Annotated in this window: 51 protein-coding genes and 1 tRNA gene (1 of these 52 running past the window's edge); 17 read left to right on the forward strand and 35 right to left on the reverse strand. The window is 59.4% G+C overall.

What is annotated here, in order from left to right; translation table 11 throughout:
- Positions 1 to 7: 7 nt before the first annotated feature.
- Positions 8 to 526 carry a lipopolysaccharide biosynthesis protein gene (locus tag CWI75_RS18930; RefSeq protein ID WP_101522015.1) on the reverse strand — a complete coding sequence of 173 codons (519 nt, stop codon included), beginning with the start codon at positions 524 to 526 and terminating at the stop codon, positions 8 to 10.
- A gap of 601 nt (positions 527 to 1127) precedes the next feature.
- Here CWI75_RS18930 and CWI75_RS13320 point away from each other — a divergent pair.
- Complete coding sequence (locus tag CWI75_RS13320) at positions 1128 to 1382, forward strand: exodeoxyribonuclease VII small subunit (protein ID WP_101522016.1); 255 nt, start codon at positions 1128 to 1130, stop codon at positions 1380 to 1382.
- Positions 1379 to 2329, forward strand: coding sequence for a polyprenyl synthetase family protein (locus CWI75_RS13325; protein ID WP_241521221.1), 951 nt, complete (start codon positions 1379 to 1381; stop codon positions 2327 to 2329). The genes CWI75_RS13320 and CWI75_RS13325 overlap by 4 nt, the downstream gene beginning before the upstream one ends.
- A 35-nt stretch (positions 2330 to 2364) precedes the next feature.
- Here CWI75_RS13325 and ribA read toward each other — a convergent pair whose 3' ends face one another.
- The 11 genes from ribA to CWI75_RS13380 form a co-directional block, all read right to left on the reverse strand.
- Positions 2365 to 2952, reverse strand: a complete 588-nt coding sequence (ribA, locus tag CWI75_RS13330; RefSeq protein ID WP_101522018.1) for a GTP cyclohydrolase II — start codon at positions 2950 to 2952, stop codon at positions 2365 to 2367.
- A gap of 103 nt (positions 2953 to 3055) precedes the next feature.
- Complete coding sequence (locus CWI75_RS13335; protein ID WP_146003597.1) at positions 3056 to 3718, reverse strand: retropepsin-like aspartic protease family protein; 663 nt, start codon at positions 3716 to 3718, stop codon at positions 3056 to 3058.
- The gene (locus CWI75_RS13340) at positions 3700 to 4197 is read right to left on the reverse strand and encodes a phosphatidylglycerophosphatase A family protein (protein ID WP_101522020.1); all 498 of its coding nucleotides are present in this window, start codon (positions 4195 to 4197) and stop codon (positions 3700 to 3702) included. The genes CWI75_RS13335 and CWI75_RS13340 overlap by 19 nt, the downstream gene beginning before the upstream one ends.
- Before the next feature lie 333 nt (positions 4198 to 4530).
- Complete coding sequence (thiL, locus tag CWI75_RS13345; protein ID WP_101522021.1) at positions 4531 to 5451, reverse strand: thiamine-phosphate kinase; 921 nt, start codon at positions 5449 to 5451, stop codon at positions 4531 to 4533.
- Complete coding sequence (gene nusB, locus CWI75_RS13350) at positions 5451 to 5903, reverse strand: transcription antitermination factor NusB (protein ID WP_101522022.1); 453 nt, start codon at positions 5901 to 5903, stop codon at positions 5451 to 5453. The genes thiL and nusB overlap by 1 nt, the downstream gene beginning before the upstream one ends.
- Positions 5900 to 6391, reverse strand: coding sequence for a 6,7-dimethyl-8-ribityllumazine synthase (gene ribH, locus CWI75_RS13355; RefSeq protein ID WP_101522023.1), 492 nt, complete (start codon positions 6389 to 6391; stop codon positions 5900 to 5902). The genes nusB and ribH overlap by 4 nt, the downstream gene beginning before the upstream one ends.
- Positions 6392 to 6431: 40 nt before the next feature.
- The gene (gene ribB / locus CWI75_RS13360; RefSeq protein ID WP_101522024.1) at positions 6432 to 7547 is read right to left on the reverse strand and encodes a 3,4-dihydroxy-2-butanone-4-phosphate synthase; all 1116 of its coding nucleotides are present in this window, start codon (positions 7545 to 7547) and stop codon (positions 6432 to 6434) included.
- 40 nt (positions 7548 to 7587) lie between these two features.
- Positions 7588 to 8265: a riboflavin synthase gene (locus tag CWI75_RS13365; protein WP_101522025.1), complete on the reverse strand. Its 678-nt coding sequence runs from the start codon at positions 8263 to 8265 to the stop codon at positions 7588 to 7590.
- Between the two features lie 40 nt (positions 8266 to 8305).
- On the reverse strand, positions 8306 to 9436 hold the full coding sequence (gene ribD, locus CWI75_RS13370) for a bifunctional diaminohydroxyphosphoribosylaminopyrimidine deaminase/5-amino-6-(5-phosphoribosylamino)uracil reductase RibD (protein ID WP_241521222.1): 1131 nt from the start codon (positions 9434 to 9436) through the stop codon (positions 8306 to 8308).
- A gap of 13 nt (positions 9437 to 9449) precedes the next feature.
- Positions 9450 to 9929: a transcriptional regulator NrdR gene (gene nrdR / locus CWI75_RS13375; RefSeq protein ID WP_101522026.1), complete on the reverse strand. Its 480-nt coding sequence runs from the start codon at positions 9927 to 9929 to the stop codon at positions 9450 to 9452.
- 334 nt (positions 9930 to 10263) lie between these two features.
- Positions 10264 to 11148, reverse strand: coding sequence for a glycosyltransferase family 2 protein (locus CWI75_RS13380; protein WP_175580224.1), 885 nt, complete (start codon positions 11146 to 11148; stop codon positions 10264 to 10266).
- Positions 11149 to 11361: 213 nt separating this feature from the next.
- Here CWI75_RS13380 and CWI75_RS13385 point away from each other — a divergent pair, with 213 nt between their 5' ends.
- Together CWI75_RS13385 and CWI75_RS13390 are read left to right on the forward strand one after the other, a co-directional pair.
- Positions 11362 to 11886: a nuclear transport factor 2 family protein gene (locus tag CWI75_RS13385; RefSeq protein WP_101522027.1), complete on the forward strand. Its 525-nt coding sequence runs from the start codon at positions 11362 to 11364 to the stop codon at positions 11884 to 11886.
- Between the two features lie 105 nt (positions 11887 to 11991).
- Positions 11992 to 13893 (forward strand): gamma-glutamyltransferase family protein, encoded by a 1902-nt coding sequence (locus CWI75_RS13390; RefSeq protein WP_101522155.1) that lies wholly within the window; start codon positions 11992 to 11994, stop codon positions 13891 to 13893.
- Between the two features lie 60 nt (positions 13894 to 13953).
- Here CWI75_RS13390 and glyA read toward each other — a convergent pair whose 3' ends face one another.
- Positions 13954 to 15216, reverse strand: coding sequence for a serine hydroxymethyltransferase (gene glyA, locus CWI75_RS13395; protein WP_101522028.1), 1263 nt, complete (start codon positions 15214 to 15216; stop codon positions 13954 to 13956).
- Positions 15217 to 15400: 184 nt separating this feature from the next.
- Here glyA and CWI75_RS13400 point away from each other — a divergent pair, with 184 nt between their 5' ends.
- From CWI75_RS13400 to CWI75_RS13420, 5 genes are all read left to right on the forward strand, one after another.
- Positions 15401 to 16744 (forward strand): UDP-glucose dehydrogenase family protein, encoded by a 1344-nt coding sequence (locus tag CWI75_RS13400; protein ID WP_101522029.1) that lies wholly within the window; start codon positions 15401 to 15403, stop codon positions 16742 to 16744.
- Positions 16741 to 17199 carry an ATP-dependent zinc protease family protein gene (locus CWI75_RS13405; protein ID WP_101522030.1) on the forward strand — a complete coding sequence of 153 codons (459 nt, stop codon included), beginning with the start codon at positions 16741 to 16743 and terminating at the stop codon, positions 17197 to 17199. The genes CWI75_RS13400 and CWI75_RS13405 overlap by 4 nt, the downstream gene beginning before the upstream one ends.
- A 13-nt stretch (positions 17200 to 17212) precedes the next feature.
- Positions 17213 to 18268 carry a succinylglutamate desuccinylase/aspartoacylase family protein gene (locus CWI75_RS13410; protein WP_101522031.1) on the forward strand — a complete coding sequence of 352 codons (1056 nt, stop codon included), beginning with the start codon at positions 17213 to 17215 and terminating at the stop codon, positions 18266 to 18268.
- A gap of 379 nt (positions 18269 to 18647) precedes the next feature.
- Positions 18648 to 20312, forward strand: a complete 1665-nt coding sequence (gene ettA / locus CWI75_RS13415) for an energy-dependent translational throttle protein EttA (RefSeq protein WP_101522032.1) — start codon at positions 18648 to 18650, stop codon at positions 20310 to 20312.
- Positions 20313 to 20374: 62 nt separating this feature from the next.
- Positions 20375 to 20770, forward strand: a complete 396-nt coding sequence (locus CWI75_RS13420; protein ID WP_241521223.1) for a PilZ domain-containing protein — start codon at positions 20375 to 20377, stop codon at positions 20768 to 20770.
- Between the two features lie 56 nt (positions 20771 to 20826).
- Here the strand turns inward: CWI75_RS13420 and CWI75_RS13425 are convergent, their stop codons facing one another.
- The 10 genes from CWI75_RS13425 to radA all read right to left on the reverse strand — a co-directional run bounded on the left by CWI75_RS13425 (position 20827) and on the right by radA (position 38393).
- Positions 20827 to 21813, reverse strand: coding sequence for an FHA domain-containing protein (locus CWI75_RS13425; RefSeq protein WP_101522034.1), 987 nt, complete (start codon positions 21811 to 21813; stop codon positions 20827 to 20829).
- Between the two features lie 30 nt (positions 21814 to 21843).
- Positions 21844 to 22875: a protein phosphatase 2C domain-containing protein gene (locus tag CWI75_RS13430; protein WP_101522035.1), complete on the reverse strand. Its 1032-nt coding sequence runs from the start codon at positions 22873 to 22875 to the stop codon at positions 21844 to 21846.
- Positions 22872 to 24164: a multiheme c-type cytochrome gene (locus CWI75_RS13435; protein WP_101522036.1), complete on the reverse strand. Its 1293-nt coding sequence runs from the start codon at positions 24162 to 24164 to the stop codon at positions 22872 to 22874. The genes CWI75_RS13430 and CWI75_RS13435 overlap by 4 nt, the downstream gene beginning before the upstream one ends.
- The gene (locus CWI75_RS13440; RefSeq protein WP_101522156.1) at positions 24146 to 27886 is read right to left on the reverse strand and encodes an LVIVD repeat-containing protein; all 3741 of its coding nucleotides are present in this window, start codon (positions 27884 to 27886) and stop codon (positions 24146 to 24148) included. Before CWI75_RS13440 ends, CWI75_RS13435 begins: the two co-directional genes overlap by 19 nt.
- Positions 27887 to 27895: 9 nt before the next feature.
- Positions 27896 to 29785 (reverse strand): hypothetical protein, encoded by a 1890-nt coding sequence (locus CWI75_RS13445; RefSeq protein WP_206604733.1) that lies wholly within the window; start codon positions 29783 to 29785, stop codon positions 27896 to 27898.
- Between the two features lie 5 nt (positions 29786 to 29790).
- Complete coding sequence (locus CWI75_RS13450; protein WP_101522037.1) at positions 29791 to 31770, reverse strand: heme-binding protein; 1980 nt, start codon at positions 31768 to 31770, stop codon at positions 29791 to 29793.
- Positions 31767 to 33479 (reverse strand): cytochrome c3 family protein, encoded by a 1713-nt coding sequence (locus tag CWI75_RS13455; RefSeq protein ID WP_101522038.1) that lies wholly within the window; start codon positions 33477 to 33479, stop codon positions 31767 to 31769. Before CWI75_RS13455 ends, CWI75_RS13450 begins: the two co-directional genes overlap by 4 nt.
- Positions 33480 to 33483: 4 nt before the next feature.
- A complete protein-coding gene (locus tag CWI75_RS13460) occupies positions 33484 to 34377 on the reverse strand; it encodes a hypothetical protein (protein ID WP_101522039.1) in 894 nt (297 codons plus the stop codon).
- Between the two features lies 1 nt (position 34378).
- A complete protein-coding gene (locus CWI75_RS13465; RefSeq protein WP_101522040.1) occupies positions 34379 to 36877 on the reverse strand; it encodes a cyclic nucleotide-binding domain-containing protein in 2499 nt (832 codons plus the stop codon).
- 133 nt (positions 36878 to 37010) lie between these two features.
- A complete protein-coding gene (gene radA, locus CWI75_RS13470; RefSeq protein WP_101522041.1) occupies positions 37011 to 38393 on the reverse strand; it encodes a DNA repair protein RadA in 1383 nt (460 codons plus the stop codon).
- A 116-nt stretch (positions 38394 to 38509) separates the two neighbouring features.
- On the opposite strand from radA, the gene CWI75_RS13475 reads away from it, so the two are divergent.
- The gene (locus tag CWI75_RS13475; protein WP_101522042.1) at positions 38510 to 39637 is read left to right on the forward strand and encodes a DnaT-like ssDNA-binding domain-containing protein; all 1128 of its coding nucleotides are present in this window, start codon (positions 38510 to 38512) and stop codon (positions 39635 to 39637) included.
- Complete coding sequence (locus CWI75_RS18440; RefSeq protein ID WP_162300085.1) at positions 39570 to 40307, forward strand: replication protein P; 738 nt, start codon at positions 39570 to 39572, stop codon at positions 40305 to 40307. The genes CWI75_RS13475 and CWI75_RS18440 overlap by 68 nt, the downstream gene beginning before the upstream one ends.
- Here CWI75_RS18440 and dnaB read toward each other — a convergent pair.
- From dnaB to rnr, 7 genes are all read right to left on the reverse strand, one after another.
- On the reverse strand, positions 40264 to 41697 hold the full coding sequence (gene dnaB / locus CWI75_RS13485) for a replicative DNA helicase (RefSeq protein WP_101522043.1): 1434 nt from the start codon (positions 41695 to 41697) through the stop codon (positions 40264 to 40266). The genes CWI75_RS18440 and dnaB overlap by 44 nt on opposite strands.
- 175 nt (positions 41698 to 41872) lie before the next feature.
- The gene (gene rplI / locus CWI75_RS13490) at positions 41873 to 42322 is read right to left on the reverse strand and encodes a 50S ribosomal protein L9 (RefSeq protein ID WP_101522044.1); all 450 of its coding nucleotides are present in this window, start codon (positions 42320 to 42322) and stop codon (positions 41873 to 41875) included.
- A 46-nt stretch (positions 42323 to 42368) separates the two neighbouring features.
- Positions 42369 to 43271 (reverse strand): hypothetical protein, encoded by a 903-nt coding sequence (locus CWI75_RS13495; RefSeq protein ID WP_101522045.1) that lies wholly within the window; start codon positions 43269 to 43271, stop codon positions 42369 to 42371.
- Positions 43272 to 43328: 57 nt separating this feature from the next.
- Positions 43329 to 43556, reverse strand: a complete 228-nt coding sequence (gene rpsR / locus CWI75_RS13500; RefSeq protein ID WP_101522046.1) for a 30S ribosomal protein S18 — start codon at positions 43554 to 43556, stop codon at positions 43329 to 43331.
- Between the two features lie 51 nt (positions 43557 to 43607).
- Positions 43608 to 44060 carry a 30S ribosomal protein S6 gene (gene rpsF / locus CWI75_RS13505; protein ID WP_101522047.1) on the reverse strand — a complete coding sequence of 151 codons (453 nt, stop codon included), beginning with the start codon at positions 44058 to 44060 and terminating at the stop codon, positions 43608 to 43610.
- Between the two features lie 138 nt (positions 44061 to 44198).
- Positions 44199 to 44969, reverse strand: coding sequence for a 23S rRNA (guanosine(2251)-2'-O)-methyltransferase RlmB (gene rlmB / locus CWI75_RS13510; RefSeq protein WP_101522048.1), 771 nt, complete (start codon positions 44967 to 44969; stop codon positions 44199 to 44201).
- Positions 44970 to 44975: 6 nt separating this feature from the next.
- A complete protein-coding gene (rnr, locus tag CWI75_RS13515; RefSeq protein WP_101522049.1) occupies positions 44976 to 47423 on the reverse strand; it encodes a ribonuclease R in 2448 nt (815 codons plus the stop codon).
- 129 nt (positions 47424 to 47552) lie between these two features.
- Here rnr and CWI75_RS13520 point away from each other — a divergent pair.
- The 4 genes from CWI75_RS13520 (at position 47553) to CWI75_RS18715 (ending at position 49278) form a co-directional block, all read left to right on the forward strand.
- Positions 47553 to 47639 (forward strand) — tRNA-Leu (locus tag CWI75_RS13520).
- A 345-nt stretch (positions 47640 to 47984) separates the two neighbouring features.
- Positions 47985 to 48314, forward strand: coding sequence for a helix-turn-helix domain-containing protein (locus tag CWI75_RS13525; RefSeq protein ID WP_101522158.1), 330 nt, complete (start codon positions 47985 to 47987; stop codon positions 48312 to 48314).
- Positions 48315 to 48368: 54 nt separating this feature from the next.
- Complete coding sequence (locus CWI75_RS18710) at positions 48369 to 48821, forward strand: hypothetical protein (protein ID WP_241521224.1); 453 nt, start codon at positions 48369 to 48371, stop codon at positions 48819 to 48821.
- Positions 48757 to 49278, forward strand: coding sequence for a type II toxin-antitoxin system HipA family toxin (locus tag CWI75_RS18715; protein ID WP_241521225.1), 522 nt, complete (start codon positions 48757 to 48759; stop codon positions 49276 to 49278). The genes CWI75_RS18710 and CWI75_RS18715 overlap by 65 nt, the downstream gene beginning before the upstream one ends.
- A gap of 94 nt (positions 49279 to 49372) precedes the next feature.
- On the opposite strand, the gene CWI75_RS13535 is transcribed toward CWI75_RS18715, so the two are convergent.
- Entirely contained in the window at positions 49373 to 50269 is an 897-nt protein-coding gene (locus tag CWI75_RS13535; RefSeq protein ID WP_101522050.1) for a LysR family transcriptional regulator, read from the reverse strand.
- A gap of 292 nt (positions 50270 to 50561) precedes the next feature.
- Between CWI75_RS13535 and CWI75_RS13545 the strand changes: the two genes are divergently transcribed.
- Positions 50562 to 51542 carry a cytochrome b gene (locus tag CWI75_RS13545; protein WP_101522051.1) on the forward strand — a complete coding sequence of 327 codons (981 nt, stop codon included), beginning with the start codon at positions 50562 to 50564 and terminating at the stop codon, positions 51540 to 51542.
- Positions 51543 to 51812: 270 nt separating this feature from the next.
- Here the strand turns inward: CWI75_RS13545 and CWI75_RS13555 are convergent, their stop codons facing one another.
- Positions 51813 to 52343 carry a carboxymuconolactone decarboxylase family protein gene (locus tag CWI75_RS13555; RefSeq protein WP_101522053.1) on the reverse strand — a complete coding sequence of 177 codons (531 nt, stop codon included), beginning with the start codon at positions 52341 to 52343 and terminating at the stop codon, positions 51813 to 51815.
- A 152-nt stretch (positions 52344 to 52495) separates the two neighbouring features.
- On the opposite strand from CWI75_RS13555, the gene CWI75_RS13560 reads away from it, so the two are divergent.
- A complete protein-coding gene (locus tag CWI75_RS13560) occupies positions 52496 to 53287 on the forward strand; it encodes an acetoacetate decarboxylase family protein (RefSeq protein ID WP_162300086.1) in 792 nt (263 codons plus the stop codon).
- Between the two features lie 299 nt (positions 53288 to 53586).
- Here CWI75_RS13560 and CWI75_RS13565 read toward each other — a convergent pair whose 3' ends face one another.
- From CWI75_RS13565 to CWI75_RS13575, 3 genes are all read right to left on the reverse strand, one after another.
- Positions 53587 to 55458: a DUF1302 family protein gene (locus CWI75_RS13565; RefSeq protein WP_101522055.1), complete on the reverse strand. Its 1872-nt coding sequence runs from the start codon at positions 55456 to 55458 to the stop codon at positions 53587 to 53589.
- A gap of 93 nt (positions 55459 to 55551) precedes the next feature.
- Entirely contained in the window at positions 55552 to 56943 is a 1392-nt protein-coding gene (locus CWI75_RS13570; protein WP_101522056.1) for a DUF1329 domain-containing protein, read from the reverse strand.
- Between the two features lie 426 nt (positions 56944 to 57369).
- Positions 57370 to 57671 carry the final stretch of a DUF1329 domain-containing protein gene (locus CWI75_RS13575; protein ID WP_101522057.1) on the reverse strand. The gene runs 1078 nt beyond the window's last position, so only the last 302 of its 1380 coding nucleotides appear in the window; its start codon lies off the right edge, out of view; it ends in the stop codon at positions 57370 to 57372.

A 57671-nucleotide genomic window follows, 5' to 3' on the forward strand; every position in this document is an offset into this window, starting at 1 on the left:
AAAGTCTCTACTCAAAACCTCGATTATTTTTTGGGGGGATTACAAATGCACCATGAAATACCTGGAAAGCTCCAAACTGGCCGGCTTTCTTGCGCACTTGCCACTGGCTCAATCGCAGCTGGATTATTATCAAGGAAATCGCAACAAATATGCCCCAAAAAAGCCACTGAACGTCCAAGCCAATCCAACGAGACAGCGATTCGTGAAAAATTAGAAGTAATGTCAATAAAACGAAGGTGCTTATTGATAAGATCTGTAAACATGCAGCGATAAACTGCCGAAGCTCCTCCAATGAGTTGTCCTTATCATAATATTTTCGTCCTGCAGCTCCGGCTACGCTTAAACCCGCAACCGCAACTAAAGCCGCTAGTAACATCTGGAACATCGCTACCTCGCCATACTCTTCGGGCCTTAGGTAGCGTGTGAGTATTGGTAACAAAGCAAATGGAATGCTAGCGCTCAAAATATTTGCAATTATGTAGACCATTGACCCTGAGACCAAACTTGATCTAAAAACATTGCGCATGGGACCAATATATTTAATTAAGCCACCTCGCCCATTTGAGCTAACATCTGTTTCTGATAGTAACGTATTTAGCCACGGTATAAGGGCAATAAAAAATACTCGAAATTATGAATAAAATAAGTTGTTCGTCATATTTCTAATGTTATTAAACTTTCTAAATTGAGCCTGACCTATAGCTTTGAGAAGAAGACACAACCACATTGGCAAATTGTACTATCAATAATAAGGTTTCATCGAAGTATCCCAGCAGGCCTCAGAAAAACCTTCTAGCCTTGCTTTCAGACGCCTAGGTCATCGACTAAGCGAAACACACGATTTTTTGTCTCATAACGTTCATGCTAATCAAGTTGGCTTTACATTAATTTCACAATACCATTTATAAATATGCTTGCAGTTTACTGTTTTTCACCTCCTAGATTTTGACAATCGGATATGATGCATGCTTTTCGCTGTCAGCCTCTAGAATATCTCCTACATCATGGACAAGGGGCTGAAATAGTCCCCAAGCTCGAGCTACCACACAAACAACACACCCCCAACCCCACAACACCCCATAACCTTGATATATTACGCACCCGCCACCCACACGCGCCGAGACCCCATGACCAAAAAAACCACACCCCCCACCTTCGCCGACACCCTCTCCCAGCTCGAGACCCTGACCGCTCGCCTGGAGGATAACGACACTTCCCTCGAGCAGTCCCTGCAGGACTTCGAGCAAGGGGTACAGCTTATCCGTCAGGCCCAGCAGGCGCTACAGGAAGCTGAACAAAAAGTGAATCTGCTGATGGCAAAGGATGGCGAACCGGTAACAGCGCCCTTTAACGAGTCAGAGGCAGGGAACGAAACGGAGTGAGCAGGTCTCTCGACGCCTTCATGGACCGGGCTCGGGCCCGCTGTGACGCGCAATTAAGCCTCCTCGGGGCACTTTCAGAAAAGCCGGGGCAGCCGGACCATTCAGAATCGGTGCTAGCGGCACTGGCGACGTTTGAGCCGGCAGTGGTCTATGCGCTGCAGGCCGGCGGCAAGCGCATCCGGCCCTGCCTGGTGTACGCTGCCGCGCGGGCGGTGGCGGGCTCCGAGGTGGACACCGAGGAGCAAACACAGGGTTCCGCGCTGGATTACACCGCCTGTGCGCTGGAGCTTATTCACACGTATTCCCTGATCCACGATGATCTCCCGGCCATGGACAACGATGACCTGCGCCGGGGCAGGCCGACGTTGCACAAGGCTTATGATGAGGCCACCGCCATTCTGGTGGGGGATGGCTTGCAGGCCCGGGCATTCGAGCTGATCACCGCGGCGCCGGCGCTGTCTGCCGAGAAAAAAGTGAGCATGATCAGTGTGTTGGCGCAGGCCTCCGGCCTGGCGGGGATGGTCGGCGGGCAGTATATTGATATCCAGGCGACCGGTAACAGGCTGTCGCTGGACGAATTGCAGGCCATGCATGCGCTCAAAACCGGCGCCCTCATCCGGGCAGCGCTGGTCCTGGGTGGCATTGCCGCGGGCGCCTCACAGGCGCAACTGGCGGCGCTGGAAGCCTATGGCACGCATACGGGCCTTGCTTTCCAGGTGGTGGATGACATTCTGGATGTTGAAAGCACTACCGAGGCGCTCGGCAAGACCAACGGCAAGGATGCCCAGGCGAACAAGGCCACCTATGTCACTCTGCTGGGGCTGGCGGGAGCGCGGGAAATTGCCGAGCATTTGCTGGATTCAGCGCTGGTCGCAGTGGAGGAACTGGACGATTCGGCCGACATGTTGCGGGAGCTGGCGCGCTTCATTGTGCATCGGCGCACCTGATATGACCTGGGCCGCCTGACCTGCGGTGCAAGTACCTATGTGAACAAGTGGCCCAGCTTGGCGCCCTTGGTCTTCAAATACTTCTCATTGTGCGGGTTGCTGTGGCTGTGCAGAGCCACCCGCTCCACCACTTCCACGCCGTTTTCTTCCATGGCCGCCACTTTGCGCGGATTGTTGGTCATCAGGCGCACGCGGCTGATTTGCAGGTGCTGCAGCATCGCGCTGAGGATACTGTAGTCGCGCATATCCGCGCCAAAACCCAGTTGCTCGTTGGCTTCCACGGTGTCCGCACCGGCATCCTGCAGTTTATAGGCCTTGATCTTGTTCAGCAGGCCGATGCCGCGACCTTCCTGGCGCAGGTAGAACAGCGCCCCGCGGCCCTCTGTGGAAATGGCCTTCAGCGCCGCCTCAAGCTGCGTGCCACAATCACAGCGCAGGCTGAACAGGGCATCGCCGGTCAGGCATTCGGAGTGGATTCGGGCCAGTAACGGCTCGCCATTATTCACGTCACCCATGGTGAGCACGATGTGCTCCTTATTGGCGTCCGGGTCTTCAAAACCATGAATATCGAACACACCCCAGGCGGTCGGGAGGCGGGAGGATTCTACGTAGCGTACTGGCACGGCATTGGGGCTCAATTTGAAAAAGGGGCGTAGTTTAGCACTTTATCAGGGTACGTGTGGCCCAAAGGGAACGGGGCAAGGTGCAAGAACGGGGTAAAAACCGTTACCAGCTTCTGGACAGCGACAATACGCCATTACTCTCGCGCAGCTCCACATGCTGCAGGTAGGTCATACCCAGCAACGGTGTGGAGGGGTAACCACCCTCGATAATGGAGGCCCGCACATTCTCTACCCGAATGCCGCCGACCTCAACCGATGCCAGGTTGACCGTCCAGGCATCTACCAGGCTACTGGCCGTCTCCAGCTTTGAGGGGCTACCGGTTTCCTTATAATTGATTCCCATAGCCGCCGCCTGGCCCGAGTTGATGGCGACAACGTTGGCCCCGGTATCCACAATGACCTGAACGCTATTGCCGTTGATCAGCGCTGTGGTGATGTACTGCATGCGCTCATTGCGGGGAATATCCAGCCGCCGCTGTTCCGGGGCCTGGTAACTGGTGGTGATATTGCGGTGCAGGCCCAGCTGCCGGCGCTCGCCGTTAATTTCCAGCAAAGCCACGGTGGCATCGGCGCTGATAAGCTTTACGCCCTCATAACTGTCACCGGCACGCAGGGTCTTACGCGTACCATTGATCTTGAGTACCACCGTATTGGGTAACAGCGCCTCTACCGTCACCGATGCAGCCTGCACGCCAACCGCCTGCGCCAGCAACATCACCGTTACCAGCAATAGAGCCCACAACGGCCTCAAACCGCGCTTAACCACAGGGCTATCTGTACCGTAATACAGGCCATAACCCCCGCCAGGATGTCATCCACCATAATGCCGAAGCCACCCTTCACATTCTTGTCCAGCACGCCGATGGGCCAGGGCTTGGCAATATCAAAAATCCGGAACACCACAAAACCGACCACAATCCACAACCAGTCCGCCGGCATTGCCCACATCGTAATCCAGTAGCCGACAAACTCATCCCAGACAATGCCCGGATGATCGTGCACATTCAGCTGCTCACTGGCGCGACCACAAATCCACACCCCCACAACCGCGGCCACCACCACGAACAGCGTATACCACAGCAACGGCCAGTCAGAGATGAGCAGAAACACGGGTACCGCCACCAGCGTACCCATCGTCCCCGGCGCCTTCGGCGACAAGCCACTGCCAAAGCCAAAAGCAAGAAACTGCACCGGACTACGAAACACAGCGGGGGCCTGAACAGGCGCGTCAGATTTGCTCACCATCAATCACTTCCCATCCCTGAAAGCCAACAGTGTACCCCCCTTCCCCTCCCACAGGAATCACAAGGCCTTCAGCTACCCCGGAGCAAGGCAGCAGCGAGTTTTCCGCCTGTGAGACCCCCACCTACCCAGGAGCAAGCCAGTGGCGGCTTTTCCGCCTGTGAAACCTCCAGCCACCCCGGAGCAAGGCAGTGGCGGCTTTTCCGGCTGTGGGACCGTCGGCGGCCAAGGACGGCCGCCGCCGAGCCTACAGGGATGTACTCGTGGCGTGTCCCACAGCCGGAAAAGCCGCCACTGCCGCCCCCGAAGCACTCAAGCCCAAAGCCCCAAAGCTAATCAAAAATGCTGATATCCACGCACCAACCCCTCAGCCCCCGCACAAACAACCCCCGCCCCCGCCAACACCGCCCCAACCCGCGTACAACCCCGCGGCACCGCACTCCCCTCAGGCAGGCAAAAACACAGCTCATAATCATCCCCAGCGGACAACGCCCAGGCCAACGCCTGCTCCCGGTCGGGGTGGGCCTGCAGCGCCGCCGACAGCGGCAGGCACTCACGGTCAATCTCGATCCGCACCCCGCTGGCCGCGGCAATATGGCCTGCATCCGCCAGCAGGCCATCGGAAATATCAATGGCGGCACTGGCGGTATCCAGCAACAACGCCCCCAGGGCCAGTGGTGGCAGGGGCCGGAAAAAACGCCGTTCCAGGTATTCCGCCGCTTCGGGTTCGGGCTGGTAGCGTCCCTCCAGAATCGCCAGGCCGCCACCGGCATCCCCCAGCGTGCCGGACACATACACCCCGTCACCCACCTGCGCACCGCTGCGCAACAGCGCCTTGCCGGCGGGCAGCGCACCGAGCACCTGCACACTGATGGTCAGCGGCCCGCGGGTCGTATCGCCACCCACAAGGGGCAACTCCAGCGCCACGGCAGCCGCGGCCACACCCTGGCTGAAACTGTGCAGCCAGAGCTCGTCCGCTTCGGGGAGGGTCAGGGCCAGGGTCATACCCAGCGGGCGCGCGCCCATACCGGCCAGGTCAGACGCAGCCGCCGCAACCGCCCGAAACCCCACATCCTCCGGCAGGCTCTCCTCCGGAAAATGCCTGCCGGCCACTACGGTGTCCACCGAAGTCGCCAGTCGCTCATGGGGAGCAAGGGCCAGGATGGCGCAGTCATCGCCCACGCCCAGCTCAACCGCGGCACCGCGGCCATAGGCCGAAAAGTAGCGGGCGATAAGCGTGAATTCGTTGGCCGGCATCAGCGGGCGGCGTCGGTTTCAGCCTTGCGCAGCTGGCGGGCAGCCTTGTCCAGTACACCGTTGATGTACTTGTGGCTGTCGGTGGCGCCAAACTTTTTCGCCAGTGACACCGACTCATTGATCACCACCTTGTAGGGCACATCAATGCGCTGCATCAACTCGAAGATGCCCATGCGCAGCAGGCTGCGTTCAATCGGGTCGAGTTCATCCAGCTTGCGGTCCAGCAGGGGCTCAAAAGCATCTTCCAGGTCGTCAACGCAGGCCGGCACGCCGTGCAACAACGCCTGGAAATACTCCAGGTCCACATGGCTGAAGTCGTAGTCGGCGCGAAACTCGGCCTCAATCTGCCCCAACGGGGCCGCGGCCATGTGCCACTGATACAGCGCCTGCAGGGCATAGTGACGGGCCTTGTGGCGCTCGGCGGCGAGGGTATTGCGGGCTTGTTTGTTCACAGTGGCTTGCTTGCGCTCCCGATCTGGCCAAACAGGCTGACCATTTCCAGTGCCGACATCGCCGCCTCCGCGCCCTTGTTGCCGGCCTTGGTACCGGAGCGCTCCACCGCCTGCTCGATGGAATCCACCGTGAGCACGCCGAAGGAGATGGGTATGCCGAACTCCAGGCTCACCTGGGCGATACCCTTGGTGCACTCGCCGGCAACATAGTCAAAGTGCGGGGTACCGCCACGGATTACCGCGCCGAGGGCGATAATGGCGTCAAAACCGCCTTTTTGCGCTACCCGCTGGCAGACCATGGGGATTTCGAAGGCCCCGGGAGCGCGCACGATGGTAAGCTGGTTCTCACTCACGCCATGACGACGCAGGGTGTCGATCGCGCCCTCCAGCAGGTGCTCCACCACAAAACTGTTCCAACGGCCCACTACCAGTGCGTACTGGCCGCTGCTGCCGGTAAAATCCCCTTCCAGTGTCTTGATCTCTTTCATACCTGTTTTCCTTACTATTACGAAGCCGCCGTGGCGGCTATCAGCTGCGGGCATCCGGCGCCAGATATTCGAGTACTTCCAGGTCAAATCCGGAAATCGCATTGTACTTGATTGGCGCGCCCATCAAATGGATTTTTCCCACCCCCAGATCCTTGAGGATCTGTGACCCCAGGCCGACGATGGTATAGGTGTCCGGCTGGGCGGCGAGGCTGGACGGCGCCTGTCCCAACGCCATGTCCACACTATCCAGCAGGCGCGCATCACTTTCGTGGCCGGCCAGCAGCACAATCACCCCGCGACCTTCCTCCGCCACCCGGGCCAGACAGGCGCCGATGTTCCACGAGGCGCGCTCGGGAATCTCGGTAGTGATCAGGTCGCGCATCGTGGCGCCCACATGCACCCGCACCAGGGTGGGTTCCCAGGCGTGGATCTCGCCCTTGGACACGGCGAGGTGCAGCCTGCCCGCCGTATCATCACGATAGACGGTAAGCTGGAAACTGCCGTAGGAGGTCTGGACCTGCCCTTCCCGCACGCGCTCAATGGTGCGCTCGTTCACCATGCGGTGATGGATGAGACTGGCGATGGTACCGATCTTCAGGCCGTGGCGGGCGGCAAATTCCACCAGCGCCGGACCGTCGGCGAGCACGCCCTCGGGGGTGAGGATGTCGGCGATCACGGCCGCCGGCAGCAGCCCCGCGAGGCCCGCATAGTCACTGGCCGCCTCGGTATGGCCGGCCCGGGTGAGCACGCCGCCGGGCATCGCGGTAAGGGGGAAAATATGCCCGGGCTGGACGATATCGCCGGGCACGGCCTGGGGTGCCACTGCCGCCAGCACCGTGCGCGCGCGGTCGGCGGCGGAAATCCCGGTGTCGATGCCAACCGAGGCCTCGATGGACAGGGTGAAGTTGGACTTTTCGCCCCGCCCTTCGGCGACCATGGGCGGCAGGTTCAGCTGTTGGCAACGCTCCTCGGTCAGCGCCAGGCAGACCAGGCCACGGGCCTGGCGGGCCATGAAGTTCACGTGCTGCGCATCCACATGCTCCGCCGCGACCATCACCACGCCTTCGTTATTGCTGTCGTCATCGTCGTCCACCAATACCACCATACGGCCCTGGCGGATATCGCTGATCAACTCGTCTACTGTGTTTACGTGCATAAAAGTACCTGCATGGAAATCGGATCCTTGTGCGGCGGCGCTATTTGCGCAGATAGCCGTTATCGGCGAGGCTCGCAAGCGAGATGCCGGCGTTGCTGTTGGCGGGGTCACCGGGCTGTGCGGCGGCGTCGCCCAGCACCAGGCGCTCAAGATAGCGGGCGATAACGTCCACCTCAAGATTGACCAGGGTGCCTGGTTGGTAAGTGGCGAAAACGGTTTCAGCCCAGGTCTGGGGAATGATGTTGAGATCGAATTCAGCGCCGTTCACCGCATTCACGGTAAGGCTGGTACCGTCCACACAGATGCTGCCTTTCTGGGAAATATATTTGGCCAGGGCATCCGGCGCACGCATGACATAACGGTAGGAGCGGCCGTCCTCGACGACGCTGACCACTTCGCCCAGGCCGTCCACATGGCCGCTGACAATATGGCCACCCAGGCGGCTGGCGGGGGTCAGGGCCTTTTCCAGGTTCACCCGGCTACCGGGCTTGAGTTTGCCCAGGGAGGTGAAGTCCAGGGTTTCCCGGGACACATCCGCCCAGAAACCGTCGCCGGGGAGTTCGGTTACCGTCAGGCAGACACCATTGGTGGCGATACTGTCGCCCAGGCCGACGTCATCCAGCGACAATTTGCCGGTATCAACCCGCAAGCGCAGGTCGCCCCCGGTGGGCTGCAGGGCCTTGATGGTGCCAACCGCCTGGATAATACCTGTGAACATGGTGCGCTTATCCTTTTAATGGGACTTTGGTAATGAGATGTCAGTAACGGGGCATGGCGGTAAAACGCCAGTCCCGGCCAACCCGGCGCACGTCCGCCAGCTCGAGATCGACCTTGTCGGCCATCTGTGACAACGGCAGGTGCAGCAACGGCTGCGCGAGATTCCCCATCAGGGTTGGTGCCATGTATACGATCAATTCGTCCAACAGGCCCACCTGTAACAGGCTGCCCGCCAAACGCGGGCCACATTCTACCAGAATTTCGTTGCAATGCCGCGCGCCCAGGGCATCCATTAACAGGGCGAGGTCCAGGCCATTGGCGCCACGGGGCAGGCCGAAGGTTTCGATGGTCGCCTGCGCGTCTGCTCCAGGGGGAAGTGGGGGCGCCGGCAGTGCCTCATCATGACACCAGAGGGTGGGGGCATCGGCATTGAGGATGCGCGCACCGAAGGGCACCTGCAGGCGCGAATCCACCACCACGCGCAAGGGCTGGCGGGCACTGGCACGGGCGGCCTCCACGGCGGGCAGGCCCAGCTCCCCGGCGCGCACAGTCAGTGCGCAGTCATCGGCTAGGACGGTGCCGCTGCCGGTCACAATGGCGCAGCTCATGGCGCGCAGGCGCTGCACATCCTGGCGCGCTGCGGGCCCGGTAATCCACTGGCTTTCACCGGATGCCATGGCGGTGCGCCCGTCCAGGGACATGGCCAGTTTCGCCCGCACCCGGCCCCGGCCCCGGCGCATGCGGGCGATAAAACCGGGAATGACCCGTTCGGCCTCCGCCTGCAATAGCCCGCACTCGGTTTCTATTCCCGCGGCGCGCAATCGCGCCAGGCCCTGCCCCGCCACCTGCGGGTTGGGATCCTCCATCGCCGCCACTACCCGGCTCACCCCCGCCACTACCAGGGCGTCGGCACAAGGGCCGGTCTTACCGTGGTGACTGCAGGGCTCGAGGGTGACATAAGCGGTAGCGCCCCGGGCGTCGCCCGCCGCTTTCAGGGCCTCTATTTCGGCATGGTTACTACCCGCGGGCTGGGTAAAGCCCTCGCCAATAACCTGGCCGTCACGCACCAAAACGCAACCCACATGGGGGTTGGGCATGGCCCAGTAACGCCCGCCGCGGGCCAGTTGCAGGGCCCGCGCCATCATGCGCGTGTCAAAAATGGAATCAGGCATGGTCAACCGGCACTCAGGGGGCGTCGTTGCGCTCCTTTTTGGGTTCCGCTTCCAGGCGTTCAATCGCATCGCGAAATTCAGCGATATCCTGGAAACTGCGATAAACCGAGGCGAAACGCACGTAAGCCACCTGGTCGAGTTGCTTGAGGTGGTCCATCACCAGCTCGCCCAATACACGGGAGCCCACCTCCCGCTCCCCGGTGGCGCGCAGGGCGTGCTTGATCTGGTTAATGGTGGCCTCTATATCTTCAACAGACACCGGGCGCTTCTCCAGCGCGCGCTGAAAACCGGCGCGCAGCTTATTTTCGTCGAAAGGTTCACGATTGCCGTTCTGCTTGATCACCCGCGGCATGACCAGCTCCGCGATTTCATAGGTGGTGAATCGCTCCCGGCAGCTCAGGCACTCGCGACGGCGGCGGATCTGGTCGCCCTCGGCAACCAGGCGCGAGTCGATCACCTTGGTATCGTCGGCGCCACAAAAGGGGCAGTGCATGGTGTTACCCTCGTTTCAAGTGGCTGAATAGTAACATATCCGCCGCGGCGAACACGCGCTGGCAGTAGTCCTTCGTACCGCGGCGAAACCGCCAGGATATACTCTCAATCCGCCTGAAATGGTAATATCGGTCTGGAATTTCCGGAGCCGGAGAGTAGCGCTTGAATGTCTCCGTCATCATGACTGCCTACAATTCGTTTGGCGATGCACGTTGAGCAGGCACGGCCGGGAACCTGCCTGTCGGCCGGGTATCACAAGCTGCCCATGTCGGTCAGCGAAGCCGTCGGCGTAACCACTACCTCAGAATCCAGGACAATGGTTATTGCGCACCTCATTAATTGTGAGACCTCAATCTCGCTCGAAAGCGCCGCAAAACCGTTCTGATTCTTGTGTTGGCTTTACTCCCGGTATAGCGTCCCTTGGCGATATGGCATATTCGATAAACGCCGGGAATTGATACCGGTTCACCCTGGCTTTGCAGCAGCCAGCGAAAGACGCGATCCTCATGGCACTTGGCGAACTGTTCGACCGGTTTTTGGTAGAAACCAATATGACGGCAGTAACCCACCGCCCGGCATACATCGCCGTGGGCAATCTGCAGCGGGCCGGTGGCACTGGACGGACGCTCGATCGTAAACAGGCTGGCTACAACATCCAGTATCCGGGGTTTGCTGGCGGCGGTGAGCATCACGTTATCTTTCGCAAGCAGATCGGTGGTTCGTTCTTCCTCGGGAAAAACCAGTGCATCCCGGCGTCCCTGTAATACATCAGCCAGAACGTCCAGGCAGCCCTCGCGAAACATCAGGTCGCAGTCCGTAAACCAGACCCAGTCGGCACTGGTTTCCAGTGCCGCCCGGTTGCGGCCAATGCTCCGGCGAAACAACTCCTGGCGTGGCAAGGGGCGCCAGTTCCAGGTAACCCCGGGAACCAGGTGAGTGGCGAAAAACTCCAGCAGGCGCTGGGTCCGACTATCCTCCGGGCAATAGAATACCGTCATGGTAACGTCCAGCCGGGTGGGTGGAAACAGGACCAGGGAACTGAGCTGGTAGGTCAGGAAGTGGCTGTATTTCCAGCAGTGACTGACCACTTCGAGTTTCAGGCGCCCGGTCCTCGCCGCGCGGGCTGCCACTGGCGGCAGATCCGACTCAAACCAGCGAGCGGGCACCCACCCCTTGGCGGCGGAATGATAAAAGGCGAGACGAAGGGCATCAAGCATCATTATGCAGGGAGCTCGGATCGCAAACCGACTGAGCTTAACGCGAGGTGTCAGTCTCTGTCTATCATGCAAAAACCTCGGCTTTGCGCCGTAAAAATGCCAGTCGTGGGCCGGATTTGCCACCAGCGCCAAATCGGGAGACAGTAGCGGGCCAGAATTGATAGAGGCCGGGCTGCGCTATGCCCACGATCCACAATAACAACCGGAGAACCCGCCATGGCAACCCTTGATGACGCCACGCTGCGCGCCGCCGCCGACAAACTCATCCGCGCCCACCAGCAGGCCTCGGTGGATAATGAATGGACTTTTTTTGTGGACGAGATCTACGCCCCCGATTGTATTTACACCTGCGAGTACGCCGGCGTGATGAAGGTGGTGGCCAACGGCATCGACGAGATCAAGTCCACTCACTACGGCCGCGACATGCAGGTGGGCTGGGAGGGCTGGACCTTCCCCTATGAGGGCGTTTACACCGGCACCGACAATCGCCTGGTGACCCACTGGGTGAACCGCGGGCCGGGCCAGCGCCCCGGGGGCGGCCACTATGAAACCCCTGGCATATCCTTCATCACCCTGGATGACGATGCCAGGATTGTTCGCCAGTTCGACCTGTTTGACCTGGCACACCAGATGCGCCTGTGTGACGAGCTGGCCGCGGCCGGGCTGCTGTCGCCGGCGCTGCTGGAAAACTGGGTAAAGCCGATGAAGGCGCGCCTGCGGGCGCAGCTTGGCGAGGACTGACCTAAGAAAGAAGCCCTGGCTGGGCCCGCGATGGCCCGGACGCCATAAGAACGGCAGCAGGGGCCGGGATTTGCTATGCTGGACGACCTCGCCAAGGAGAACACCATGCTGAGAACCACAGTACTGCGTTTTACCCGCCCCGCCGTCATCGCCGCACTGATCTGCAGCCTGGCCTTACCCACCGCCACACTGGCCCAGAAAACCGCGCGCCCCGTGCTGCTCGGCAAACATTGGGTGGCGGTGACCGGCAAGCCCCAGGGGGCTACCGCCGGTGCGATGATGTTCCAGCAGGGAGGGAACGCCATCGATGCCGCGACGGCCATGCTGGCGGTCACCTCCACCATGTGGGACGTGCTCGGCTGGGGGGGTGAAACCCAGGCCCTGATCTATAACCCGCATACCGGCGAGGTCAAGGGTATCAATGCGCTCGGGGTTGCACCCAGCGGCGCCACCCCCGAATTCTTTCGCGACCAGGGCATGCTGTATCCACCGGAATACGGCCCCCTGGCGGCGACGACCCCCGGCACACCGGGCGGGCTGATGGTAATGCTGGCGGAGTACGGGCGCCTGAGTCTTGCGCAGGTGCTGGCGCCGGCCATGGAAATGGCCCGGGGCTACCCCATCGAGGCAACCCAGGCCCGCTATATCGAGAGCCGCCGGGATATCCTCGAACAATGGCCCAGCTCGCGCCGGGTATTCCTGCCGCACTACGATGCCGACAAGCCGGAACAGCGCGCGGCACCGGCGCCCGGGGAGATCTTCCGCCAGCCCGACCTGCTCGCCACCCTGCAGAAGCTGGTGGATACCGAAGCCGAGGCGCTGGCTGCGGGCAAGGATCGCAAGGCCGCCATCCAGGCAGCCTATGACCGCTTCTACCGCGGTGACATCGCCGCCGAAATCGTCCGTGGCACCCAGGCGGAGGGCGGACTGATTACCGCCGAAGACCTGGCCAGCTGGGAGGTCATCATCGAGGAGCCGGTCAGCACCAACTACCGCGGCATCGACGTCTATAAGCTCACCACCTGGACCCAGGGCCCTGTTTTGCTGCAGACCCTGAATATCCTGGAAGGTTTTGACCTCAAGGCCATGGGCTACAACAGCACGCGCTATATCCACACGCTGTACCAGGCCATGAACCTCGCCTTTGCCGACCGCGATTTCTACTACGGCGACCCCTACGTGCCCCCGGCGGAGCCCATCCAGGGCCTGCTGTCGAAAAAATACGCCGAACAACGCCGCAAGCTGATGCCCGCGGACCACAACCTCACTGACCTGAAGCCCGGTGACCCCTACGCCTTCCAGCGCGGCAAGAATCCCTTTGAAGCCCTGCGCCAGGCCTGGGCCCCGGTTCCCCCCGCCGCCGAGGCCGAGGGCGCGGAAGGCTTTCAGCAGGCCAACACCATGACCGCCGACGAAGCTTTCCTGGCCGGCACCACGTCCATACAGGCGGCCGATGCGGAGGGCTGGGTGATTTCGGTAACCCCGTCGGGCGGCTGGATACCCGCGTTTATCCCCGGCAATACCGGGGTCGGCCTGAGCCAACGCATGCAGAGCTTTGTCCTGGACGAGGCACTTAATCCCTACAATGTGGTGCAGCCCGGGCAGCGGCCGCGGGTCACCCTCACCCCCAGCCTGGCGCTGCGCGACGGCAAGCCACTGATGGCGTTTTCCGTACAGGGTGGCGATACCCAGGACCAGAACCTGCTGCAGTTCTTCCTCAATATGGTGGAATTCGACATGAACGTGCAGCAGGCCGCCGAGGCGCACAATATCCTGAGCTACCAGATGCAGAGTTCTTTTGGCGCCCACCAGGCGGAACCGGGGCGGTTACAGGTAACGCCGCTGGTATCGCCCTTTACCCGGGCCGAACTGGGCCGGATGGGTTACCAGGTAGAAGTGGTGGAGCGCACGTACAACCCCACTACCGCCATCTGGTTTGACCGCGAACAGGGCACCATGCACGGCGGCGCCAGTGATTACGGGGACGACTACGGTATTGCGTGGTAACAAAAAAGGGGGCCGCGGCCCCCTGGTTCGTTCATTCGCCGGCAGTTTCAGCGGAAGCGTTTAACCGTAGACCGGAAACCGCTTGCAGATATCCAGCACCTTGCCCTTCACCTCGGCGATAGCCGCGGTGGCGTCACCTTGTTCCAGGGCCTCCAGCACATCGCACATCCAGCCGGCCAGCTCGATGGTTTCCGCCTCACCAAAACCGCGGGTGGTAATCGCCGGGGTGCCAACACGCAGGCCGGAGGTAATGAAGGGTGAACGGGGGTCATTGGGTACGGCGTTCTTGTTCACCGTGATGTTGGCGTTGCCCAGCGCTTCATCCGCGTCCTTGCCGGTATAGGGCTTGCCGATCAGGTCCACCAGCATCAGGTGATTGTCCGTACCACCGGAGACAATATTGATGCCCCGGTCGATAAAGGTTTTCGCCATGGCGCGGGCATTGGCGACCACCTCCTTCTGGTAGGCCACGAACTCGGGGCTCTGGGCTTCCTTGAAGCTGATCGCCTTGGCGGCGATCACGTGCATCAGCGGGCCGCCCTGGCCGCCCGGGAATACCGCGGACTGGAATTTTTTCTCCAGCGCCTCATTGGCCCGCGCCAGGATGATGCCGCCGCGGGGGCCGCGCAGGGTCTTGTGGGTGGTGGAGGTCACTACATCCGCGTGGGGTACCGGGTTGGGATACACACCCGCGGCCACCAGGCCAGCGACGTGGGCCATATCAACCAGCAAATAGGCACCCACCTTGTCGGCGATGGTGCGAAAGCGCGCCCAGTCCATGACCCGTGAATAGGCGGAAAAACCCGCAATTATCATCTTCGGTTTGTGCTCCAGCGCCAGCGCTTCCACCTGGTCGTAGTCCACTTCACCGGTGGCGTTGTCGAGCCCGTACTGTATCGCGTTGTAGGTTTTGCCCGAGAAGTTGGGCTTGGCGCCGTGGGTAAGGTGGCCACCATCGGCCAGGCTCATGCCCAGCACCGTATCGCCGGCGTTACACAGTGCCTGGTAAACCGCGGAGTTTGCCTGGGACCCGGAGTGGGGCTGCACATTGGCGTAGTCCGCGCCGAACAGGGCCTTGGCGCGATCAATAGCCAGTTGTTCAGCCTTGTCGACGTACTCGCAACCGCCATAATAACGCTTGCCCGGGTAGCCCTCGGCATATTTGTTGGTAAGCACCGTGCCCTGGGCTTCCATCACCCGCGGACTGGCGTAGTTCTCGGACGCGATCAGCTCAATGTGTTCTTCCTGGCGCCGCTCTTCTTCCGCAATAGCGTTGAAGATCTCGTCGTCGAAGCCTTCAATCGTCATGTTCTGGTCAAACATCGGTGTCCCCTGGGAGGCTGGGCTGCGAAGGCCCGTGGTTGAAGCGCCGCATTTTACCCAAAATGGCGCCCGCATATAAGTAGCGCGCAGCCGCGAATCGAATCCTGTATTATTTCTGTTACCGTTTTGGTCCATGCTAGTGGCCAAACACACATCATTGACCCCAAGGAAACAGTCACCCGATATGAACATCAGCATTTTTGGTAGTGGTTACGTAGGGCTGGTCCAGGCGGCCATGTTTGCCGACGTCGGTCATCGGGTTATCTGCATGGATATCGACAGCGCCCGGGTTGAGCGGCTCCAGAATGGCGACGTGCCCTTTTTCGAGCCCGGCCTGGCGCAGCTGATCCTCGATGGTGTCAGCAGCGGCCAGCTGACGTTTACCACTGATGCGAAAGCGGCGGTACAATCCAGCGACTACCTGTTCATTTGCGTAGGCACGCCCTCGGGTAACAACGGGGAAGCCGATTTAAGCTATGTGCTGGATGTTGCCTCGTCAATCGCCCGCTACATGACCTCGCGCAAGGTGGTGATCACCAAGTCTACCGTGCCGGTGGGCACGACCGACAAGGTGCATGCCCACATTACCGAGGCGCTGGTACAGCAGGGCCGTAATATCCCGGTGGTCACTGCTTCCAACCCCGAGTTCCTGAAGGAAGGCTCGGCCGTAGCCGATTGCCGCAGCCCGGACCGCATCATTATCGGCACCAATTCACCCCAGGTGCTGGAAGAGCTGCGCATCCTGTACCAGGCGTTTAACCGCAACCACGAAAAAATCATGCATATGGACACGCGCAGCGCGGAACTCACCAAATATGCATCCAATGCCCTGCTGGCGACCAAGATCAGTTTCATGAACGAAATGGCGACTATCGCCGAGGCGGTGGGTGCCGATATCGAATATGTGCGCCGGGGCATGGGTTCGGACCCCCGCATCGGCTACCACTTCATCTACCCGGGTTGTGGTTATGGCGGCTCCTGTTTCCCCAAGGATGTACGCGCACTCAAGCACCTGGCGGAACAACATAATCACTCGGCCAGCATCCTCACAGCGGTACACGACACCAACCAGCGCCAGAAAAACAAGCTGGCGGAGCGGGTCATGTCCTGCCTGGGCAATAACCTGACCGGCAAGACCATTGCGCTCTGGGGATTGTCATTCAAACCCAACACCGATGACATGCGCGAAGCACCCAGTCGCCACCTGATGGACGGCGTCTGGTCCTGTGGCGGCAAAGTCCGGGCATTCGACCCCCAGGCCACCGAGTCCTGCCGCGAGATTTACGGTGAGCGCGACGACCTGGTACTGTGCGCCAGCAAGGAAGAAGCCCTGAAAGGCGCGGATGTGCTGGTTATCTGCACGGAATGGAAGGCCTTCTGGTCACCCGATTTTGACCTGATCAAGCAGGAGTTGTCGGCGCCGATCGTGATTGATGGACGCAATCTCTATAACACGGCACAAATGGAGGAACTGGGCATTGCCTATTATGGCATTGGCCGCGGCCGCTCACTGGTTACCTCACCATGAGTAAATACACCACCCTGGGCTGGCGCGAGTGGCTGGCACTGCCCGACCTGGGCATTGCCCACATCAAGGCCAAGATTGATACCGGGGCCCGCAGCAGCGCCCTCCACGCTTTTTATGTGCAACCTTTCGAGCGCGATGGCGAGTCCTGGGTTCGCTTTGGTATTCACCCGCAACAGGGCAACACCGACAACGTGGTAGACTGCGAAGCGAAGGTGCTGGACCAGCGCCAGGTGACCGATTCGGGTGGCCATCGCGAAATACGCTATGTGATTGCCACCACCATCGCGCTGGGAGAGGATACCTTCCAGGCTGAGGTCACCCTTACTGACCGTGAAAACATGCGTTTTCGCATGCTGCTGGGCCGCACTGCCATGCGCGGCCGCCACCTGGTGGACCCCGGCCGCTCTTACCTGATGGGCAAGCCAAACCGCCAACAGGACAAACCAGAGATTTAACAGAGAGGTATTCATGCCGGTAACCGGCAACATACTGACCATTGGTGACCAGGATATCGCGCCCGGCACCCGCAGCGTAATCGATCTCCCGGTTGCGCCCATGTATACCCACGACAATATTTCGATCAGTGCCCAGGTGGTTCGGGGCAAGCGACCGGGACCAACCCTGTTTGTGTGCGCCGCCATCCATGGCGATGAGATCAATGGGGTGGAGATTATCCGTCGGCTGCTCAAGGACCCGCACCTCGAGCGGTTGCGCGGTACGTTGATTGCCATTCCCATTGTTAATGTCTATGGCTTCATTAACCACACCCGCTATCTGCCCGACGGCCGCGATCTCAACCGCTCGTTCCCGGGTTCCGCCAAGGGTTCGCTTACCGGGCGCATCGCCCAGACGTTCCTGCAGGAGATTGTCGCCAACTGCAGCCACGGTATCGACCTGCACACGGGGGCACGCCACCGCAGTAATTTCCCCCAGATTCGCGCCAACCTGGAAGACCCCGAGGTACTGGCGATGACCGAGGCCTTCGGCGCCCCCATTGCCCTGGACGCCAAGATCCGCGATGGCTCGCTGCGCCAGGCGGCCGGTGACATGGGGGTTCCGGTGCTGTTGTACGAGGCCGGCGAGGCACTGCGCTTTGACGAGATCTACATTCGCGCCGGCGTCAAGGGCGTGCTGAATGTGATGCGTCACCTGGGCATGCTGCGTCGCAGCCGGGCCCGCACCAGGGCCCCCATCATCAGCAGGGACAGTCACTGGATTCGGGCGCCGGAAAGCGGCGTGCTCAGGGTCTTGGTGCCGCTGGGGGCGGAGGTCCACAAGGGCCAGACGATCGGTTTTATCGCGGACCCGCTTGGCACCAGTGAGATGGATGTGATCTGTGACAGTCACGGCATTGTGGTTGGGCGGACGAATCTGCCGTTGGCTTATGAGGGGGATGCGCTGTTTCATATTGCTGAGATCAGTTCGAAGGCCAATTGGGAGGTGGATGAGTTTCATGAGACGTATGAGCCGGGAGAGGCGGAGCTTAATTCGGGGGACTTGAGTTCGGCGCCGATTGCGGACTAGCTGATTTTGGGCTGAGTGGCTAGTGGTCTGGCTTCGGTTGGAGTGCCTGGGTGGGCCGGCTTCGGTCGGTTTACCCCTTGCAGGACGCGCTCAAGCCCATCCATGGGGCGCTCGTTCCTCGACATCCTGTCTCGGACGGTCCTGCAAGGGGTAAACCGACCAAAGCCTCCTCGTGAACGGCCAGTCCCTTGGTATCTTTTCCCGACGGTCCTGCGAGGGGTAAACCGACCAAAGCCTCCTCGGTGAGCGGCCAGTCCCTCGGTATTTTTCCCGGACGGTTCTGCAGGGGATAAACGGACCGGCACCTCGTGGGGACTGAAGATCGTTGGTTTTCCTGTTAGAATGCGCGGTTCTTTTACAGCACAGGTACAACATCCAGATGGCTCAGTACGTCTACACTATGAATCGCGTCGGCAAGGTCGTGCCGCCGAAGAAGAAAATCCTCGAAGATATTTCCCTGTCCTTTTTTCCGGGCGCCAAGATTGGCGTGCTGGGCCTGAATGGGTCGGGCAAGTCCACGCTGCTGCGCATTATGGCGGGCATTGATACGGATATTCTGGGTGAGGCGCGGCCCCAGCCGGGGATCAAGATTGGTTATTTGCCCCAGGAGCCGCAGCTGAATCCGGACAAGGATGTGCGCGGCAATGTCGAGGAGGGCCTGCAGGAAGCGGTTGATGCCCTGGTCAGCCTGGACAAGGTGTATAGCGCGTATGCGGAACCGGATGCTGATTTTGATGCGCTGGCCAAGGAGCAGGCGCGGCTGGAGGATATTATCCAGGCCTCTGATGCCCATAATCTGGAGCATAAGCTGGAGATCGCCGCCGACGCGCTGCGCCTGCCGCCGTGGGACGCGGATGTGACGACTTTGTCCGGTGGTGAGTGTCGCCGGGTAGCACTGTGCCGGCTGTTGCTGTCTGCACCGGACATGCTGTTGCTGGACGAGCCCACCAACCACCTGGATGCGGAGAGTGTCGGCTGGCTGGAGCGCTTCCTGCACGATTTCCCCGGTACCGTGGTCGCCATTACCCACGACCGTTACTTCCTCGACAACGCCGCGGGCTGGATTCTGGAGCTGGACCGGGGCCGCGGCATCCCCTACGAGGGCAATTACTCTGACTGGCTGGAGGCCAAGGAGTCGCGCCTGGCCGCGGAGAAGCGCCAGGAGCAGTCGCACCAGAAGGCACTGAAGTCCGAGCTGGAGTGGGTACGCACTAACCCCAAGGGACGCCAGGCCAAGAGCAAGGCTCGCCTGCAGCGCTTTGACGAGCTGCAATCCCAGGAGTTCCAGGCGCGCAACGAGACCAACGAGATCTATATTCCGCCCGGGCCTCGTTTGGGCGACAACGTGATTGATGTGCACAACCTGAAGAAGACCTTCGGCGACCGACTGCTGTTCGACAATGTCAGCTTCAGTGTCCCCAAGGGCAGTATCGTCGGCATTATCGGTGCCAACGGTATGGGTAAATCCACCCTGTTCAAGATCCTGATGGGTACGGAGCAGGCAGATGGCGGCGAAGTAAAGGTCGGGGAAACGGTCCAGCTGGGCTATGTTGACCAGTCCCGGGATGATCTCGACGGCAGCAAGACGGTCTGGGATGAAATCTCCGACGGCCAGGATGTTATCCGCATCGGCACCTATGAAGTCAATTCGCGCTCCTATGTCGGCCGGTTCAACTTCAAGGGATCGGACCAGCAGAAGTTTGTCGGTGACCTCTCCGGCGGCGAACGCAACCGCCTGCACCTGGCCAAGCTGCTGAAACAGGGCGCCAATGTGTTGCTGCTGGACGAACCGACCAATGACCTGGATGTGGAAACCCTGCGGGCCCTGGAGGATGCGATACTGGCCTTTCCCGGCAGCGCGTTGGTGATATCCCACGATCGCTGGTTTCTGGACCGTATCGCCACCCACATGCTGGCCTACGAGGACGACGGCAGCGTGGTATTTCACGAAGGGAACTTCAGCGATTATGAAGAGGACCGCAAGGCTCGTCTGGGCGCTGCCGCTGCCCAGCCTCATCGTGTTAAATACCGTAAACTGAAGTAACAGCCGGGCGACCGATTTTGGCTAACAATCCTGCCTCGCATCCGTTGCGAGGTAGGGCTATCATGCATCTACCATCCGGCAATACGAGACCGACCATGGACGACATTTACAACGAGCGCCGCGAATTCAGCCACGTAGCCCTGGACCTGCCTGTAGAGGTGCACCAGGGTGGCAGCGTCTGGCATCAGCGGCTGATAGACCTGTCTCTCGGCGGCGCGTCAACAGACCAGCCAGATGTGTGGGATGCTCAGTATAATGAACCGTTTACGCTACTGATTCACACCGGAGCCGAAACCCCGCTGGAGTTGCATGCCTATCTGCAGAACGTGGACAACCAGCGGCTGGGCTTTTCTGTGGAACATGTAGACAAGGATAATATCGAGCCTCTGCGCGCCCTGCTGCGCAGCCATATGGACAATCCCGATCAGCTTGACGAAGAACTCAAGCGGCTGGCCTAGGAGCCTGTCGGACTTAAGCATTCGAAGCGAGGAAAAGCCTTAAGTCCGACAGGCTCCTAGAGTACCAGCCAGGCAATACCCGCCAGTACGACCAGCGCAAGCGCACCGGCAGCTACCAGCCTGGCTTTGGAGCTGGCCATAAGGGCAACACTCCCTCCGGGCTGTGTACCACCACTGCCAGACGCCGGGCTACTCGCTGCGGGTGCGTCAATACTGGTACGAAACACCAGGTTTTCATTACCCAGCCTTATCTGGTCGCCGTCGGCAAGATAAGCGGTGAGCCGCTTGTCGCCATTGACGAATATGCCATTCGCCGACACCAGGTTCACCAGGCGCCAGCGTCCACCCTGGTGAACAAGCTGGGCATGACGCGCGGACACACTGGGCTCGGAGAGCATGATCTCACAGCTGTCTTCGCGGCCAACTTCCCACACGTCCGGTTCTTCACCCCCACCCGGCTCTAGCTCGAATACATCGGCGCCAACGCCGTCGCGAATCACCATCAGGTGAGGGTGATCCGAGGCCCGGGGAAGGTCTGTTACAGCGGCTTCCTCCTGGGATTCCATGGACAGGAATTGGGTATGCTCGCCCGTACCCGAATCCACCCAACTGCCTGGCAGGTCTGTGCTGGCTGGCGCCGCAGCCGGTTGTGGCACGGCCTCCGGCTCAGCGACTGCCATCGGCGCCACCTCGGTAGCATCGTCGCCCAGGGGTGCAAACACGGTCGCGTCATCATCGGCATCGGCAACCGGCCTTGAAATCGCCACCTTGAACGCGTATTTGTCAAACTGGATGTCGTCGCCGTCGCTCAGCTCAACCGTTCCCACCAGGCGCAGGCCGTTAACCAGCGTGCCATTCGCCGAGCCCATGTCTTCCAGGATGGCGCGCTCGTTTTCGATCCGCAGCAGTGCGTGATTACGGGACACCCGCGAGTCATCAAGAGTAATATCGCAATCACCCGTGCGTCCCACGCGCATCTCTCCCTGCAACACATACTCGGTTCCATCCTGTGCCATCAGCCTGGCACCAAACTCAGCCGTCATAGTTCGAACTCCATAGGCCCACCCATTGTTTCAGGGCCGGACAAAAAACCAGGTCGCCGCTACGCCAAGGGCGAGCACAACCACTGCTGTTATCACAAGACCGCGCCGAGGACCCGAGAGGGACCGGGCCGGCGAGCGCAAATCCGCCATTTTATCCATTGCCATCATCTGGGTCACTTCGGGGGATTTGGGTGCTACCCGGGACCGTATTGGTGGACTATTGATTCGCGCCGCCGCTACCGGTGGTGGCGCGGGCAGGCCGTGATATTCCCCGGTCGCGGGATCGTAACACCAGACCAGTTCGGGCCCCCCGCTGTCGTCGGGATCGCTCTCGGTAGCCGGTGCAACCGCATTCCCAACCAACACCACGGTGATATTGTCGCGCCCGCCATTCGCTACCGCCGTCTGGACCAGCTCGGCACTGCGCTCGGCAAGCGGCTTGTCGCCGGCAAGGATGGCCGCCAGGTCACGGCTGTCGACCATGTCGCTGAGCCCGTCGCTGCACAACATCAATATCTGGCCCGGCAGCAGTTCACCCTGGTTGGTTCCTACCCGCAGTTTATCCGGGTCCTGCAGGCCGATCGCCTGCACAATGACATTTTTACGCGGGTGGTGCCTCGCTTCCTCGAAGGTGATCTCGCCTTTTTCAAGCAGGGCTTCAACGTAGGAATGGTCACGGGTAAGAAGCTTGAGTTGCCCGTCCCAGAGGTAGGCACGACTATCGCCAACCCAGGCAAGCTGGTAGTGGTTGCTATGAAAGTGCGCGGCAACTATGGTGGTCGCCATACCGCTCTTGCCCCGGCCCGCGGTAACCGCCGCAGCCACTTCCTCATTGGCGCGGCGAATGGCCGATTCGAGGTCACCGACTGCGTTGACCTCCCGGGCCAGAACCTCACAGGTAATCTGGCTGGCCACCTCGCCCGCGTGGTGACCACCAACGCCGTCCGCCACCACGACCAGATCGCGAGCCGGCCCGATATAATAGGCATCCTCGTTGTGAGCCCGGCGGCCGACGTCCGTTGCCCCCCAGGCCTCCCGGCCAGCGCCCGAATCTGTTGTCATAAAGCGCCCATCAGTTGCCTCGCACGTACCGCAAACTGTTGCGGTACAAACCGGTTCTCATCTTCTACGCTTTGATACAGCGCATCAAGCTGTACTTTGAGCCGCTCGGCATCCTCGAGCGCCAGGGACAGGGTTTCCACTGCCAGGAAGCTCTGCTCCGCCGCCGTGAAATGGCGAAAGCGCCCCGCCGCCGACTGGGCCAGCAATTCCCGGCGCAACAGCCGCTGCTGCTCTGCACCGTAACGGGCACTACTCAGTTGCTCAACCAGTGGCGCCAGCCGCCCATGCAACGCCTGTGCCGCCGCCACCACCGCCTCCCGGGATTGTTGAGAGGCCTGGTGCAGATTATCAAGCGCCTGGCGCAGGCCGCCAACTTCTTCCGCTGACAGGGTTTCCAGCACCGCCAGCAATACCACCAGGCTGGCGTCGTTCAAGCGCACGGTACCCGGCGGCAGCCGGTCCGATTCCCCGGTCCAGCGCAGGTCGTCCATGGGGTGGTGGCAGGCATGGCACTGGAAGAACGACAACTCGGGCACCAGTGACGGCCGCGTAAACCACTCGTCCTGCAATAATTCCAGGGTGTGCAGGCCGGTTACGGCAAGACCTGCCAGCCACATGTTAACCGGCTCTATAGCGGGCTTGCGCTCGCGATAATCCGCATCCACCTCGTAGTGAGCCGGCTGGTTGACAGTAAAGGTTTCAAGCTCGAAAGCCAGCCGCGGGTGTCCCGCGCCCATTATCTCGTGGGTCGCGAATTTGTCCCTGGTACCCAGATGGCAGGACAGGCACAAGCGCGCTCGCGCCAGGGGCTGCTCCGTGGGATACATGCCCCTGGCCAGGTTATCGGCATGGCTGGTGCCCACTTCGGCATGGGATTCCAGCCACTGGCCGGAGCCCCCATGGCAGGCTTCACAGCCAACACCGTCGGAAATCTGGAAGCGGCGCCCGCGGGCTTCCGGCGCCACGTTGTCGGCGTGGCAATCCAGGCAGATTTTGGCCCCCTGGGCACTGGGCAGGCCGAGTTTGGTAGCGATGGCTTTGGACTGGGCGGTCTGCAGCGTTCGGTAGGCGCGCGAGTGATAGTCCTGGCGCAGCCAGACCCGGTATTCGTTAAGCCACACGTTGGCGTCCGGGTCCGCGCTCACCTTGCCATGACAGACACTGGTGGCACAGCTCGCAACCCCTTCGTGGAGGTCGGCGCCCGTTTCCGGCAATGGCTGCGCGAGGGCTGTGCCGGCGGCGAGCCCCAGCAGCAGCACTAGCGGCGTTATCAGTTTTCTACGAACCATGGTTTGCCATCTTTGTCTGTGTAGAGTTTACGCATTTCGTCCAGGCTGAGCGGTCGCGCGCCAATGCGACCGAATACCGCCATCTGGCCGCCGGTTTCATCAACGCCGCGATCCCGCTCCAGGCCCCGGCTCAACGACAGCGCGGGCGACTTCGTCGCATAGCGGGCAATAAGCTCCGGGCTCGGTTCCGGCGAAAAGCCATAGAACTTGGGCTGGCTGCTCGGCGAAGTCAGTTGTACCACTTTCAGGCCCGAGGCCCCATCGGCGATATAGGCGAACAGCGAGGCATTGGTGGATGCCACCACGACATCGTGGCTGTCATCCAGGCCGTCGCGGAACGTTTGCAGCAGCTTCATCTTCGCAGGCCGGGTAATGTCGACAATGGCAAGGCCATCGCTACCCGCCGCCACATAGGCGTAGGTACGGGCCAGGTGCATGCGTCGCGCCTGTGCCAAAGGGATCACATTGGCCTGGTCCAGTACCGGCGCCCGCGGCTGGGTAATATCAACCACCTTCAGGCCATCGGCATCGGTGACAAACAGGTAACGGAACTGCAACGCTATGGAATGCCCCTGGTTCAGCGGCACTACCGTCACCAGTTCCGGCGCCAGCGGCTGGTCCAGGTCAACCACCACCAGGCCGGCGTCGGCGATGATGTAGGCAAAGCTGCCGCCCAGCACCATGTGCCGGGCACCGGTGAGTACGCCATTCTCGTTCCACGTCAGGTCCCGTTTGAGGATATTGTTGCGCGGCTCGCCATCCGACAGGGTGTTGACGTCGGTGAGGATCAGGCCCTCCACGGCATCGGTGATCAATGCGTAGTCATAGATCGGGTGAAAGGGCTGCTCCAGGTTGATCTCGCGCATCAGCTCACCCTCGTTGCGATCCGGGTGAATGGGCTGGTTGGTTGGCAATACCACACAGGTAGCGTTGGTGCTGGGAATTCTCGTGTCCTGCCCCAGCGGGCTGAACGGCGCGGCGATAATTCGCTGGGAAACGCCCTTGTTACCGATGCTGGCAATGTCATAAACCCGCATACCCTTGTCGCCCTCGGCGGCAAACAGGTATTCGCCCCGGTGCTGGACACAGGATGCCGGCCCACTGCTGTGCGGATAGCCATGCTCGAGGGTGGCATCGTTGTCCTGGTGCGCCGCAAAATAGTCCGGATAGGCATAGCGATGCAGGTAACTGCCCAGTACCGCCTGGGGCTCTTCCCACTCGGTCACCTGGACGCCGGTAACGTGCTCCTCCCCGCCAACCCAGGCGTAGTAGCCCACAAAATTGACGAAACCCGTGCCCTGCATCAGCAGTTGCGCCATGATCGCATTGTTATCGTTCTGCCGGGACAGGTGACAGTCTTCACACTCCTTGGTCTCGGTCTTGCGTACGGTATGGGCAAAGTGCGGATTGAAGGCCTGTGAACTGAAACCGCTGGCGGAAATCGGGGGCTGCTGTATGTAGATCTTTTCCCGGTTGGCGTTGGTGGAGGACAGGATCAGTGCCGAGGTTGAGCGCACCGGCGCAATCTTGCCGCCCTTGGCAGCCTCGCGGCGGCCCAGCAGGAACATCTGGTCGCGGCTCACCTGGGGATTGTAGGTCGCATAGTTACGCGACGCCCCGCCTTCATAGTGATGGCGGTCGGTTTTGTTGTTGGCTTCAATCGGCAGGTGGCAACCCGCGCAGCTGGTGGTCCAGGAGGTATGGCAGGTGTAACACTCCATGTCATCGTCGCTGTGGGCCAGGTCCGAACTCGCCACCTCCGGGCCCCAGTCCTGTTTTGCCGTATCCGTACTCATCAGCTTTGCCCTGGCCGCCTTGGCGTTGTACTCGCCGTGCTGCGGGTCGACACTGTCCTTGACCAGGCTCACTTCCCACTCGAGCTCAGGGTCCAGTACCGAGCGCTGGATTAGCGTGTTCCCCATCCACTCAAAGCGCAGGCGCCCATCGGGGTTGCGGATGGCGCCCATGTCAGTGCCGCCTTCCAGGGCGGCGGGGCCGGAGGTGAACAGGTTGGGGTAGCCCTTGGCCGAGCCATGGCAGTCCTTGCAGTCAATCTCCACCGCGGCGGCCACCTCACCGTATATGTGGCCGTTACCATGGTTATCCTGGGCATAGTGGCAATCAACACAGTGCATGCCTGCATCCAGGTGGATGGAAGACATGTGCACGGCTTTATCGAATTTTTCCGGGTCGTCATCCTCCACCACCGTGCCTTCGGCATCCAGCAGGTTGCCCTTGCGGTCACGCTTGAACACCGCGCGAAAATTCCAGCCGTGGCCGTGATAGTCCGCAAACTGGGTATCGGTGAGCTCGGGGTTCATCTCCGACACCTGTTTCACAAACTCGACATCAGCCCACTTACCGCGGGGGGAGGCACCCTCGGGGTTGCGCTCCAGTACCGCGCGCTGCTCTTCATGGGTAGGGTACACCTGCTTTTCCGGCCACATGGAGGGCGCATCAGACTCGTAGTCCCACATGGTGTAACCGAGGTAACTGTTCACAAACATGTTGGGCTGGTGCATGTGGCAAACCATGCACTGGCTGGTGGGAATGGCGCGGGTGAATTCATGCTTGAGCGGATGCCCGGATTCGCCCTGGGTTATGGTCGGGTCGACTGTTTGCGTCTTGCCGGTATGGCCGAAAGCAGCATACTGCCCCGAATGGCGCGGGTCGCGGTCATTGGCGTAGACCACGTGGCAGCTTGCACACCCCGACTGGCGGTAGTCGCCGGGCTGGTCATTGGTGCCCGAAAACCAGGTATGGGGGTCATTGAGGCGGGTTTTGGTGATGTTGATGACAGGCACCGAAATACGGGCGCCGGTACCCGGGCCCCGATTGGACTGGCGGATGTCGGGCCGGCCCGGTTCTTCCAGGCGCTGCAACTGGCCCAGGGCATTGGGCAGGCCGGTCTCGGGAAAAAGGTTGGTGATGTTGCGACCGCCGCGCTCAAAGACACGGAAGATATCGCCGGGCTTGATTGTCTCCCACGCGGGCAGCGGATACAGCGCCGGCAGGATACTTTGCATGGTCATTTCGGCGGTGGGCTCCACCGGCCCCGGGATCATCGCAGGCTCGCCCTCACGGGTATAGCCTTCGCCCATGATATAGCGCTTGTAAGGCAGAATACCGTTGTTGTAGGCAGCACCACCCCAGAGCATCGCCGAGGTGGCCATCAGACTGCGCTCGGCGGCCTCAATGATCGGCAAATGGCAGGCGCCACAGGCTTCCCGGGCAATACGATAATCCGACGGGTTGACGAAGCGGACGAACTCCGGGCTTTCCTTGTTCAGCAGGGTATAGCTACGCTTCGGGTTGGCGCTGGAGGGATAGTGCCAGGTCTCCGGAAAGCGCGGTAACACATGAGCAAGTTCCATATCGGCGCGATAGCCGCTGTCATCGGGCCCGGCGCCCTGTGCGCGGTGAACGTCGGCGTTACCCCCATGGCAATCGGTGCAGCCCAGTTTCACCGCCGGGTTGGCGTGCATCGTCTTTTCGTCGGTTTGGGTGTGACAGCTCACGCAGCCGGCTGATTTGGCTTCCATCTGCGCACTGGTCTGGCTCTGGGGCGCGTCGGGAGCGGTCACGTATTCCCGCTCGACCGGCTTTTCGCCACCGGCACTCAGCGCCAGGCTACCCGAGAGTGCCAGCAGCACTGTCACCAGACTGGCAGCCCACCAGGAGAAAGGATTGCCGGGACGGACGGGGGAATAGTTTGTGCTCATAACGGCCACTCAGAAAGTCAGTATCAGATTGCAGAGAAGAGAAAAGGGATCTTCGTCACCGTACAGATCCTTGTAGCCATCCCCGGCCAGTAGCTGGGCATAGGACAGACGCACCACCACGTTCTGGCTCATGAACGGGCGCCAGATCAATGCTGCCGACAGATCCATCCCGATCTCGCGATCCACGTTTGCCTGCTGACGCGCCGTTTCCAGCACTTCAGTCTCGGCAAATGCCAGGTAGTTGGCATTCAGGGAGAGCCGCAGTTCGGGCAGGATATCCATATCCACGCCACCACCGAGCAGCATCACGCCGGGATTGGTGAAATTGGACTGGCCATGCTCCTTGGAGGAACGCAGTGAGTTGAGAACGCCGTTACGCTGGGACAGGGCCACCCTGCCGCCACCGATCAGCGGCAGGCCCTGGCGGATGTAATAACTGGTGTCGGCGCCGGCAAACTGCGGGTTCTCGAAAATCGCGTCAAAACCGGTGCTTTTGCCGCCGAAGGGGTCGTCATCACCGCTGCCATAGAGAAATGACAAGCGGGTCCGGATCCAGTCAAAATCCATGGACGGTTCAAGCGCAAAGAAGAACGCCTCGATATCCGAAGACTCGCCGCTGAACACGGCATCATTTTCTTCGCCCAGGGCCACATAGAAGGACGTGGTGAGGTTCAGCCGACCAAAGTGGCCGTCGCCGTTATAGCCCAGGTAATACACATCGTATTCCCGCGGCCGCTCTTCACCCACGGATGCCGGCCTGCCAATGAACTCGTTGTTGTCGTAGAAGATATCCGTCTCGCGGTTGCGGTTATAGATCAGTGTGGCCTGGGAGAAAAAGCCGAGGGTGGGCTGGTCCTGCCAGTACAGGTTGGCTACATACACATCGTCGTCGCGCAGGCTGGCGCCGGCATCGTTCAAGCCGCTGTTGGTGTATTTCTCCATGCGCCGGAACCAGCCCAGGTTGTACTGGAAGCGGTTGTTGTCGCGGGTGCCAAACAAGCGCACGCCAAAGGGCGCGTCCTGGAACAGGAAACCGCGGAAGTCGCTGGAGAAAGGCTGGATACCTACCCGTATGGAGTCAAAATCATAGCGCTCCGACACATCGCGCAGGTGTTTGTCGACAAAGGCCGCCTGGATACCCACATGGCTGTCGTTGCGGGTTTTGCCGTCGCGAGGGTCCGCATTGACCCCGAGAATTTCGTCCAGCTCCGTATAGTTATAGTTGAATACCGGCGTAAAGCGGAACTCCCAGTCCGGCGGACGAAAGACGGTATCGCCCTGGTAGTAGACCAGCTCCACCGCCAGGTTCTGGTTGAACAGGTGCTGGTCAGTGCGCCCGAGTACATCAAGCGTACCGGGGCGATCAGTACTCTGGCCGCCCACCGGGGTGGGGACTTCGCGCAGTTCGAGCACGGAGTCGGCAATTGCGGTGACATTGAAAAACCAGTCACCGTGGATCGGCTTGTCGCCCTTGATGGTGTTCTGGTTGTAGGGGTCCCACCAATTGTCTTCATAGCCCAGGCTATCGACAATGCGCCAGCGATCAGGGATTGGCACCAGTGCCACATACTGCTCTGCCGTGGGTCGCGGGGTGGAGGAATAACGCCGCGGCAGCACCGTCCGCGGGGTGGCCGCGACAGGTGTCTCGCGCAACACCTCACCGGTGTCCTCGTCCACCACCACTTCACGGTAGCTGCAATCGCGGTTGGAACCGCCGGCACGCCGCCGCGAGCTGCGCCCACGATCGCGCGCATCCAGGTCGTCGCAATAGACCACGCCGGGAGCGGATTCTTCAGCCACCACTGTTGACGGCAACAAGGCCACCATCACCAGCGGCGCCGCCAGCGCCAGCCCAGTGATCAGAGTCGGTATGGAAGCCGGGACAATTGATCTGGCCATAGCGCTCACTTCCCTGCACACACGTTTTGTGTGTCGCTGTCGATATAGGGGGTTTGCGGGCACTGGATATAACGCAGGCGGGTACCGCCCGGGGTCAGTTGATCCGCTCGCAGCGCTACCGGCGCGTTATTGATACTGCCTCCCAGTGCCTCGCCGGCCTCGTGGAGGCCGAGAAAGGCAATCATATCGTCCTGTTCGATGCCATCCCCGGATACGCCGATGCCACCGATCAGCGTATCGCCGCGGTACACCGGCACACTGCCGGGAAAAATCTGGATACCGTTGGCGATTCGCGGCGCTGAAGATTGCGCACAATTATCAACCACATCCACGCCGCTCAGCCCGACGACAAAAGCGACGTGCTCAATAATCCTGTTAAAGGCCAGGTCCAGCTGCAGGCCGGTGGAGAATACACTCCACTCGTTATTCAAAAACGACTTGCTGAATGGTCCGGCGGGATTGCCGACAATGCCGTCCGGGTAAAACGGCCGCGACAGGTTGCCCCCGGCGCGATCCGAAAATGCGGTGCCGTCGGTAAGTGCCTGGGGACCAATAAAGGTCTGTGCCGCATCGACATAACTGCCGATCTGGACCTGGGCGGCGGGAGACAGGTCCGGATTAAGGTACTGTGCTGGCTGGGTAATGCCGCGCAGGAAATCGGCCGCATCCCGGGAGGAAAACAGCACCGCGGTGCGGGCTTTCTGCAAGGACACATCGGCACCAAATACCGGCGCATCGCGGGTCCTGACCATACCGAGAACAGCGCCCCGGCTATCGACCACCGACACCGTTACCCGGGCCTGGCTACCGACTGGGCGACGGATCTGGGCCCGGCTGCGATTGGCTACGGTCAGTGCCGAACCCAGCAACTGACGCACTTCCGCGGCGCTAAACGCATCCCCAGCCAGCTCGGCAGTGTCGGAGCCGGCACGCGGCGGATAGCGATTGCCGTTGGCGGCGTCGACAAAAACAAAGGCATCGAGACCGGCGAAACCGGATGCCGGACGAATACCGGAGCCAGGCTGGCCAAAGGCCGTACCCGCCACAATCTGGCCATTGCTGTAACCAGGTACCGCGAGCAGTTGGCCGTTGTCTGCCAGACTGCCAAAATCCGTCGCCTGGGCGGGGTCTGCGGGCAAGTCGGCGAAATCTGTATCGCTGAAACGAAACACCTTGCCTTCCACCGTGATCCGGTCGGCGCGACGATCCAGCGGAGCACTGAGGCCGAAGCTCGCGGCGAGCGCGATCTGCTCGTCAAGGTCGACGTCGGTATCCAGGATATTGCTGTCAATACTGTAGCGCCCGTCCGCAATCACCCCTACCCCGCCGACCGGCGTACCCTCTTTGTAGAGCGGAAATCCACCCGGGTCTGCGGCCAGGCCCAGCGGCGAGCGCTGGGGACCAACACTGATCCCGGCAGAGGCCTGGGTAAAATCAGAACAGGCAAGCTGGCTGAACTGCACCCCAAACAGGGGCCCGGCCGGCTGGTTCTGCTCGCCGGGATTGAAGTGTTCCTGCACAATCTGGTTGGCAGTGCGGGTACTGAACGCATTGCCCTCGCTGGACAGATAGGCACCGGTCACCGCCTTGGTGATCGCGGCCAGGGCATCGCCACCAACGGCGACGGGCAGCACGATGCCCTCAAGACCGGTACTGATGTCGGTGGGGAAGCGGGTACTGATAGTGACATCGTTGCCCGCTCCAACTGCGCCCATTCGGTATACCGCGAGCACATTACCCACGCGATCAACCACGGCGATGGTGGCTGCCGCCCCCAGCACCTCGGCCTGATGAACGCCGCGGGCCAGTACCTGCCGCACATCGGCTTCCGTCAGCAGGGTATCTGCGGTCGCACACTGCCCGGTACAGGCGACATCATTGGCGTCGGTCGCGGGAGAAGTACCGGTGCTGTCGCCGGCTCCGCCACCGCCGCCACAGGCAGCCAGCAAGGTGGCGCCCAACAGATACAGTAGTCCCCGCTTCATGGTGTATCCCCTTGCAAGATAGCGCTATCGCGCGCCAGGCGGGACAGCGTGCCGCTATCCTGGTGAAAGGCGTGGCAACTGACACAATCCAGCGCCGCGGCGCCCTTGCCCTCGGCATGGCAGCCCAGGCAATTGTCCATGGCCGGCATCAGAATGTCCGTTGCCGTACTGGATACGGAGGCCTCGTGACAGGTTTCGCAGACCTCGTCCGCACTGTCCACTGCCTGGCTGAGATGGCTGTTGTGGTTGAAACGCGCGTGCGGGAACCAGTCTCCGGTGAGCTTCACCGGCTGCACGAACCAGCGATCATTGATATCCGCGAGCCCGGTTTCCAGTACCTCATGGCAGGTAATACAGCCGGTATTGGCGAACTGGTACTCCGCCTCCTTGAGGGCTTCGGCACGGCCACAGTCAAGCCCGCTGCCCTCGCAGCTGGACGCTGAATCACGCTTGCCCGGCAGCCGGCGCGGCTTGTCGGCGGCGCGCTGGCGGCGTAGCTCGGGGTCGGTGAACTCGCGAATAAAATGGGCTTCCATCGCCACAATAGCGGCGCGCAGGTCACCGTGGGGCAGCTCCAGTTCAGGCTCGAACATGTCAAAATTCAAGCCGTGGCAGCTGCGGCAGTGGGCGTCCATGGTGATCGGCTCAAAGTGCTCGCCGTCATCTTTCGGCGTGTGGCAACTGGCGCAGTCGAGGGCCGCGCCCGTGCCTTCGTGCTGCACCTTGCTGGCATCCAGGTGAATCTCGTGATTGAACTTGAGATTGGATTGCTCACGCGCGGTCTCGTCAGTCGGCAACACCCGGCGAAAATCCCAACCGTGCGCGCCGCCTGGTCCCTGGGGCTCCAACAGCGCCAACCGGAATTCGGGATGCCCGGCGCCGGTAAAGGCATTTATTGCACCCATCGCGGGCTGCCCTGCCACTTCCCAGTCACCCGGCGTAGCGTGGCAATCGACACACAGCCCCTTGTCCTGGCGGGAGATCAGCGCCGGCTCGTTGTGTTCCCGGTGGCAGGAGGCGCAGCGGACTTCCGCAAAATGATGCGCTTCATGCACCGCGAGGTCTGCATGTTCGTTAATCCCGCGATGGCAATCAAGACAGGCCCCGTCCTGAACCATGACAAAGGGTTCCTGGTGGCAGGCCTGGCATTCCAGCGCAACGCCCGATGCCTGGTGCGCAGCAACCAGGGGACCACTGGACCAGAGCCCGTCGTCAGGCAAGGGGGTGCTGCGCAAGGTGTCCGCAACCTCGTCACTGAACAGGCCCAGGGCAGGAATAACCAGCCCGACTACCAGTACCAGCAGGGCCAGTATCCAGCTGGCACGACGGATGTTCCAGGTATGGCCATCCAGGCCGATATCACCGGCAAAGGCACTCGCCGGTTTGCCCTCGGCAACCAGTTGCAGGGCAAAATCAAAACCGGGGGGTGGCGGGATCACCTCCAGTGCGTAACCGGGCAGGGCGAATTGATCGCCAACGTTTACCGAGGCTTTGTTGGTCGCCGCACCGTCGACACTGATAATGGCTTGCCGGGCACTGACGCGGGCACTACCACTGCCGGTAGCCGTAATGGTAATGCCGCCGCTAAAACCCGGCAGCGGCACCATGGCGGCGGCATCGCCCCCCAGGGTGAGTTTGTCGCCCTGGTATTCCGTTTCCAGCGCCTCTGCGTTACCACGGCCAGTGAGCTTACGAACCAGAAAATACATCGCGCTACCAGTAAATAAAAACAGCGACAATGTGGACCAGCAAGGCAACCAGCAGTCCAATCGTCAACGGAATATGAAAGTACAGCCATATCTTCAGCAGGCCGCGCAGCTGCACTTCCCGACGCAGTTGCTGGAGCACCACCTGGCGCCTGCCAAACAGGGCCAGCAACTCGTTGAGCAGCTCTGCCTCCGACTGCTTGTGCGCATCCGGAATACGGGTCGCCAGGTGCCTGATCACTAACTGTTGGCCCTCATTGGCCACGACCTTGCCCTGTTCGCCACCGCTCCCGGGCACTGCCACCCGGGAACGGTCCCGGGCTCGCAGTTGCTGCCAGGCCGAACCGCCAACGCTGGTTAATTCCAGCGCACTGGTCATCAGGGATTGCAGGTTGGCATCGCAGCGCTGTGAGGTATCGCGAATACGGGTATCAAGCCTCGCCAGCTCATCCAGCCTGCCCTGCTGGTCGGTGCCGGACTCAAGCGTCGACAGCTGGCCGGGCAAGTGAAGGTACGCATACAGGCCATAAAAACCCGAGACAATCACCAGGCACATCAGCACATAGGCGAGAGTGTGCACATTGAAGCCGAACTGCAGGGCACAGTGCAGGGTCGCCACGACCAACAGGAGAGTACCCAGATACACATGGGCAGATGCCCACCCCTGGACTGTACCCATAGTGGAAGAATAACTGCGTTTGCGTACTCCCAGGGCACTGAGCCAGAGGATCAGTAACGCTCCCGCGGTGCCCAGCACATAGCCCTGCCAGGTACCGCCATTCGGCGGCTGGATGGCATGGGCACCGCCCTGGGTCAGGTACAGAGCTATACTCGCGACCAGCGCCAGCAGGGCCCACCTGAGATATCGGTACTGTTGCCAGCCCAGCAGACTTTCCCGCATCTCAGCGCGCCTCAACCAGTTCGACAAACTGTTCCGGTGACAGGCGCATGGCCGCGCCCGTCGGGCATGCGCGAACGCAAGCCGGGCCTCCCGCCTGCCCCATGCAGGCGTCGCACTTGACCGCTTTCTTGCCGCGATCCTTGTCCGCCGCCGAAGGCTGGAAGGTCTCCGGCTGGCCGGGGCCGCTACCCAGGCCGAACAGCAGCCAGGACCACAGGCCGGGCTTGGGAGGCGCCGCATAGCTCATCTTGATCGCATCATAGGGGCAATTGGTTTCACAGTTACCGCAGCCGATACAGCTGTCGGTAATAAAAACCTCGCCGTCTGCCGAGCGCCGGATGGCATCCGGCGGACAATCCTTCATACAATGGGGCAGTTCACAGTGGCGACAGGAAACGGGCACGTGCAGGTTGGCAAAAGACGGCCCGGCCTCACGATTCAATCGGGATACGCCACCGTGGGTCTCCGCGCAGGCGCGCTCACAGTTATCGCAGCCCACGCACAGGGACTCATCAATCACCAGCGCGTTGGTTGCCTCCCCAAGGCCCTGGTCCATCAGGAACCCCACCGAGCGCGCGGCTTCCGGTTGCGAGGCCATGGCATTGGTGGTTTGCAGCAGGTCACTCAACCGCCCCTGCAGGGTCAGCACATGCTCGGGCTGGTCGTTAACCAGGGCGAGGAATTCCGGGCGGCGCAACTTGAGCGTTTCGGTACGCACTGCGGCCGTTGCGGTGTCGCGGCGCAGCGGCGCACCCATCAATGCCATTTGCCCGACCAGGTCGCCGGAATGATGTTGCGCCACCACCATATTCTGGCTGCCCCGGGATAACACCACCGTGCCGCTGCGAATCAGGTGCAGGCTTTCACCTTCCTCTCCTTCAGTGAACAGGGCCTCGCCGGAATTGAAGCGACAGCTGTCGATACGGCCGGCAATATCCGCAAGTTCCGCCAGCGGCAGGTTCGGCCGGAATGCAGCCTGCAGCGCGCGCACAATGAAAATGCGATCAATGCCGTCGCGCACCTGCTCATTGGAATTCATCAGCTTGACCATGATCCGCCGCGGCGTCTCGATCAGGATGCAGTCTTCACTGGCAATGGCATCCCCCTGCCGCGGGCGTCCCGAGATAAGACTCATTTCACCAAAGAACTGGCCGGGCTTGAGGGTGTGCCAGGGGCCGTCTTCTTCCAGCTGCAGGCGAACTTCACCCTCTACCAATGTATAAAAAGTCGTGCTGAACTCGCCGTGACGGTACACCGGTTCACCGGCCGCGATGAACACTGTGGAGCGCTCACCCCGAGACTCGGTGCGAGCAAAATCGGCGGGCGGCAGGCTCACCATAATCCGGCTTTCAATAATCAGTTCGCGGAAGGCCAGCGGGTTCATCCGCCGGAACATGGGAATGCGCTGCTGGTAAAGGGTCAGCACGTCCTCGGCATCCATCACATAGGGCAGGCCGGAGAACTGTTCCTGGAGGAGCGGGTAATCGGCCGGTTTGGTATTTTTGCCATGAATGAATTCAATGACATCGTAGCCCTGGTTCATCGCCTGTTTGATCAGCGGATAACCACCCAGCGCGCCAATGATATACAGCCCGGGCACATTACTCTGGTAGTGGCGATCGACATCCGGCACCGCATCCGCGCTGGCGCTGGTAATCTCGATGCCACAGGATTCAACAAATTTGCGCGGCGGGATGGTACCCAGCCGGGCAATAATACGATGGCAGGGCAAGCGCTCTTCACCGCCGGGGGTACTCAAGGTTATGGCGCCCAGCTCCCCGGACCCGGCGGGCAATTCAAGCCCGGCAACACTGGCCTCATAGCGACAGTGGAAGGGCTTGCCTTTATCGTTAATGGCGGCCAGCACCGCGCTGAGGTTGCCGTCCTTGGCCCGGCTGAATTCGTTGCGGCGGTTGACGATATACACCGCATTTCCGCTGTCCGCCAAAGCGATAGCGTTTTCAATGGCGGCATCGCCGGCGCCCACCACAACGATGGTTTCCTTATTGAAGTCTGCCGGGTCATCCAGCGTGTACTGCATGAAATCGGATTCGACATCGCCCGGCACGCCGAGACTGCGTGGGTTACCCTGGGTGCCGATCGACAACACCACGTGCTCGGCTTCAATTTCAGCCCCGGACTGTAAAGTGAGCACGAACTGGCCCCGGCTACCGCTGATGGCGGCCACTTCGCTGTCGTAGCGTATATTCAACCCGGCATTGATGCTGTCCTGCCAGGCACCGAGGATCTCTTCCCGCTTGCCGGCGACAAAGGGCACCGGGCTGCGCAATTGCAGAAACCCGGGCTCGTCCATGACGTGCTTGCCCTTCTGGTATTTCTGGATGGTCTTGGCAAAGACGGAAAAGCCTTCCAGCAACACATAGCCGGGTTCACTCGCGCCAGATTCCCGATCATAGTCTGCCGCCCGGCCGGCGGCGCTCAAGCCGGCCGGACCCGCGCCAATAATGGCGATATGAAATCTCTCCCCCAAGAGCGGCACCTATCCTTATTTATTCGTTATTCAGCTGACTTGCGCAGCCGTTTTGGCTTTCCCGATTTTTATGGGGCCACTGTAACCCCCGATACGGATAGCGGCAAATAAAGTCTGAACTTTTGGTATCGGGATCACATAATCAGTCTACCGCCGCCAGCGCCTCTGCCAGTTTTGATACCGCCAGCACCTGCATTCCCTTTATCTCCCCCCGGGGAGCATTGGCACGGGGCACGATGGCGCGGGTAAAGCCATGCTTGGCGGCTTCCGCCAGGCGCTCCTGGCCACTGGGTACCGGCCTGATTTCCCCCGACAGCCCTACCTCACCAAAAATCACCATATCCCGGGGTAGCTGGCGATCCCGGAAGCTGGACACAATGGCCAGCAGCAGCGCCAGGTCAGCACTGGTTTCCAGTACTTTCACCCCACCCACCACGTTGGCAAATACATCCTGGTCCCCCAGCTGCAGGCCACCGTGACGGTGGAGTACCGCCAGCAGCATGGCCAGGCGATTTTGCTCCAGCCCCACTGCCACCCGCCGCGGGTTACCCAGCTGGCTCTCATCCACCAGGGCCTGGATTTCCACCAGCAGCGGCCGGGTGCCCTCCCAGACCACCATCACCGCGCTACCCGAGGCGGGTTCGCCACTGCGATCAAGAAAGATGGCGGAGGGATTACGCACCTCGCGCAGACCCTGTTCGGTCATCGCGAAAATACCCAGTTCGTTAACCGCGCCAAAACGATTCTTCTGCCCTCGCAGGGTCCGGAAGCGGGAATCGTGATCACCCTCCAGCAGGATTGAGCAGTCGATCATGTGCTCCAGCACCTTGGGCCCTGCCAGGGAGCCGTCCTTGGTAACGTGACCCACCAGGAAAACCACCGTACCGGTGCGTTTGGCAAAGCGGGTAAGGAAGGCGGCGCACTCGCGCACCTGGGACACACTGCCGGGAGCAGAGCTCAGGTCATCAAAGTGCATCACCTGTATGGAATCCACCACCAGCACCCGGGGTTGATACTTCTCGGCCGCGGCGATAACCGCCTCAACGTTGGTTTCCGTCATCAGCCGCAGCCGGTCGGTCGGCAAACTCAACCGCCTGGCGCGCATGGCCACCTGCTGCAGGGACTCCTCCCCGGTGATATAGAGCGTATCCAGGGTGGTCGCGAGATGGCACATGGTCTGCAGCAACAGGGTGCTCTTGCCGGCCCCCGGGTTACCACCAATGAGAATGGTGGAGCCGGGTACCAGGCCGCCGCCCAGCACCCGGTCAAATTCACCGGTGCCGCTGGAGAATCGCGGCAGGTCATCGAGGTCAATATCGGCCAGAACCCTGGCCTCCGCGAGGGCACCGGCATAGCCGCCGCGGGCGCCGCCGCTCACCCCCACATTGCGGGCGGCGCTTTTGCCTGGCCCCAGGCGGATCTCCGAGAGGGTATTCCAGGCCCCGCAATCGCCACACTGGCCCTGCCACTTGGCGTAGTCAGAGCCACAATCGTTGCAGACAAATGCGACTTTACTCTTGGCCATACCCTGCTTTGCTCCTGTACCGGAAGGAAAAAATATCGCGCCCCGCTGTCAGTCAGGGGACAAGCTGGGTATCCTAGAACACTGTAATCCCATTGCCCAATACTACCGGTTCATTGATGTCACATTCTTCCCTGTTGCCCGAACAACCCCTGTCTTTTTCTCCCGGGCTTGCGCAGACTATCGGCCTGGAAGAGGCTATTTTGCTGCAACAGCTGGGGGCCCTCTTTGTCCACCGCACCGCCCAGCACCGGGCCAACCACGCCTGGCTGGCGGTAGAGCGTGATTTCCTGCTGCGTACGCTGCCGTTCTGGAGTCCGGCGGACCTTCACCGGATTACCCGTAACCTGGTAGACAAGGGGGTCCTGCTGGTTGAATCACCGCCACTGCACAGCCATGAGCGGCTGGTCTTCGCCCTCAATGAGCCCGTTCGCTCGACGGCACCCGCGGCAGCGCCGGTCACCGCGCAGCCACCAACGCGGCGCAGCTCCGGCCAGCTGCCGCCCAACTGGTCACCCAGTGAAGACCTGCTGCAACTGCTGACCCTGAACCACAACATACCCCGCCAGTTCGCGATCGACCAGCTGGAAGATTTCATCTTTTACTGGCGCGAGCGCGGCGAGCCCAGCCACGCCTGGGACAACAAGTTCCGCCAGCACGTTATCGGCAACTGGCGTCGCCAGCAACAGCAGGAGGCAGAGACCTTCCGGATAGAACACAGCCCGGAGCTGGACAACCAGTGGCGACCCAGCCGCGATGCCCTGGAGATCATGATCCGCGGCGGCGTTGAACGTGAATTCATTGAAGAGGCCATACCCGAATTCATTCTTTACTGGCGCGAGCGCGGTACCGCACCCAAAGAGCTGAACTCGAAGTTTATCCAGCACATCCGTATTCAGTGGGCCAAATATACCTCCAGCATGGAACACAGTACCGAGCCGCGGCGCATCAGCGAAAACTGGCAGCCCACGGCGGATGTTTTCGATATTCTGGAGCTCTCTCATATCGATGAACAATTCGCCAACAACCTGCTGCCGGAATTCATTATCTACTGGCGCGACAGCAACCAGGCGCACACATCCTGGAACAGCAAGTTCCTGCAGCACGTGAAATTCCACTGGGCCAAACAACATCGTATCCAACAGGCGGGACACAGCCATGAAGGACAGCAAGGATCTAATGCAACGGGTCGCACGCGGGATAGCAGCCTCGCCGACGACCTCAGCGACACCTCCTGGGCAGACTGAGCAACGCCGCAGGGTTGCCACCGATGCCCATGTAGAGGCGATAAACCAGGTATTTGCCCTGTTCAGGCTGAATTACCACAATCAGTACTATGCCGCCTACGCCGAGGCGGAACAGCTCAAGCAAATCAAGAAACTGTGGCTGGAATCCCTCGCCGACTATCCGGTAGAGCAGATTTTGCGCGGTGCGCGCCACGCCATTGAAAACAGTGAATACCTGCCAACCCTGCATCGCATGCTTGAGTGTTGCCAGCAAAGCCTTACCGGACTGGGATTACCCAAACCTCACGATGCCTATAAGGAAGCCTGCCAGGCGCCCTCGCCCAGATCAGCCCAACGCTGGTCGCACCCGGCGGTGTACCTGGCGGGGCGCGATAGCGACTGGTTTTTCCTGGCCAACAATCCCGAGCGCATCACCTGGCCGGTATTCAGGCAGCACTACCACGACTACTGCACCCGGGTGATTCAGGGCGAGAAGCTGGAAGTTCCCGCGTCCGGGGAGCTGGAACAGCATGACCCGGAGCCACTCTCCAAAGACGCCCAGCTGGCCCAGCTGAAAGATTGCGTGAGGTTAACGATCTGTAAGGGCGGCGGACCCCGAGACCCGGTGGCACGGCTAACCGTTCCACCTACTCGTCGTAATTGCCGCGCGCGAGATTCTCGAAACGGGTGAACTGGCCAACAAACGCCAGCCGGCAACTGCCTATCGGGCCATTACGCTGCTTGCCGAGAATGATCTCCGCGGTACCCTTGTCCGGCGAGTCCTCGTTGTACACCTCGTCGCGGTAGATGAACATGATCAGGTCCGCGTCCTGTTCTATCGCGCCGGATTCACGCAGGTCCGAGTTCACCGGCCGCTTGTTGGGACGCTGTTCCAGCGACCGGTTCAGCTGGGAGAGTGCCACCATCGGGCACTTGAACTCCTTGGCGATGGCCTTGAGGCTACGGGATATCTCGGAGATTTCAGCGGTGCGGCCATCGGAGGAACCGGCCACCTGCATCAGCTGGATATAATCCACCATGATCATACCCAGCGGGCCATGCTCGCGAATGATGCGTCGCGCACGGCTGCGCACCTCGGTAGGCGTCAGCGCCGGGGTATCATCAATGAACAGGGGCATATCTTTCAATTTGGATACGGCGGCGCTGAGTTTGGGCCAGTCCTCCTGCTCCAGCTTGCCGTTGCGGATCCGGGTCTGGTCTATTTTGCCCACCGAGGACAGCATGCGAATGATCAGCTGCTCCGCGGGCATCTCCATGCTGAATACCAGAATGGGTTTTTCCTGGCCCAGTACCGCATTCTCCACCAGGTTCATGGCGAAGCTGGTCTTGCCCATGGAGGGGCGCCCGGCCACAATAATCAGGTCAGAGGGTTGCAAGCCGGACGTCATGCGGTTGAGGTCGGTAAAACCGGTGCTGAGCCCGGTAATATCGCCCCCGGAATTGAACAGCTCCTCGATCCGGCCCAGCGCCGCTTGCAGCAGTGGGTTAACGTCCCGCGGGCCACCAGCCTTGGGGCCATACTCCGCAATCTGCATGATCAGGCGCTCGGCCTCGTCAATCAGTTCGTCGGAGGTGCGTCCCTCGGGGTTGAAACCACTTTCGGCAATGTCCTGGGCGGCTTCGATCAATTTACGCAGGCTGGCACGCTCGCTGACCACCTGGGCATAGGCGCGAAGATTGGACGCACTCGGTGTGTTGCTGGCCAGTTCCGCGAGATAACCCAGGCCCCCAGCCGCCTCCAGCTCACCGTTGGCAGTGAGCTTATCCGCCACCGTAATCACATCCACCGGTTCGGAGGCTTCCGCCAGCTTGTGAATCTGGCGGAAAATGAGGCGGTGATCAGGGCGATAGAAATCCTGCGCCGTGACCGCTTCCGCTACGGCATCCCAGCCATCCGAGGACAACAGCAGCCCGCCCAACACCGACTGCTCGGCCTCCACTGAGTGTGGCTGCATCTTGATGCGCGCGATATCCCGGTCACTACCGCCCCGTTCTCCCACATAGGGAGGCTCCGGGTAGGGAGGCTCGGAGATGATGTCAGGATAATCGATATCGGGCATGGGCTCGCGCTGTTGGTGCCAAAGACAGGCAGGTTAGCGGAATTTTCCACAATCAGAAAGCACTGATAGCCGCAACTGCACGCTGACTACGTCCGGAGGCTGTAGTCGGGATTGCCGTGGAGCTGTGAAGCGAAATTGAAACCGGCTGCCCGAAAGGGCGCACCGGTGGCAGGTTTTACTCGGGAACTACCGCGACGGTGACAGCTGCAGTAACGTCGCCATGGACTTGAATGAACACTTCGTACTCACCCAGGTCGCGCAGGGCACCCTCGGGCAGGCGTACTTCAGACTTGTCCACTTCACAACCCGCCGCCGTTATCGCTTCAGCGATATCACGGGTACCGACCGAACCAAACAGCTTGCCCTCTTCACCGGCATTGGCACCGATGACGATCGGCTCCAGTGCATTCAGAGCATCGGCACGCTTCTGGGCTTCAGCCAGGGCCGCCGCTGCAGCTGCTTCCAGCTCCGCACGCCGGGCCTCAAACTCCGCCACGTTAAACCGGGTGGCCGGTACGGCCTTGCCCTGGGGGATCAGGAAGTTACGGCCGTAGCCCGCCTTCACGTCAACCTTGTCACCCAGATCACCCAGGTTGCCAATATTTTCCAGCAATATGACTTCCATCTCGATTCCTCTCTCCGGGGAGTTCCCTCCCACTTTAAACAGTTCGTCAGTCGCGATCTTCGCTATCGTCCCGCCGTTTGGCGTCGGAGCCGATCTTGCCCTGCCAGCGCTGGCGAAAACGAAACCAGCTATCGGCAACAGCAGCAAAAACCACCAGTAATTTCATCAGGTCAAAAAAGACCCAGGCGAAGTAAAACCCCACCAATATACCCGCACCACGGCCTTTCATGGCCAGCCGCGCATGTAACAGCGCCAGCCCCGCAAAAGTCAGTGGCACCAGGCAGATAACTGCCCAGGCCCTGTACTCAACCCCCTGGCTGACCAGGCCGAGCCCCGCCAGCAGAAGCACTGCGCTCACCGCGGGCGAGTAGTACAGGGAGCGAAACTCCACCGCAAAACCACCCGGGTTGTACAATACCGCCTGCCACCAGCGCGCCAGCAACAGACACAACACGCTCAGCATGGCGTTGGCAGCGCCCAGCATACCTGCCCCCTGCAGCGCCGTAGGGCGCCACAAAACCACTTCTTCGCCACCTGAGGACGCCATTTGCTGTTCCATGCTGGTAAGGAACTGGTCAAAAAAGGCCAGCATCTGGTCCAGCATGGGGCCGCCGAAGGTCGCCACCACAAGCCCTGTTACAAAACCCACCGGCACGCCGGCAAGAATCGCCAGCGGCAGGTTTACCGTTAGTCGCAGCACCAGGGCCAGGGCCGCGGTGCCAAGTAACAGCGCCAGGGGGCCACTGTCACCAAATACCAGAATCAACGCTGTTGCCGGCAAAGCGGCCCAAAACAGCAACCAGACCCCTGGCCCCGCACCCCGACGCAAAGTCACCAGGGCAATGGCGGCCGCGCTGATCCAGCTGAACATCAAGCTGGACGCGCCCGCCACAACCACCAGCAGGGCCTGCCAGCGGCCGCGCATAATGAAATTGGCAAGGCCTTTCATTATGCGGCTCCCGCCATCACGTTATGCAGTACTGTCAGCGCGCACACTGCGGACTGTTTACTGATGCGAATCCGAATAGGGCAGCAGCGCCAGGAAACGCGCGCGTTTCACAGCAGTTGCCAGCTGACGCTGATAGCGGGCCTTGGTGCCGGTAATCCGGCTGGGTACTATCTTGCCGGTTTCGGAAATATACGCCTTCAGGGTTTCAAGGTCCTTGTAATCAATTTCCTTGGTGCCTTCGGCGGTGAAGCGACAAAACTTACGGCGACGGAAAAAACGTGCCATGGTGCGACTCCTTTTAAACCTTTATAAACGTTACATACATTACAGACTGGATTACTCGGCCGACGGTTTTTCGTCGCCTTCCTTGTCTGTATCGCTTTCAGTAGTAGCCGCGCTTTCGCGGGGTGCGCGTTCGGCATCGGCAGACTGGCGTTCTTCGTAGCGGGTCTTGCGCTCGCGGCTTTCTTTCTCGGCCTTCATGATGAAAGACTCATCAGTAACGGCTTCGTCGCGGCGAATGACCAGGTTACGCAGAACAGCATCGTTGTAACGGAAAGTGGTGGTCAGTTCTTCCATCGCTTCATTGGAAGCTTCAACATTCAACAGCACATAGTGTGCCTTGTGAATCTTGTTGATGGGGTAAGCCAGTTGACGACGGCCCCAGTCTTCCACACGGTGCACATTGCCACCGTCTTTCTGGATGGTATTGGAGTAGCGCTCGATCATCGCGGGCACTTGTTCGGACTGGTCCGGATGGACCATAAACACAACTTCGTAATGACGCATGAAGGCTCCTTACGGGTTAATGCTACCCATCAAATATGGTGTAGCAAGGAGGATCGGCAGCAAGCGCCACCGGGCAATTTTCAGGCCGCGGAGTCTACAGAATTTGTCTCACCACTGCAAGAGAAGAGAATGCAGGTCTCACAACCCTCTGGCGGTACGCTGGCGCACGACCTCAAAGAGGGAAATGCCGGTCGCTACGGAAACGTTGAGACTACTGACAGTACCCGCCATTGGCAGGCGCACCAGGTGGTCGCAGTGCTCGCGGGTAAGCCGCCGCAAACCGGCTCCCTCGGCGCCCATTACCAGTGCCACGGAGCCAGTGAGGTCGGCGTCGTACAAGGACTGCTCAGCCTCCCCGGCCGCACCGTAAAGCCAGACTCCCCGCTCCTTGAGCGCCGCCAGGGTACGAGCGATATTGGTCACCCGCACGAAGGGCATCACCTCGGCGGCACCACAGGCCACCTTGCGCACAACCGGCGACAGATCCGCCGCCTTGTCCTTGGGCACCACCACCGCCTGCACCCCGGCCGCATCGGCACTGCGCAGGCAGGCGCCCAGATTATGGGGATCCGTTACACAGTCCAGCACCAGCAACAACACCGGCCCCGGGCTGTTATCAACCAGCTCCAGCAGATCGGTTTCATCCAGGAGGTTGCTTTCCGCCTCCGGGCCACCCGCTGCTGCCGCTTCGGGCACTGTCGCCACAGCGCCCTGGTGACGTCCGCTAACGAGACCGTCGAGTACCTTGCGCGGTTCGCGAACCACAGTGACGCCCTGGTTGCGAGCCAGGGTAAGCAGCGCCCCTACCCGCTTGTCTTCGCGGCCCTGCTGCAGGGCCAGCTGTTGAACCGAACCGGGATTGCGGCGCAACAGGCTCTCTACCGCGTGAATACCATAAATGTGGGCCATATAATCCTAACGACGCCTGCGCTGGCGGGACTTGCGAGGCGGCTTGGCCTCGTCCGGGCTGGCAGCAGACGCGGCCTCCCCGGAACCGGTCTTCGCTTTCGCTTTGGTTTTAGCCCTGGGCTTGGCGCCCTCCCCGGCTGCCGGCGCCCTGGCACCCGATTTGGCACCGGACTTGCCACCGCCAGACTTGCCGCCACCCGATTTGCGGGTCTTTTTGGCGGGGCCCTTCACCGGCGGAGAGGCTTCAATCAATTCCAGGTCAATCTTCTTGTCGTCCAGGTCGACCCGCGCGACCTGCACCCTTACCCTGCCACCCAGCTTGTAACTGCGGCCGCTGCGTTCGCCAACCAGGCGCTGGTGGGCCGCGTCAAAGCTGTAGTAATCGCCGGGCAGGGCACTGATATGAACAAGCCCTTCTATATAGATGGGCTGCAATTCGACAAACAGGCCAAAGCTGGTGACCGCGGCAATCAAACCATCAAACTCGTCGCCCACATGTTCCTGCAGGTACTCGCATTTCAACCAGGATTCCACATCCCGGGTGGCGTCATCGGCACGCCGCTCGGTCATTGAGCAGTGCTCACCGTGGATCGCCATGGCATGATCGTCGTACGGGAAAATCCTGTCGCGGGGAATCGCTTCCGCACCGCGCTTGCGAACCACGGTCTTGGTGCGCACTTTCGAGCGGATGATATGGCGTATTCCGCGATGTACCAGCAGGTCCGCATAGCGGCGGATGGGTGAGGTGAAGTGGGCGTAGGCGTCATAATGCAGGCCGAAATGACCTTCATTTTCCGGCTGGTAAACGGCCTGGCGCAACGAACGCAACAGCATGGTCTGGATAACATTGGAATCCGGCCGGTCCTGAACTTCATCAAGCAGGCGGCCATAATGCTCCGGAGAGGGTTTTTCGCCCCCCCGCAGGTCCAGCCCCAGCTCACCGAGAAAGGCGCGCAGCTTTTCCAGCTTCTCCGGCGTCGGCCCCTCGTGAACCCGGAACAACACCGGCAACTGGTGCTCCTCAAAGAACCGCGCCGCAGCGACGTTGGCACTGAGCATGCACTCTTCGATCAGCTTGTGCGCGTCGTTGCGCACCACCGGGACAATGGCTTCGATCTTGCGCTGCTCATTGAACAGGATCCGGGTTTCCACCGTTTCAAAGTCGATGGCGCCACGATTATCCCGCGCCTTGCGCAGGACGTTATACAGCGTATGCAGGCGCTTCAGGTCCTTGAGCAGGCTCTTGTCAATCTTGTCGTCACTACCGTGCTCGAGGGCTTCCGCCACCTGGTTGTAGGTGAGACGGGCGTGGGAGTGGATTACCGCCTCGAAAAAACGGAAACCGGTGAGCTTGCCCGAACCGCTGAGGTCCATTTCACAGACCATCGCGAGACGATCGACCTTCGGTTTCAGGGAACACAGGCCGTTGGAGAGTGCCTCGGGCAGCATGGGCACAACCTGCTCCGGGAAATACACGGAGTTGCCGCGCAGGGCCGCCTCTTCGTCGAGCGCCGAACCGGGGCGAACGTAGTGGGACACATCTGCAATGGCCACCCACAGGCGCCAGCCACGCAGGCGCTTTTCACAGTAAACCGCGTCGTCAAAGTCCCGTGCGTCCTCGCCATCAATGGTGACGAACGCCAGGTCCCGCAGATCGGCACGGTATTTCTTGTCTTCCTCGCGAGGCTCTGACTCCAGTGCGGCCGCCTCTCGCAATACCTCTTCGGGCCACTCGTGGGGGATATTATGGGAACGTATCGCCACGTCAATTTCGAGGCCGGGGTCCATATGGTCGCCCAATACCTCGACAATGGTACCCTTGGCGCTGAGGTTACGGGTGGGATAATCGGTGATTTCGGCAGTCACGATCTGGCCGGCGTCAACGTCGCCCTTCGCCGCCGGCGGAATCAGGATCCGGTGGTTAAGCCGGCTGTTATCCGGCACCACGAAACCTATGCCACCCTCCTCCTCGTAACGGCCCACCACGGTGGTGGTGCCGCGCTTCAGCACCTCCACCACCTTGCCTTCGGGCCGGCCACGACGATCCAGGCCGATAATGGCCACCAGCACTTCATCGCCATCAAACACGTACTGCATCTGCCGCGAGCTCAGGTAAACGTCCTCGGCCTCAGCCAGCGGGATTGCGAAGCCGTAGCCATCGCGATGACCCTGCACCCTGCAATGCAACAGGTTCAGCTTGTCGACCAGGCCGTAGGCCCCGCGCCGGTTTGGCATCAGCTGGCCATCGCGCTCCATTGCACGCAGGCGCCTGCGCAGGGCTTCTATTTGCTCTTCGTCCTCAAGCTCAAGCCGACGTGCGAGCTGGGCATGGCTCAAGGGCTTATCCGCCTCCCCGAGCAGCTCGAGAATCACTTCACGGCTGGGAATGGGATTGTCATAACGAGCGGCTTCGCGCTCGGCGTGAGGGTCGGCAATGGTGCCTTTTTTGGTCATAGAGCAGGGGTTTCCTTAAATCCGGTTCTTGGTAATTTTTGCTGGCCTACAGTATACGCGAGGATTGACAAAGGTGCTTGGTAAAAGTAAAGTGCGCGCCCTCAGGTAGCGGCTTGCCGCCACTCTGATGCCCAGGTGGTGAAATTGGTAGACACGCTAGCTTCAGGTGCTAGTGCTCGAAAGGGCGTGGAGGTTCAAGTCCTCTCCTGGGCACCATTCTTGAAACACATTGAAAGACCTATAGAGACCATTTAAGGCACTGATTCTTAAATGGTTTTTTTGTTTCTGGCCGGGGAACATCTGGTCCCTCGCAGTCTCGAATTGCCCCTTCTGTGGAACGCAGCATTGTAAAACCACCTCTCCCCTCCATAAAAGGAGAGCAGGCAGGAGCTGCCATTTGGCAACGGGGTCTCACGCTGCTCCGCTCGGGCAATGCCCCGCAGCCAACCTGGCACCAATAGCTATCATTATCACAATTTTTGATAACTATAATGTCCACTGTGGTTGACAGCCGCATGCTGGGCACTATAGTTACCACTTTCAGTCATTTTGGTAGCCATTGTGATCAGCAAAAAACTGGTAAAGGGTCGCTCTGCTGTCGTCTTTCCCAAAAACCGACGCCTTCTGGAACAGCTTGGCGAGAACATCAAGCTCGCATGCAAACGCCGAGGTTATACCCAGGTTTTGATTTCCGAGCGAACGGGGCTCAGTCGTCTCACCATTCGCAAGATTGAGAAGGGAGATCCCGGCGTTTCAATCGGCCACTATCTTACCGTGCTCAGTGTCGTCGGGCTCGCGGGGGATGTCACCAAGGTCGCGCTGGACGATGAACTGGGGCATAAGTTACAGGACATCAAGCTGATGGGCAGGAAAACAGGATCCTCATCATGAGCACAGGGGTGTTTGTTTTTGCAGACTGGGAGGAGTTCGAGAAGCCCGTATTCGTTGGCACGCTTCGCTCTTCTGCCGCTCGCCAAAATCAGCTTCAGTTACGACACTGACTGGTTGCTGTCTCCCTATGCGCAGCAAATCGATCCTGAGCTACGCCTTTACTCCGGCGAACAGCACGGCGAAGACGACAAGAACTTCCGGGTATTCCTGGATTCATGCCCTGATCGCTGGGGCCGTTTGCTTATGAAACGGCGCGAAGCTATTCATGCCCGCCAGGAAGATCGTCGCCCACGAGTCCTGAATGAAATCGATTATCTTGTCGGTGTACACGACCTTCACCGAACCGGCGCACTGAGATTCAAGCGCGAGCTGGAAGGCCCATTTCTTGATAATGACGAACGCCTCGGCGCCCCGCCTCTCTCATCCCTGAGAGAACTCGAGCATGCCGGAGAGCCGGATCGAGCAGTTCGGCAGTCATCACCACACTTTTCTGACCAAACGCTTTGATCGCACCGAGGGAAGTCGCCTTCACTTTACGTCGGCGATGACACAACTCGGCTATTACGACGGCGAACATGACGCCAGCTATCTGGAACTCGCACAATTCCTGACCGAGCACGGCGCGAACACCAGGAATGATCTCGCGCAGTTATGGCGCCGCATTGTGTTTTACATCGCCATTTCCAATACCGATGACCACCTCCGCAACCACGGATTTATTTATCATCAGGGAGGCTGGCTGCTATCTCCAGCGTATGATATTAACCCGGTCACGCCTGCCAATGGCTTGCATCTCAATATCAACGACAGCGATAACAGCCTGGACTATGAGCTGGCCATGGAAGTCATCGAATTCTTTCAACTCGACCGTGGTCAGGCGCTACAGATTAAAGATGAAGTACTCGTCAGTGTTGCCAACTGGAAGGCTAAAGCAAGTGCTGCTGGACTCAGCAGGAGTGAGTAAAAACTGATGGAACCGGCATTTAATCTCTGACCCGGATTTTCGGTAGGGGCCGTCGCTGCTGCGCAGCTCCGGGAAGACTGATCCAGCCGCTACGCTATCGGCAACGTGCGACCAGAAAATCCACAGCTACTTTCACCTTCGGCACCAGATAACGCTGTTTTTGATATAGCAGGTAAATTGCCAGGTTAGGGTTCTGGCTAACCGTGGGGGCCGGCGATAAATCCAGTTTCACCAGCTCCCCACTGTCGAAATAACCCGCGAGTGACCATGCAGGCGCCAGAATGATCCCCTTTGCTGCCAAAGCTTGACGCCCCAGCCATGGCGCATTATTTGAGATCGCAATGGTTTCACCGGACACGTCGTGCCACTCACCATCGCTCTCACACAACCAGGGTGATGGTCCTGCCGGGGTACGAAAAAACAGTCCCTTGTGTTGCCGGAGATCAAAGGCCGACTTTGGGCTGCCGTGGACCTTGAGATATTGGGGAGCAGCCGCTGGAACAAACTCGTTATCCATCAGTCTCAACGCCTGAATTCGTTCGTTAGGTGGGTAGCCACCTCGAATCGCGATATCCACGTCGTCGCGCCCAAGCGCGGTCAGTTCGTCGCTCAAACTGATGTCGAGGACAATGTCCGGATACTTCTGCTTAAATTCTTCCATCAACGGTAAGAGAATACCCTCACCAAAACTCACCATGGAGCTGATGCGCAAACGTCCCACTGGTTTAGCGTGATAGCTTCGGACCGTCTCATTACTCTGCTCAATCTGAAGCAGGATGCCCTGAACCTGCTGATAGTACAGCCGGCCGATCTCAGTCACCTGAACCACTCGGGTACTGCGCTTTAACAATGTCGCACCGAGGCTTGCCTCCAAATTGGCCACCCGGCGCGAAAGTGACGAAGGCGGGACATCAAAAACGCTTGCGGCTTTTGTAAAGCTACCTGTCTCAACGACCTTGGAGAAATAGCGCAGCGCTTTGAGCTGGTCCATTATTTATTGTCTTTATAGCAATAGAGTTTGGACAATACTCCTATATACATCACCTAAAAAGCAACAAATAATGGCTCCTTCACCGATACAGGGGTTCGATCATGGCTTTCAGCGTCCATCTCGCAGCACGCCCAACACCAGGCCCAATTACTCATGGCGGGCAAGATTAAATATCGCATCCATGTCCTGCACGGTCTGGAATCGTCGATTGACGGTCTGGACCTGTTTTTCACCGGCGAGAACCGCGGCAAACTCATCGTAATACTCTAACCCACTCCTCTGGCAGAATCTCATGAACAATTTAAAATGGACTTATGGTGGCCTTGTGGTATTGCTGGCAATGGAACCCGCACTGGCCTCTGAGGCAATAAACCTGTCCGCCGGTAACGACGGCTCAGCAACGCGTATAGAGAACGATCTGGACAGTTGGACCGCATTCGCCATCGTGGTCACCTCACTGGTCACGGCCTGGTGCATGAACGCGGTGTCTCCTAAAGCCCGGTCATTTGGCACAATATTGGCGTCATTGGGGTGCCTGGCGGTGGCCGCCTGGTTTTTCCTCTTTGTCCTGGGCACAGGAATTCTGGAGAACCCAAAACCCAATCAAACACCTTTGGACTCAGCGAAGCCCACACTACTGTGGCTTCAGGGAATTGTTGCGCTGGCGGCGGGATTATTCCTGCTGCTGGTAGGAATCAGGCAATCCGGTGAAGATAAAGCACTCGAGCTCAAGACCGAAAACGAGCCGGAGCGATACGGTCGTATATCTCGATTACTGCATTGGTCCACAGCAATGTTGTTTATCGCCATGATCCCGATGGGGATCTTTGCATCGATCATCCCTGAAGGCACAGACTACAGAAATGCCTACTATGTGGTTCACAAAACCATCGGTGTCCTGGTATTCGTACTATTGGCCACTCGCTTAATCTGGAATTTGGGAACACGTCGCCCCGCTTTGGCTGAGAGCCTGAATCCAGTTGAGCGAAAGCTGGCCCATTGGGTGCACGTTGCTCTGTATGGTTTCCTGTTCGCATTGCCCGTCACCGGATTCGTGATGACGAGCTTTCATGGCTACCCAACGTTCTTCTTTATCTGGGAACTGCCACCCCTTTGGGCCTCAAGCGACACAGGGACCATTGCCTGGGGCCTTTTCCACAAGTATCTGCTGCCCTACGTCCTCTACATCACCCTGGGGGCCCATATCCTGGGCGCGCTCAAACATCACTATATCGACAAGCACCCACAGGCTATCAAACGCATTGTGGGATAATGGGCGATTGGGGTGATCCGGTTATCCCTCGACCTCTCGCTGATTTATCGCTGGCCACAGCGATCCGCGGTCGTCTTTCCCAAGGTTCGACGCCTTCTGGAACAGCTTGGTGAGAACATCAAACTGGCGCCTAAACGCAGGGGTTATACCCAGGTTTTGATGTCCGAGCGTACGAGGCTCAGCCGTCTGACCATTCGCAAAATTGAGAAGGGACCCGGATGCTGAATATATTACTGACCAGGCGACCTTTATCAGTGGCGCACCCTGCCACTATACAGGGCAACTGACCTCTTCCAGCTGGAGGATCGCAAGCATACGGCCAAATCCGACATACTGCCCCGCCATCATCATAAGCTCGAGGAGTTCACCTTCGCTGAAAACCTGCTTCAATGACCTGATGGTTTCGTCATCTATGGAAAAATGATCAATTGCCATTTTCTCGGCCAGAGCGATGGCGGCCCGCTCTCTCTCCGTGAAGGACTCGGACGGATCATCCACGCCCTGCATCGCCTCCTCCTCGGTTACGGTCGGGTCAAGGCGCGCGGCTTTGCAAGTCTTGCAGCCGTTCAGTGTCGCAATGCGCAGCCGGACAAGTTCTTTCAGACGCGGCTCCAGAAGGCCGGTACCATCGCTGCGGTGCCAGGGGTAATAGAATTTCAGGTAGCCTTCCAGAAGCTGCGGATTGGCGGAAAAGGCGCGGGCTGTATGTTTTGTCGACCAGTCCTTTTCTGGTGCATTATCATGAAGTTCACGCAGAAAAGGGGGTAGTTGCTCAGGTTCTGTCAGAAAAATTCGTGACATGAAATATCCTCCAATGCGTGCGGGTAGGGAAATCCCGACTCTGTTTTGGTATGAATTGATCGTAGCACAAGATTGTTGTTTTTTGATACAGTCTGCCAAGGCAGTGTCAGAGATTCAATTCGACTGATTCAATAAAACTTTGGGAGGCTTTGGTGAACAAAGAAGAATTTGCACGGAATTTCAGCGCGCCTGCGGGTGCACCATTGTATGGTCGGCCGCCTTATATATATCGAGGGGTCGAGGATATTATCATTCGTTATGAGGCGGATACGCAAAAGGTACGCGAGATGTTGCCGCCCGGCGTTGAGCCCGCCGATGATCCGGCTGTGTGTACCGCCTGGGGGCGGTGGATTCCGTTTTCCTCCTTTGGGCCTTACCACGAGGCTTATGTCATGGTCCGCGTGATCCATGCCGGAGTCACATATCTTTACCAGCCTGTTATCCTGGTTGATAACGAGGTGGGGCTGGCAGCCGGACGGGAAATCTGGGGTTATGCGAAAAAAATGGCTCATTTCCATCGCGGATCAGGGGATGACCATTATGGATATGGAGAGCAGATTCTATTCAAGGTTGACCGTCCTTTGGGGCAGCCGGTCATGACGGCAACCATGGTTCGTGACAGTCGCGCGGATGCCGCCGATCTGGGGCCGGATTTGCCGATATTGTCTTGCCGGATAATTCCGGCAGCCGACGGCTCCCGACGTCCAAGCGTTGCGGAACTGGTGCGCCTGGATGTGACCGCCCATCTTCATGAAGGGCCGGACGGCAAGCCTGAATTTTATGCCGGTCGCGCCCAGTTGAAGCTTGAGGGTGGCGCAGCGGATCCGTGGAACAAACTGGCGCCGACTCGTATTCTCGGTGGCTATTATGGCGTTTTCGACTTTGACCTCGGAGGTGGCCGGGTCGTTCACGATTATCGCGATGACGAGGATATCTGGGAGTAAAAGCGATGCGGGCGGTGGGCTCTCGGCGCTGCCTTCCGGTGGATGGGCAGCGTTCAAGGAGGTGGAAATTGAGCGACCAACGCCCGGCGCGCGCGATCTTCTCGCGGTCGGGAGAAAGTGGTCACCTTATGATGCGTCACTACATCTACTGTTAGCCGTTTATTTTTACAACAAAAAGCTGGAAAATCGTCGAGCGCCATCCTGTAAAAGGCGCGAATTATTCCCGTACAAAGATATAAGACACCCAAAAAGAAGCCCGCTTCCGGTCAGGAAACGGGCTTAAACCATGCTCCAATCGACTAGAAAGAATAACTCACGCGCAGGGTGAATTCGTCCGCCCAACCCGCGGTGCTAAGTGCATTGTAATTTTCTGTGCGGCTGGTAAATCCGTCCTCAATTATGTGGTTGAAAAACGCCTCAACACCCCAGTCCCCGCCCGGACGCCAGCGCACTGCCGGCTGCAACAGCATCGCTCCTTCTGTGTCATACAGCATAGAGAAGTCGAAACGCCACTTGAGAGTCGGCGATGGCTGCTGAATCGCTACTGCAACATAATTTGCACTATCAGGTGTTCGTGCGTTCTGTGCCGCACGATCCGCAGTACCACCCATGCCGCTCAAGTGACGACCGAAGATATCGCTCTCGGTCCGGTGCATCCACTGGAATACGAAATAGGTCGCTGGAAACTCTCTGGAAAAGCGGTGGTACTTCTCAAGTACGAGGGACGTAATTATCTCATCCTCGACAATATGCTCGCGACTGAGCGACGGGTTGGTAAACGTGCGGTCGTTTGCATACTGGATCTCAAGGTTTGCTATCAACTGGTCGAGAAAAGATCCGGGCTCGCCATTGAATGTATAACCCAATCCCAGACCAAAGACGCTCTCGCGGTGGTATTCCCTGGCGAGGTGTCCACGCAGGCCACCCGCAGAGGAAAAGAACAAATCCAGTTCCTGTCCGGCATCAAACTCGTTGTCTACCAGATAAGCGCCAAGAGCCTGCGCGCCCGGAAATTCGGCGATTGAGGCATTGAGGCCTTCGATACCGTCGAGGCGGGCAAGGCCGGCGTAATGAAACCACTCCCTGGCAGACAACACACCGGTGGAATCCCGTTCGAACGCGGTAGTCGCCATGAGATCAGCAGTGGGGTCTCCGGGCAACCCCGTTAACGACTTACTTACACCGGACTCGGTCCAGCGGAAAGTACCGTCTGGATTGTAACGATTCGTAGCCATTGCCTGCACCGTGACCGGGCCAACATCGCCGCGTACGCGAATACCGAAGTTGGCTTTATCATCGTAGTCGCCGTACAAGTCATGAATGGTGAACTGCGATGCGATCGTGTTGTAAGGCGTGTCGGGATTTCCATAAATGGTCGGCCGAAAATGCTGGACAAACCCGTCCATCTCCCAACCGCCAAACATGTATTGCACCCGAACCGCTGGCGACGGAACGCGCTTATCAGAAAACTCTTCAGGAACAAAATCAAGCACGCTATGACGCCGCAGATCAAGTCCGTTCGGAACGTCCATTACGCGAAAGAACAGCGACTGCCCCCAGGCAATTTGCTGGTTACCAGCGCGCACCAACAGAGCACCATCCTGGTAGTCGAAATAGAATCGAGGCAAGTCAATCATATATTTCTCGCCCGTCCACTCCAAAGACATGGGCGCCTTGCGCGACTGCAGCCCACCCTGACCGCTTACCCGATAATCAAAGTAGCTCACGTCCTGATGCAAGGCGCCTGCCGGGTCGGCTCCTGGAATCGAATTGATGTCGTGATGCTTGTAGGTATCAAAATCGAAGATTGCGCGCACCTCACCTCGAAATGACAACTTGGTACCAAGACGCAAATCAATGTCGAACTTTCCCCGCATGATATTCATGTTGAAATCATTGTCCCTGATCGGCATCGGTCGACGTACCGTATCGGGAGTTCCTCCAATCGGATTGCGCTGCACATCGATATTATTAAATGGGTTGCCAGCCTGGTTGAATGGATTCTCATCGGATGTGGTGCGGATAGCCGACTCGAATCGAACAAAACCACCATAGCTTGCCCCAAACACGTCGGGATCAAACAACGCCCCCGCAGCGTGGGTGGTACCTGACACCAGTAAGCCGACAGGAAGACCTATTTTTAATAATCGCGTTTTCGAAAAAGCCACCATGTTATTATCTCCTGGAAAAACGCAGCGCCACGCTATTGCGGCGCCTTTTTGATCACACGAAGACGTTCCTTTCGGTACGCCATACTCCCTGAATCAGCCGCCTAGTCGCTGCAGAGCTTGTGAAGTCATGTAACGGTTATATACATCGTTTACATCATTGGTTTCGAAGGCAGTTTTGTAGCCACCCTGTACCTCTTTACCGACGTAATAACGTGTCATCCGACCGTCGAGGCGGTCGTAGATCATCACGCCTGTCCAAGACCAGGCAGGCTTACCTCCCTTGGTGAATGTTTCGTGCTCATTGCTATACTGGGCATATTGCGGTTCGAATGACTTCCAGACTTCACCCTTCCGGTCAGTTGTCACCGATGCAACCATGAGCTGGTTTCGAACATCAATCCAGACCGTACGCTTGCCGACTGGCGAGCGGGGAAAGCCCACGGGCTCGGACTCGAGAACGATACACTCGGGACATAACTCCATGACAGTCTCGTGGAAGGTTTGTCCTTTGGGGCCACCGTGAACCGGCTTCTCCCAGTTATCGCGTCCCCCCATAAAGTTTCCCGGGTTTTGCGCACCGAGCATTGGCTTACGCTCAACAATCCGATAGTTACCCCACGTGAGCATAGGGTCACCAGCAGCCCAAGCATCAGAAAGAAACAACACCATCCCTGGCACGAGCGGCTCGAACCGTTGATTCGTGGGGAACTGGCGAACGCGGCGAAAAGCTGGAAGATAGCCCAGAAGGTCCGGGAATTTGCGTTGATCGTAATACCAGGTATTCAGATATGATGTGCCATTCACGTCGTCGGGGCGGGTAAACCAGACAGAGTTATATCGCAGCAAGTCGTCGCGGCCCTGGAAAACCTGACCGTCAGTACGTGAGGTCACCTGGAGCTCTGTCCACACAAAGTCATACTGATAAGCTATGTCGCCATTGCGATCAATATCATGATCGCGGGTGGCACTCATCTGCCAGTCGTTTCGCCCCCATGCCAGGACCATATCCGCAGCTGCCTCTTCCGCAGTCTTCGGGTCGGGGAAAGGACAGCCGCCCAACCAGGGCCCGCCATCCGGTGCACGGACGTTACCCGCTGCATCAAATCGTGCCTTGCCGGCGTTGCGTACCGTCGCCTCAAGATAGTCATGAGGATATAGCTTGGTGAGGTCGCGCGTACTCTCCGCAATCCGGATTCGCCGGCCCATCGTCTTGACCTGTTCAAGCGCAATCGGATCGAGCAGATGCGCCACATACTCAACATTGTCGGCAGTAACGAGGTCGCCGGGCTTGACCTTACCTTTCGTATGCATCTCGATCGACAACAACTCATCCGGATAGGCTCTGCTGATATCGGTGACCGCAGAATCAGAACGAGCAATCATGGGCCACAATGACGTCAGCACGCCAGCTGATGCCGCACCTAAAAGGCTCTTCTCAACAAACTTGCGCCGTGAATAATTGAAATCATATTTTTTTATGTACATAGCGATCTCCTGGACAATGTGATGGCTTGACGACGAAAACTACTTGATCAGGCATTACTGAAACATGGGGCAAAGGCAAGACCAGCGAAAGCCAATCTCCCGGCATCACGGATAGCTAATGCACCACACTCCAGCCTTACTCCCAGGCTCCACGCCTTCGTAAGGAGTGAAAAATGGCCTGGGCTTCCGGGTCGCAACACCAAAGCTTTCTGGTTTGAGTAATGCGCGACGCCTAAATTAATGGACCTGATGGTTGTCATTATGGGCACCAGTTAAAGACAACTCTTTTGTACTACAATCTAATACCACAATTTGCGAGTGTCAACTGTTTACATTTCACACTATTCTGAACACGCGAAGCCGAAACCAAAAGAAGATATTGCCTGAAAGCTTTTTGGGGAAATCCGACCATTAGATTGCACAGTGTCAGTAGCCCAGGCGCCGAAGAGCATTCCGCGTCAAGTATCGCTGGTAAATACTTTCGTCGTTAACCGCGGTACGATGCCCGCCCGATATCTCTTTGACCTGCTCGAGTCTCGACATGCGTCCTGTCTGAATATCAAAAGCGTGGACATGGGTCCAGGACCAGTAGGGGCTGTCGCCATCCATGACGCTTCGGTCCCCCGATTGATAGATGCTAAAGGCCCCGTCGAAGCTGCGATATACTTCGCCCTTGTGATCGTAGGTATTCATCGCCAACGGAAGCCCCGTGCGGGCATCGAACCACA

This window comes from Kineobactrum sediminis (assembly GCF_002868715.1).
In the GTDB taxonomy this organism is placed as follows: Bacteria; Pseudomonadota; Gammaproteobacteria; order Pseudomonadales; family Halieaceae; genus Kineobactrum; species Kineobactrum sediminis.

Coding starts and splice junctions, on each gene's coding strand:
- CWI75_RS13545 (WP_101522051.1), top strand. CDS start 50,562: ATGAACAATTTAAAATGGACTTATGGTGGCCTTGTGGTATTGCTGGCA.
- CWI75_RS13420 (WP_241521223.1), top strand. CDS start 20,375: ATGCATCTACCATCCGGCAATACGAGACCGACCATGGACGACATTTAC.
- rpsR (WP_101522046.1), bottom strand. CDS start 43,556: ATGGCACGTTTTTTCCGTCGCCGTAAGTTTTGTCGCTTCACCGCCGAA.
- rnr (WP_101522049.1), bottom strand. CDS start 47,423: ATGACCAAAAAAGGCACCATTGCCGACCCTCACGCCGAGCGCGAAGCC.
- CWI75_RS13450 (WP_101522037.1), bottom strand. CDS start 31,770: ATGAAGCGGGGACTACTGTATCTGTTGGGCGCCACCTTGCTGGCTGCC.
- CWI75_RS13435 (WP_101522036.1), bottom strand. CDS start 24,164: ATGGTTCGTAGAAAACTGATAACGCCGCTAGTGCTGCTGCTGGGGCTC.
- rlmB (WP_101522048.1), bottom strand. CDS start 44,969: ATGGCCCACATTTATGGTATTCACGCGGTAGAGAGCCTGTTGCGCCGC.
- ribB (WP_101522024.1), bottom strand. CDS start 7,547: ATGCACGTAAACACAGTAGACGAGTTGATCAGCGATATCCGCCAGGGC.
- CWI75_RS13410 (WP_101522031.1), top strand. CDS start 17,213: ATGCCGGTAACCGGCAACATACTGACCATTGGTGACCAGGATATCGCG.
- rplI (WP_101522044.1), bottom strand. CDS start 42,322: ATGGAAGTCATATTGCTGGAAAATATTGGCAACCTGGGTGATCTGGGT.
- CWI75_RS13425 (WP_101522034.1), bottom strand. CDS start 21,813: ATGACGGCTGAGTTTGGTGCCAGGCTGATGGCACAGGATGGAACCGAG.
- CWI75_RS13555 (WP_101522053.1), bottom strand. CDS start 52,343: ATGTCACGAATTTTTCTGACAGAACCTGAGCAACTACCCCCTTTTCTG.
- CWI75_RS13390 (WP_101522155.1), top strand. CDS start 11,992: ATGCTGAGAACCACAGTACTGCGTTTTACCCGCCCCGCCGTCATCGCC.
- dnaB (WP_101522043.1), bottom strand. CDS start 41,697: ATGCCCGATATCGATTATCCTGACATCATCTCCGAGCCTCCCTACCCG.
- CWI75_RS13460 (WP_101522039.1), bottom strand. CDS start 34,377: ATGCGGGAAAGTCTGCTGGGCTGGCAACAGTACCGATATCTCAGGTGG.
- CWI75_RS13400 (WP_101522029.1), top strand. CDS start 15,401: ATGAACATCAGCATTTTTGGTAGTGGTTACGTAGGGCTGGTCCAGGCG.
- CWI75_RS13340 (WP_101522020.1), bottom strand. CDS start 4,197: ATGGTGAGCAAATCTGACGCGCCTGTTCAGGCCCCCGCTGTGTTTCGT.
- CWI75_RS13365 (WP_101522025.1), bottom strand. CDS start 8,265: ATGTTCACAGGTATTATCCAGGCGGTTGGCACCATCAAGGCCCTGCAG.
- CWI75_RS18440 (WP_162300085.1), top strand. CDS start 39,570: ATGCAACGGGTCGCACGCGGGATAGCAGCCTCGCCGACGACCTCAGCG.
- glyA (WP_101522028.1), bottom strand. CDS start 15,216: ATGTTTGACCAGAACATGACGATTGAAGGCTTCGACGACGAGATCTTC.
- CWI75_RS13535 (WP_101522050.1), bottom strand. CDS start 50,269: ATGGACCAGCTCAAAGCGCTGCGCTATTTCTCCAAGGTCGTTGAGACA.
- CWI75_RS18715 (WP_241521225.1), top strand. CDS start 48,757: ATGCCGGAGAGCCGGATCGAGCAGTTCGGCAGTCATCACCACACTTTT.
- nrdR (WP_101522026.1), bottom strand. CDS start 9,929: ATGCACTGCCCCTTTTGTGGCGCCGACGATACCAAGGTGATCGACTCG.
- ribD (WP_241521222.1), bottom strand. CDS start 9,436: ATGCCTGATTCCATTTTTGACACGCGCATGATGGCGCGGGCCCTGCAA.
- thiL (WP_101522021.1), bottom strand. CDS start 5,451: ATGCCGGCCAACGAATTCACGCTTATCGCCCGCTACTTTTCGGCCTAT.
- CWI75_RS13385 (WP_101522027.1), top strand. CDS start 11,362: ATGGCAACCCTTGATGACGCCACGCTGCGCGCCGCCGCCGACAAACTC.
- CWI75_RS13405 (WP_101522030.1), top strand. CDS start 16,741: ATGAGTAAATACACCACCCTGGGCTGGCGCGAGTGGCTGGCACTGCCC.
- CWI75_RS13320 (WP_101522016.1), top strand. CDS start 1,128: ATGACCAAAAAAACCACACCCCCCACCTTCGCCGACACCCTCTCCCAG.
- CWI75_RS13440 (WP_101522156.1), bottom strand. CDS start 27,886: ATGAGCACAAACTATTCCCCCGTCCGTCCCGGCAATCCTTTCTCCTGG.
- CWI75_RS13570 (WP_101522056.1), bottom strand. CDS start 56,943: ATGTACATAAAAAAATATGATTTCAATTATTCACGGCGCAAGTTTGTT.
- ribH (WP_101522023.1), bottom strand. CDS start 6,391: ATGAAAGAGATCAAGACACTGGAAGGGGATTTTACCGGCAGCAGCGGC.
- CWI75_RS13455 (WP_101522038.1), bottom strand. CDS start 33,479: ATGTATTTTCTGGTTCGTAAGCTCACTGGCCGTGGTAACGCAGAGGCG.
- CWI75_RS13430 (WP_101522035.1), bottom strand. CDS start 22,875: ATGACAACAGATTCGGGCGCTGGCCGGGAGGCCTGGGGGGCAACGGAC.
- CWI75_RS13495 (WP_101522045.1), bottom strand. CDS start 43,271: ATGAAAGGCCTTGCCAATTTCATTATGCGCGGCCGCTGGCAGGCCCTG.
- ettA (WP_101522032.1), top strand. CDS start 18,648: ATGGCTCAGTACGTCTACACTATGAATCGCGTCGGCAAGGTCGTGCCG.
- CWI75_RS13445 (WP_206604733.1), bottom strand. CDS start 29,785: ATGGCCAGATCAATTGTCCCGGCTTCCATACCGACTCTGATCACTGGG.
- rpsF (WP_101522047.1), bottom strand. CDS start 44,060: ATGCGTCATTACGAAGTTGTGTTTATGGTCCATCCGGACCAGTCCGAA.
- CWI75_RS13565 (WP_101522055.1), bottom strand. CDS start 55,458: ATGGTGGCTTTTTCGAAAACGCGATTATTAAAAATAGGTCTTCCTGTC.
- CWI75_RS13380 (WP_175580224.1), bottom strand. CDS start 11,148: ATGATGCTTGATGCCCTTCGTCTCGCCTTTTATCATTCCGCCGCCAAG.
- radA (WP_101522041.1), bottom strand. CDS start 38,393: ATGGCCAAGAGTAAAGTCGCATTTGTCTGCAACGATTGTGGCTCTGAC.
- CWI75_RS13475 (WP_101522042.1), top strand. CDS start 38,510: ATGTCACATTCTTCCCTGTTGCCCGAACAACCCCTGTCTTTTTCTCCC.
- CWI75_RS18930 (WP_101522015.1), bottom strand. CDS start 526: ATGCGCAATGTTTTTAGATCAAGTTTGGTCTCAGGGTCAATGGTCTAC.